Annotated in this window: 52 protein-coding genes and 1 pseudogene (2 of these 53 running past the window's edge); 41 read left to right on the forward strand and 12 right to left on the reverse strand. The window is 66.2% G+C overall.

Annotated elements, in window-relative coordinates; genetic code table 11:
• From accC to urtE, 17 genes are all read left to right on the forward strand, one after another.
• On the forward strand, positions 1-27 hold the end of the coding sequence (accC, locus tag ACOAPY_RS16820; RefSeq protein WP_076579857.1) for an acetyl-CoA carboxylase biotin carboxylase subunit. 1,329 nt of this gene lie to the left of the window's left edge; the window shows 27 of its 1,356 coding nt (coding positions 1,330-1,356); its start codon lies beyond the left edge, outside the window; its stop codon occupies positions 25-27.
• Positions 28-149: 122 nt separating this feature from the next.
• Entirely contained in the window at positions 150-1,031 is an 882-nt protein-coding gene (gene prmA, locus ACOAPY_RS16825) for a 50S ribosomal protein L11 methyltransferase (protein ID WP_465154082.1), read from the forward strand.
• A 61-nt stretch (positions 1,032-1,092) separates the two neighbouring features.
• Positions 1,093-2,454 carry a DUF3426 domain-containing protein gene (locus ACOAPY_RS16830; protein ID WP_465154083.1) on the forward strand — a complete coding sequence of 454 codons (1,362 nt, stop codon included), beginning with the start codon at positions 1,093-1,095 and terminating at the stop codon, positions 2,452-2,454.
• 212 nt (positions 2,455-2,666) lie between these two features.
• Positions 2,667-3,665: a tRNA dihydrouridine synthase DusB gene (dusB, locus tag ACOAPY_RS16835; RefSeq protein WP_465154084.1), complete on the forward strand. Its 999-nt coding sequence runs from the start codon at positions 2,667-2,669 to the stop codon at positions 3,663-3,665.
• Positions 3,662-3,997 carry a DNA-binding transcriptional regulator Fis gene (gene fis, locus ACOAPY_RS16840; protein ID WP_021701445.1) on the forward strand — a complete coding sequence of 112 codons (336 nt, stop codon included), beginning with the start codon at positions 3,662-3,664 and terminating at the stop codon, positions 3,995-3,997. Before dusB ends, fis begins: the two co-directional genes overlap by 4 nt.
• Positions 3,998-4,076: 79 nt before the next feature.
• Complete coding sequence (purH, locus tag ACOAPY_RS16845; RefSeq protein WP_465154085.1) at positions 4,077-5,684, forward strand: bifunctional phosphoribosylaminoimidazolecarboxamide formyltransferase/IMP cyclohydrolase; 1,608 nt, start codon at positions 4,077-4,079, stop codon at positions 5,682-5,684.
• A 119-nt stretch (positions 5,685-5,803) separates the two neighbouring features.
• Positions 5,804-7,093, forward strand: a complete 1,290-nt coding sequence (gene purD, locus ACOAPY_RS16850) for a phosphoribosylamine--glycine ligase (protein ID WP_465154086.1) — start codon at positions 5,804-5,806, stop codon at positions 7,091-7,093.
• 142 nt (positions 7,094-7,235) lie between these two features.
• On the forward strand, positions 7,236-10,004 hold the full coding sequence (locus tag ACOAPY_RS16855; protein ID WP_465154087.1) for a hybrid sensor histidine kinase/response regulator: 2,769 nt from the start codon (positions 7,236-7,238) through the stop codon (positions 10,002-10,004).
• Between the two features lie 71 nt (positions 10,005-10,075).
• Entirely contained in the window at positions 10,076-10,669 is a 594-nt protein-coding gene (locus ACOAPY_RS16860) for a MarC family protein (RefSeq protein WP_372237603.1), read from the forward strand.
• A gap of 178 nt (positions 10,670-10,847) precedes the next feature.
• The gene (atzF, locus tag ACOAPY_RS16865; protein WP_465154088.1) at positions 10,848-12,647 is read left to right on the forward strand and encodes an allophanate hydrolase; all 1,800 of its coding nucleotides are present in this window, start codon (positions 10,848-10,850) and stop codon (positions 12,645-12,647) included.
• Positions 12,648-12,793: 146 nt separating this feature from the next.
• Entirely contained in the window at positions 12,794-16,423 is a 3,630-nt protein-coding gene (gene uca / locus ACOAPY_RS16870) for an urea carboxylase (RefSeq protein WP_465154089.1), read from the forward strand.
• Position 16,424: 1 nt separating this feature from the next.
• A complete protein-coding gene (locus ACOAPY_RS16875; protein ID WP_465154090.1) occupies positions 16,425-17,147 on the forward strand; it encodes a GntR family transcriptional regulator in 723 nt (240 codons plus the stop codon).
• 81 nt (positions 17,148-17,228) lie between these two features.
• The gene (urtA, locus tag ACOAPY_RS16880) at positions 17,229-18,494 is read left to right on the forward strand and encodes an urea ABC transporter substrate-binding protein (protein ID WP_021701452.1); all 1,266 of its coding nucleotides are present in this window, start codon (positions 17,229-17,231) and stop codon (positions 18,492-18,494) included.
• Positions 18,495-18,670: 176 nt separating this feature from the next.
• Positions 18,671-20,242 carry an urea ABC transporter permease subunit UrtB gene (gene urtB / locus ACOAPY_RS16885; RefSeq protein WP_465154091.1) on the forward strand — a complete coding sequence of 524 codons (1,572 nt, stop codon included), beginning with the start codon at positions 18,671-18,673 and terminating at the stop codon, positions 20,240-20,242.
• Positions 20,242-21,333 carry an urea ABC transporter permease subunit UrtC gene (gene urtC / locus ACOAPY_RS16890; protein WP_465154092.1) on the forward strand — a complete coding sequence of 364 codons (1,092 nt, stop codon included), beginning with the start codon at positions 20,242-20,244 and terminating at the stop codon, positions 21,331-21,333. The genes urtB and urtC overlap by 1 nt, the downstream gene beginning before the upstream one ends.
• Positions 21,330-22,181, forward strand: a complete 852-nt coding sequence (urtD, locus tag ACOAPY_RS16895) for an urea ABC transporter ATP-binding protein UrtD (protein ID WP_465154093.1) — start codon at positions 21,330-21,332, stop codon at positions 22,179-22,181. The genes urtC and urtD overlap by 4 nt, the downstream gene beginning before the upstream one ends.
• Before the next feature lie 159 nt (positions 22,182-22,340).
• Positions 22,341-23,039 carry an urea ABC transporter ATP-binding subunit UrtE gene (urtE, locus tag ACOAPY_RS16900; protein WP_272794608.1) on the forward strand — a complete coding sequence of 233 codons (699 nt, stop codon included), beginning with the start codon at positions 22,341-22,343 and terminating at the stop codon, positions 23,037-23,039.
• A gap of 9 nt (positions 23,040-23,048) precedes the next feature.
• Here urtE and ACOAPY_RS16905 read toward each other — a convergent pair whose 3' ends face one another.
• The 5 genes and pseudogenes from ACOAPY_RS16905 to eat form a co-directional block, all read right to left on the reverse strand.
• Positions 23,049-24,176 (reverse strand): methyl-accepting chemotaxis protein, encoded by a 1,128-nt coding sequence (locus ACOAPY_RS16905; protein ID WP_465156832.1) that lies wholly within the window; start codon positions 24,174-24,176, stop codon positions 23,049-23,051.
• Positions 24,162-25,037, reverse strand: a pseudogene (locus tag ACOAPY_RS16910) (cache domain-containing protein); the annotation flags it as partial. The pseudogene ACOAPY_RS16910 and the gene ACOAPY_RS16905, both read right to left, overlap by 15 nt.
• 62 nt (positions 25,038-25,099) lie before the next feature.
• Positions 25,100-25,906: an ethanolamine ammonia-lyase subunit EutC gene (gene eutC, locus ACOAPY_RS16915; RefSeq protein ID WP_076579883.1), complete on the reverse strand. Its 807-nt coding sequence runs from the start codon at positions 25,904-25,906 to the stop codon at positions 25,100-25,102.
• A gap of 11 nt (positions 25,907-25,917) precedes the next feature.
• Complete coding sequence (locus tag ACOAPY_RS16920; protein ID WP_465154094.1) at positions 25,918-27,312, reverse strand: ethanolamine ammonia-lyase subunit EutB; 1,395 nt, start codon at positions 27,310-27,312, stop codon at positions 25,918-25,920.
• Between the two features lie 49 nt (positions 27,313-27,361).
• A complete protein-coding gene (gene eat / locus ACOAPY_RS16925) occupies positions 27,362-28,726 on the reverse strand; it encodes an ethanolamine permease (protein ID WP_076425727.1) in 1,365 nt (454 codons plus the stop codon).
• Positions 28,727-29,017: 291 nt separating this feature from the next.
• Here eat and qhpR point away from each other — a divergent pair, with 291 nt between their 5' ends.
• The 6 genes from qhpR (at position 29,018) to ureC (ending at position 33,929) form a co-directional block, all read left to right on the forward strand.
• Positions 29,018-30,067, forward strand: a complete 1,050-nt coding sequence (qhpR, locus tag ACOAPY_RS16930; RefSeq protein ID WP_465154095.1) for an AraC-like transcriptional regulator QhpR — start codon at positions 29,018-29,020, stop codon at positions 30,065-30,067.
• A gap of 54 nt (positions 30,068-30,121) precedes the next feature.
• Positions 30,122-30,958 carry an urease accessory protein UreD gene (locus tag ACOAPY_RS16935; RefSeq protein ID WP_465154096.1) on the forward strand — a complete coding sequence of 279 codons (837 nt, stop codon included), beginning with the start codon at positions 30,122-30,124 and terminating at the stop codon, positions 30,956-30,958.
• A complete protein-coding gene (gene ureA / locus ACOAPY_RS16940; RefSeq protein ID WP_076425734.1) occupies positions 30,958-31,260 on the forward strand; it encodes an urease subunit gamma in 303 nt (100 codons plus the stop codon). Before ACOAPY_RS16935 ends, ureA begins: the two co-directional genes overlap by 1 nt.
• 154 nt (positions 31,261-31,414) lie before the next feature.
• Positions 31,415-31,927 carry an N-acetyltransferase family protein gene (locus tag ACOAPY_RS16945; protein ID WP_465154097.1) on the forward strand — a complete coding sequence of 171 codons (513 nt, stop codon included), beginning with the start codon at positions 31,415-31,417 and terminating at the stop codon, positions 31,925-31,927.
• Positions 31,924-32,229 carry an urease subunit beta gene (locus ACOAPY_RS16950; protein WP_465154098.1) on the forward strand — a complete coding sequence of 102 codons (306 nt, stop codon included), beginning with the start codon at positions 31,924-31,926 and terminating at the stop codon, positions 32,227-32,229. Before ACOAPY_RS16945 ends, ACOAPY_RS16950 begins: the two co-directional genes overlap by 4 nt.
• The gene (ureC, locus tag ACOAPY_RS16955; protein ID WP_076579895.1) at positions 32,229-33,929 is read left to right on the forward strand and encodes an urease subunit alpha; all 1,701 of its coding nucleotides are present in this window, start codon (positions 32,229-32,231) and stop codon (positions 33,927-33,929) included. The genes ACOAPY_RS16950 and ureC overlap by 1 nt, the downstream gene beginning before the upstream one ends.
• 13 nt (positions 33,930-33,942) lie before the next feature.
• On the opposite strand, the gene ACOAPY_RS16960 is transcribed toward ureC, so the two are convergent.
• From ACOAPY_RS16960 to ACOAPY_RS16970, 3 genes are all read right to left on the reverse strand, one after another.
• The gene (locus tag ACOAPY_RS16960; protein WP_076579897.1) at positions 33,943-34,209 is read right to left on the reverse strand and encodes a DksA/TraR family C4-type zinc finger protein; all 267 of its coding nucleotides are present in this window, start codon (positions 34,207-34,209) and stop codon (positions 33,943-33,945) included.
• Positions 34,210-34,286: 77 nt separating this feature from the next.
• Entirely contained in the window at positions 34,287-35,150 is an 864-nt protein-coding gene (locus ACOAPY_RS16965) for an isocitrate lyase/PEP mutase family protein (RefSeq protein ID WP_076425747.1), read from the reverse strand.
• A 153-nt stretch (positions 35,151-35,303) separates the two neighbouring features.
• A complete protein-coding gene (locus ACOAPY_RS16970; RefSeq protein WP_076579899.1) occupies positions 35,304-36,044 on the reverse strand; it encodes a substrate-binding periplasmic protein in 741 nt (246 codons plus the stop codon).
• Between the two features lie 235 nt (positions 36,045-36,279).
• On the opposite strand from ACOAPY_RS16970, the gene ACOAPY_RS16975 reads away from it, so the two are divergent.
• Positions 36,280-37,545: an Hsp70 family protein gene (locus ACOAPY_RS16975; protein WP_465154099.1), complete on the forward strand. Its 1,266-nt coding sequence runs from the start codon at positions 36,280-36,282 to the stop codon at positions 37,543-37,545.
• A 78-nt stretch (positions 37,546-37,623) separates the two neighbouring features.
• Complete coding sequence (locus tag ACOAPY_RS16980; protein ID WP_021701477.1) at positions 37,624-37,821, forward strand: hypothetical protein; 198 nt, start codon at positions 37,624-37,626, stop codon at positions 37,819-37,821.
• 147 nt (positions 37,822-37,968) lie between these two features.
• On the opposite strand, the gene lptG is transcribed toward ACOAPY_RS16980, so the two are convergent.
• Together lptG and lptF are read right to left on the reverse strand one after the other, a co-directional pair.
• Positions 37,969-39,030 (reverse strand): LPS export ABC transporter permease LptG, encoded by a 1,062-nt coding sequence (lptG, locus tag ACOAPY_RS16985; RefSeq protein ID WP_076579903.1) that lies wholly within the window; start codon positions 39,028-39,030, stop codon positions 37,969-37,971.
• The gene (gene lptF, locus ACOAPY_RS16990) at positions 39,023-40,156 is read right to left on the reverse strand and encodes an LPS export ABC transporter permease LptF (RefSeq protein WP_465154100.1); all 1,134 of its coding nucleotides are present in this window, start codon (positions 40,154-40,156) and stop codon (positions 39,023-39,025) included. Before lptF ends, lptG begins: the two co-directional genes overlap by 8 nt.
• A gap of 142 nt (positions 40,157-40,298) precedes the next feature.
• Here lptF and ACOAPY_RS16995 point away from each other — a divergent pair, with 142 nt between their 5' ends.
• The 16 genes from ACOAPY_RS16995 (at position 40,299) to ACOAPY_RS17070 (ending at position 55,529) form a co-directional block, all read left to right on the forward strand.
• Positions 40,299-41,786 carry a leucyl aminopeptidase gene (locus ACOAPY_RS16995; RefSeq protein WP_465154101.1) on the forward strand — a complete coding sequence of 496 codons (1,488 nt, stop codon included), beginning with the start codon at positions 40,299-40,301 and terminating at the stop codon, positions 41,784-41,786.
• An 8-nt stretch (positions 41,787-41,794) separates the two neighbouring features.
• A complete protein-coding gene (locus tag ACOAPY_RS17000; RefSeq protein WP_142135530.1) occupies positions 41,795-42,211 on the forward strand; it encodes a DNA polymerase III subunit chi in 417 nt (138 codons plus the stop codon).
• A 79-nt stretch (positions 42,212-42,290) separates the two neighbouring features.
• Positions 42,291-42,740: a DNA polymerase III subunit chi gene (locus ACOAPY_RS17005; protein ID WP_465154102.1), complete on the forward strand. Its 450-nt coding sequence runs from the start codon at positions 42,291-42,293 to the stop codon at positions 42,738-42,740.
• A gap of 96 nt (positions 42,741-42,836) precedes the next feature.
• On the forward strand, positions 42,837-45,668 hold the full coding sequence (locus tag ACOAPY_RS17010) for a valine--tRNA ligase (protein WP_465154103.1): 2,832 nt from the start codon (positions 42,837-42,839) through the stop codon (positions 45,666-45,668).
• Between the two features lie 156 nt (positions 45,669-45,824).
• A complete protein-coding gene (locus tag ACOAPY_RS17015; protein ID WP_465154104.1) occupies positions 45,825-46,121 on the forward strand; it encodes a winged helix-turn-helix domain-containing protein in 297 nt (98 codons plus the stop codon).
• A gap of 114 nt (positions 46,122-46,235) precedes the next feature.
• Entirely contained in the window at positions 46,236-47,180 is a 945-nt protein-coding gene (locus ACOAPY_RS17020; protein WP_465154105.1) for a YbgA family protein, read from the forward strand.
• Positions 47,177-48,109: a MerR family transcriptional regulator gene (locus tag ACOAPY_RS17025; protein WP_465154106.1), complete on the forward strand. Its 933-nt coding sequence runs from the start codon at positions 47,177-47,179 to the stop codon at positions 48,107-48,109. The genes ACOAPY_RS17020 and ACOAPY_RS17025 overlap by 4 nt, the downstream gene beginning before the upstream one ends.
• Positions 48,097-49,536 (forward strand): deoxyribodipyrimidine photo-lyase, encoded by a 1,440-nt coding sequence (phrB, locus tag ACOAPY_RS17030; RefSeq protein WP_465154107.1) that lies wholly within the window; start codon positions 48,097-48,099, stop codon positions 49,534-49,536. The genes ACOAPY_RS17025 and phrB overlap by 13 nt, the downstream gene beginning before the upstream one ends.
• Positions 49,529-49,951, forward strand: coding sequence for a nuclear transport factor 2 family protein (locus ACOAPY_RS17035; protein ID WP_465154108.1), 423 nt, complete (start codon positions 49,529-49,531; stop codon positions 49,949-49,951). Before phrB ends, ACOAPY_RS17035 begins: the two co-directional genes overlap by 8 nt.
• Positions 49,948-50,706: an SDR family NAD(P)-dependent oxidoreductase gene (locus ACOAPY_RS17040; RefSeq protein ID WP_465154109.1), complete on the forward strand. Its 759-nt coding sequence runs from the start codon at positions 49,948-49,950 to the stop codon at positions 50,704-50,706. The genes ACOAPY_RS17035 and ACOAPY_RS17040 overlap by 4 nt, the downstream gene beginning before the upstream one ends.
• A complete protein-coding gene (locus tag ACOAPY_RS17045; protein ID WP_465154110.1) occupies positions 50,703-51,950 on the forward strand; it encodes an NAD(P)/FAD-dependent oxidoreductase in 1,248 nt (415 codons plus the stop codon). The genes ACOAPY_RS17040 and ACOAPY_RS17045 overlap by 4 nt, the downstream gene beginning before the upstream one ends.
• Positions 51,947-52,738 carry a DUF1365 domain-containing protein gene (locus ACOAPY_RS17050; RefSeq protein WP_076579927.1) on the forward strand — a complete coding sequence of 264 codons (792 nt, stop codon included), beginning with the start codon at positions 51,947-51,949 and terminating at the stop codon, positions 52,736-52,738. Before ACOAPY_RS17045 ends, ACOAPY_RS17050 begins: the two co-directional genes overlap by 4 nt.
• Positions 52,725-53,999 (forward strand): class I SAM-dependent methyltransferase, encoded by a 1,275-nt coding sequence (locus ACOAPY_RS17055; protein WP_465154111.1) that lies wholly within the window; start codon positions 52,725-52,727, stop codon positions 53,997-53,999. The genes ACOAPY_RS17050 and ACOAPY_RS17055 overlap by 14 nt, the downstream gene beginning before the upstream one ends.
• Before the next feature lie 61 nt (positions 54,000-54,060).
• Positions 54,061-54,585: a DUF2878 domain-containing protein gene (locus ACOAPY_RS17060; RefSeq protein ID WP_465154112.1), complete on the forward strand. Its 525-nt coding sequence runs from the start codon at positions 54,061-54,063 to the stop codon at positions 54,583-54,585.
• A gap of 110 nt (positions 54,586-54,695) precedes the next feature.
• Positions 54,696-55,163, forward strand: coding sequence for an outer membrane lipoprotein (locus ACOAPY_RS17065; RefSeq protein ID WP_465154113.1), 468 nt, complete (start codon positions 54,696-54,698; stop codon positions 55,161-55,163).
• 60 nt (positions 55,164-55,223) lie between these two features.
• Positions 55,224-55,529, forward strand: coding sequence for a YkgJ family cysteine cluster protein (locus ACOAPY_RS17070; RefSeq protein WP_076579935.1), 306 nt, complete (start codon positions 55,224-55,226; stop codon positions 55,527-55,529).
• Between the two features lie 56 nt (positions 55,530-55,585).
• Here ACOAPY_RS17070 and ACOAPY_RS17075 read toward each other — a convergent pair whose 3' ends face one another.
• Both ACOAPY_RS17075 and murI read right to left on the reverse strand, forming a co-directional pair.
• Complete coding sequence (locus tag ACOAPY_RS17075; protein WP_465154114.1) at positions 55,586-56,098, reverse strand: acyloxyacyl hydrolase; 513 nt, start codon at positions 56,096-56,098, stop codon at positions 55,586-55,588.
• 91 nt (positions 56,099-56,189) lie between these two features.
• Positions 56,190-56,775, reverse strand: the 3' portion of a protein-coding gene (gene murI, locus ACOAPY_RS17080) for a glutamate racemase (protein ID WP_465154115.1). The gene runs 203 nt beyond the window's last position; 586 of the gene's 789 nt are visible here — the last part of the coding sequence; its start codon lies beyond the right edge, outside the window; it ends in the stop codon at positions 56,190-56,192.

Genomic DNA, 56,775 nt, shown 5'->3' on the forward strand with positions numbered 1-56,775 from the left:
AAGAAGCTGGGCATGGATAAGCACTGATTATCCTGCCGTGAACAAGGGCCGCCCTCGGGCGGCCCTTGTCGTTTCAGCGCCTGAACTGGCGGGGCGCCGCCCCCTCAAGTAAGCTGCGCGCCCACGCAACACCGTCCATGAGGTTCGCCATGCCCTGGTTACAAGTCCGTCTCGCCATCACCCCGGAACAGGCGGAAACCTACGAGGATGCCCTGCTCGGCGTCGGCGCCGTGTCGGTCACCTTCATGGACGCCGAAGACCAGCCGATCTTCGAGCCGGACCTGGGCACCACTCCGCTGTGGTCCAACACCCACCTGCTGGCGCTGTTCGAGGCCGATACCGACCCGGCCAACCTGGTCGCGCACCTGCAGCTGCTGACCGGCGGCGAACTGCCGGCCCACGAGATCGAGCACATCGAAGACCAGGACTGGGAACGCAGCTGGATGGACAACTTCCAGCCCATGCGCTTCGGCCAGCGCCTGTGGATCGTGCCGAGCTGGCACGCCGCGCCTGAGCCGGAGGCGGTCAACCTGCTGCTCGATCCGGGCCTGGCTTTCGGTACCGGCACCCACCCGACCACCGCGCTGTGCCTGGAATGGCTGGACGGTCAGAACCTGAATGACTGCACGGTGATCGACTTTGGCTGCGGCTCGGGCATCCTGGCGATTGCCGCCCTGCTGCTCGGCGCGCCGCAGGCCATCGGCACCGACATCGACCCGCAGGCGCTGGAGGCCTCGCGCGACAATGCCGGACGCAACGGCATCGATCCGGCGCGTTTCCCGGTCTACCTGCCCGCCGACATGCCGCAACAGCCGGCCGACGTGGTGGTCGCCAACATCCTGGCGGGCCCGCTGGTCTCCCTGGCACCGCAGATCACCGCCCTGGTCAAGGCCGGCGGCCGCCTGGCGCTGTCCGGCATCCTCGCCGAGCAGGCCGAGGAGGTACGCGCAGCCTATGCAGACGCCTTCGACCTCGATCCGACCGCGATCAAGGACGGCTGGGTACGCATCAGCGGCGTCAAACGCGCCTAGAGCTTGTCGACCCGGGCCCCGGCTTGGGTAAACTAGCGCCCTGTTTCGCACGGACCGCCGCATGACCGACAGCTTCGTCACCCAATGCCCCCACTGCCGTACCAGCTTCCGCATCAGTCGCGCGCAGCTGGGCGCAGCCCATGGCGCCGTGCGCTGCGGGGCCTGCATGCGCGTGTTCAATGCCGCCCAGCAACTGCTGGTGGATCAGAATCGGGTCAGCAAACCGACCACAGCGCCGACTGCCGCGCGCCCCTCGGCCCCGGCAGCGCCTGCGCCCGCACCCCGTCCGGCACCAGCCGCAGCTGCAGTGCCCGCGCCCAGCGCGCCGGCCCAACCGGTCGCCGCGCAACCGGCGCCGACTACGGTACCGGCCAAGCCTGCCCAACCCGCAGCGGCCGAGAAGAAGTCCGTCGACACCCTGTGGATTCACGACGATCTGGACCTGGACAGCCTCGACCTCGACGAGGAACTGGCCAAGCTGGAAGAACAGGAAATGCAGCTGTCCCGCGAATTCCTGGCAATGGACAGCGCCCCCAAGCCGGGCACACACCTGCTGCATGCCGACGAGGAAGACAATCGCCACGACGAGAGCTGGGCCGAATCGCTGATCAAGGACGAGCCGCCACGCAAGACCGCCACCATGGCGCCCGTGCGCCCGCGCCCGGAGCCCGCACCCGAGCCGCTGCGCGCCGAACCCCAGGTTCGCGCCAAGCCCGTCGAGGAGCCGCCTGCGGAACGTGAGGAGCCGCCGCTGGGCAACCTGTCCGCCGCCGATGAAGAGGATGCCGAAGAGATCGCCGATGGCGACTACCGCATCGCCGCCGAGCCGACGCCGGCACAGCCCGCCAAGCCGGTGCGCAGCGAACCGGCATTGCGCGACGACAGCCTGCTGGAACTCAGCGAAGACCCGCTCCACCTCGACTGGCAGCAGCCGAAGAAGCCCTGGGGCCGCTGGATCGGCTGGGGCCTGCTGAACATCATCGCCGCCGGCGCGCTGGCCACCCAGTACACGGTGTATCACTTCGAGGAACTGGCACGTCAGGACCAGTACCGGCCCTGGTTCGAGGCGATCTGCCCGGAAATCGGCTGCACCCTGCCGTCCAAGGTCGATATCGCGCAGATCCGCAGCACCAACCTCGTGGTGCGCAGTCATCCGCAATACATGGACGCGCTGATGGTCGACGCCATCCTCTACAACCGCGCCCAGTTCGCCCAGCCTTTCCCGCTGCTGGAACTGCGCTTCGCCGACCTCAACGGCCAGCTGATCGCCAGCAGCCGTTTCCGCCCCAGCGAGTACCTCAGCGGCGAGCTGGCCGGCCAGGACGAGATGCCGCCGCAGACACCCATCCACATCTCCCTGGAGATCAAGGATCCGGGCGCCAAAGCGGTCAACTACAGCCTCAGCTTCCACTCCCCCGAATAGGCCACAGACGCCGGATTTCCGGCGCTCCAGCCTTGTCACCTAGCCAACGGCAATAACCCGATGGCTGCTCATAATTTGTTCAAAACAGCCTTTATCCGGTCATCGAGAGCGGGTATCATGCCCTCCCTTTTTCGCACTCCCCCGATCGCCGTTTCGCTCTCTGGCAGGCTACGCCATTGCCCGAAACGACCTTCGAGACAACAGGGATGACCATGTCGGTGGTACGCATCGGCCCTTACACACTGCCCAACCCGCTGATCCTCGCCCCCATGGCGGGCGTCACCGATCAGCCGTTCCGGCAGCTGTGCCGGCGCCTTGGCGCCGGCATGGTGGTCTCCGAGATGGTCACCAGCGACGTGCGCCTGTGGAACAGCCGCAAGTCGCGCCTGCGCCTGGTACACGAGGGCGATCCCGAGCCGCGCTCGGTACAGATCGCCGGTGGCGCCCCCGAGATGCTGGCCGAGGCCGCCCGTCGCAATGTCGAGCTGGGCGCGCAGATCATCGACATCAACATGGGCTGCCCAGCCAAGAAGGTGTGCAACAAGGCGGCCGGCTCGGCATTGATGAAAGATGAAGAGTTGGTGACGGCCATCCTCAGTGCAGTGGTCAAGGCCGTCGATGTGCCGGTGACTCTGAAGATCCGTACCGGCTGGGATCGCGCGAACAAGAACGGCATAACCGTGGCGAAGATCGCCGAACAGGCCGGCATCAGCGCCCTGGCCGTACACGGCCGAACCCGCGCCGACCTGTACACCGGCGCCGCCGAGTACGACACCATCGCCGCGATCAAGCAGGCGATCTCCATTCCGGTGTTCGCCAACGGCGACATCGATTCGCCGCACAAGGCCCAGCAGGTACTCGACGCCACCGGCGCCGACGCCCTGCTGATCGGTCGTGCGGCGCAAGGGCGGCCGTGGATCTTCCGCGAGATCGCCCATTTCCTGGCAACCGGCAAGGAGCTGCCGGCGCCGACACTATACGAAGTAGAACGGATCCTGCTGGAACACCTGGCCGCCTTGCACGCCTTCTATGGCGACCTGATGGGTGTACGCATCGCCCGCAAGCATGTCGGCTGGTACCTGGCAACTCTACCCGGCGCCCGCGAGTTTCGCGCCGAGTTCAATCGTCTGGAAAGTACGGACGCGCAGTACACCGCAGTTCGGCAGTTCTTCGCCGAGCAGAACAATAAGGGAAATGAGGTGGCCGCATGACGAGGATGACCGAGCCTTTTTTTGAGCAATCAGTTTTTGATGGGGCAGTACCCGTGAGCGACAACGCCAACCTGAAGCAGCACCTGAACACACCGTTCGAACAGGGCCAGACCCTGCGCGACAGTGTGGAGAAGGCCCTGCACAACTACTTTGCCCATCTCGAGGGGGCGGACGTCACCGACGTCTACAACCTGGTCCTGACCGAGGTCGAAGCGCCGCTGCTGGAAACCGTGATGAACCACGTCAAGGGTAACCAGACCAAGGCCTCCGAACTGCTCGGCCTGAACCGCGGCACCCTGCGCAAGAAGCTCAAGCAATACGATCTGCTGTAATCACCCGAATGCCTGGAAAAGGGCGGCCCGCACAAGCCGCCCTTTTTTACTGAATTCCTCAGCTCCGATGGACTTTGCAATGACCGACCAGACCACCCGCCTCCCCGTTCGCCGCGCCCTGATCAGCGTTTCCGACAAGACCGGCATCCTCGAATTCGCCCGCGAACTCGAGGCCCTCGGCGTGGAAATCCTCTCCACCGGCGGCACCTACAAGCTGCTCAAGGACAGCGGCGTGGCTGCGGTGGAAGTCGCCGACTACACCGGCTTCCCGGAGATGATGGACGGTCGCGTGAAGACCCTGCACCCGAAAATCCACGGCGGCATCCTCGGCCGTCGCGCCCTCGACGGCGCGGTGATGGAGCAGCACGGCATCAAGCCGATCGACCTGGTCGCGGTCAACCTCTACCCCTTCGCCGCCACCGTGGCCAAGCCGGGCTGTGACCTGGCCGATGCCATCGAGAACATCGACATCGGCGGCCCGACCATGGTCCGCTCTGCCGCCAAGAACCACAAAGACGTGGCCATCGTGGTCAACGCCAGCGACTATGCCGGCATCGTCGAAAGCCTGAAAGCCGGCGGCCTGAGCTACGCCCAGCGCTTCGATCTGGCCCTGAAAGCCTTCGAGCACACCGCCGCCTACGACGGCATGATCGCCAACTACCTGGGCACCATCGACCAGAGCCGCGACACCCTGTCCACCGAAGACCGCGGCGCCTTCCCGCGCACCTTCAACAGTCAGTTCATCAAGGCTCAGGAAATGCGCTACGGCGAAAACCCGCACCAGAGCGCGGCGTTCTACGTCGAGGCCCAGCGCGGCGAAGCCAGCGTCTCCACCGCCGTGCAGCTGCAGGGCAAGGAACTGTCGTTCAACAACGTGGCCGACACCGATGCCGCGCTGGAGTGCGTGAAGAGCTTCGTCAAGCCGGCCTGCGTCATCGTCAAGCACGCCAACCCGTGCGGCGTGGCCGTGGCCACCGATGAAGAAGGCGGCATCCGCAAGGCCTACGACCTGGCCTATGCCACCGACACCGAGTCGGCCTTCGGCGGCATCATCGCCTTCAACCGCGAGCTGGACGACGAAACCGCCAAGGCCATCGTCGAGCGTCAGTTCGTCGAAGTGATCATCGCCCCGAAAGTCTCCCAGGCCGCCCGCGACGTGGTCGCCGCCAAAGCCAACGTGCGCCTGCTGGAATGCGGCGAGTGGCCGGCCGAACGTGCCGCCGGCTGGGACTTCAAGCGCGTCAACGGTGGCCTGCTGGTGCAGAGCCGCGATATCGGCATGATCACCGCCGCCGACCTGAAAGTAGTGACCAAGCGCGCCCCGACCGAACAGGAAATCCACGACCTGGTGTTTGCCTGGAAAGTGGCCAAGTTCGTCAAATCCAACGCCATCGTCTATGCGAAGGGCCGCCAGACCATCGGCGTCGGCGCCGGCCAGATGTCGCGGGTCAACTCCGCGCGCATCGCCGCCATCAAGGCCGAACACGCCGGCCTGCAGGTTGCCGGCGCGGTAATGGCCTCGGACGCCTTCTTCCCGTTCCGCGACGGCATCGACAATGCCGCCAAGGTCGGCATCACTGCAGTGATCCAGCCGGGTGGTTCGATGCGCGATGCCGAAGTCATCGCGGCCGCTGATGAAGCGGGAATCGCGATGGTGTTCACCGGCATGCGTCATTTCCGTCACTGATTGATGGAGCGGTGGATGGCTGCGGCCATCCACCCTACGCGCCCCCCATTTCGTAGGGTGGATAACGCTCTGCTTATCCACCGAACGGGCCCAGGGCCCGCCTCCACAAGGAGAGAGACATGAACGTACTGATCATCGGCAGCGGCGGCCGCGAGCACGCCCTGGCCTGGAAAGTGGCGCAGGACAAGCGCGTCGAGAAGGTCTTCGTCGCCCCGGGCAACGCCGGCACCGCCACCGAAGCCAAGTGCGAGAACGTGGCCATCGACGTGTTGGCCATCGAGCAACTGGCCGATTTCGCCGAGAAGAACGTACAGCTGACCATCGTCGGACCGGAAGCGCCGCTGGTGAAGGGCGTGGTCGACCTGTTCCGTTCGCGCGGCCTGGACATCTTCGGCCCCACCGCCGCCGCCGCCCAGCTGGAAGGCTCAAAGGCCTTCACCAAGGACTTCCTGGCCCGCCACAAGATCCCCACTGCCGACTACCAGAACTTCACCGAAGTCCAGCCGGCCCTGGCCTACCTGCGCGAGAAAGGCGCACCGATCGTGGTCAAGGCCGACGGCCTGGCCGCGGGCAAGGGCGTGATCGTCGCCATGACTCTGGGCGAAGCCGAAGACGCGGTGCGCGACATGCTGTCGGGCAACGCCTTCGGCGACGCCGGTGCGCGCGTGGTGATCGAGGAGTTCCTCGACGGCGAAGAAGCCAGCTTCATCGTCATGGTCGACGGCGAAAATGTACTGCCGATGGCCACCAGCCAGGACCACAAGCGCGTCGGCGACGGCGACACCGGCCCGAACACCGGCGGCATGGGCGCCTACTCGCCGGCTCCGGTAGTCACTGCCGACGTGCACCAGCGCGTGATGGACGAAGTGATCTACCCGACCGTGCGCGGCATGGCCAGCGAAGGCAACGTCTACACCGGCTTCCTCTATGCCGGCCTGATGATCGACAAGAGCGGCGCGCCGAAAGTCATCGAGTTCAACTGCCGCTTCGGCGACCCGGAAACCCAGCCGGTCATGCTGCGCCTGGAATCCTCCCTGGTGCTGCTGGTCGAGGCCGCGCTGGCCAAGGCGCTGGACAAGGTCGAGGCGACCTGGGACCCGCGTCCGACCGTGGGCGTGGTGATCGCCGCCGGTGGTTATCCGGGCGACTACGCCAAGGGTGACGTGATCGAGGGCCTGGACGCCGCAGCGAAGATCGACGGCAAGGTGTTCCACGCCGGTACCGCGCTGAAGGACGGCCAGATTGTCACCGCCGGCGGCCGCGTGCTGTGCGCCACCGCCATCGGCCCGAGCGTGTCGTCCGCCCAGCAGCAGGCCTACCGCCTGGCCGAGCAGATCCGCTGGAACGGCAGCTTCTACCGCACCGACATCGGCTACCGCGCCATCGCCCGCGAGCAGGGCGAGAGCTGATCCGTCAGCCCGGTCGCGCCGATTCGCGACCGGCCGCATGGTAAAGATGCGGTAAACTCCCCAGAAAGGCAGCCGACATGGCTGCCTTTTGCGCATAAGCCATAGCTATAATCGGGGCATCACTCATAGAAGGGACTCCACTGTGCGCCGGCTCTGGATCGCCACAGGATTCATCGTCAGCCTGCTCCTGGGCCTGCAGGTGTCGGCTGCGCCGCAGCAGATCGCCGAGGAGAGCTGGTCGATCCTGCTGGACAAGTCCGCGCAGCTGAGTTTTGCCGAGGTGCAGGCACAGAACTCGCGCTTTCAGCCGCTGGACCGTCTTGCCTTCACCCTTCCCGCCTCCCCCCAGGCCATCTGGCTGAAAGTCGAAACCCGCGCCCTCAGCGCCCCGCACTGGCTCTGGCTGTTCGCGCCGCGCGTGCAGCATCTGGACTTCTATCTGGTCCGGGACGGCGTGCTGGAACAGCAGCTGCGCACCGGAGAAGCCCTGACCCTGAGCTCGCGACCGCTGCCGTCGCGGGCCTACCTGTTCAGCCTGCCCAACGATGAACAGCCGCGCACCGCCTACCTGCGCATGACCTCCAACCACGCCCTGATGATGTGGTTCAAGGTCATCGACGAACCGCAGCTGGTGGCCCAGGAGAAGCCCGCCTACCTGTTCGGCGCCCTGCTCGGCGGCCTCATGCTGCTGGCCCTGTTCAACCTGCTGCGCATGGCCTACTCGCCTACCGCCAGCAACCTGTGGCTGGCCGGCATGCACGTTGCCCTGGCCTTGTGCGCCACCGCCAACATCGGCCTGCTGGCCGTACTGCTGCCGGAACAGAGCTACAACCAGTCGTTGATCGCCGACCTGGCAGCCCTGACCGCCGCCCTGTGCATCCTCGGCTACACCCGCTTCTTCTTCAGCGGCAGCCCGGCGGAACACAGCCCGCTGCGCCACCTGTTGCACCTGGAATTCGCCCTGATCGCCGCGGCAGCCGCCATGATCGGCTTCACCGGGCTGTTCTGGCACAGCTGGCTGGTCTATGGCCTGGTGGTACTGGTGGCGCTGACCGTACCGGCCATCGCCTTCATCCATTGGCGCAATGGCTACCGCCCGGCTCGCCTGATTCTCGCCGGCATGCTGATCTTCGACCTGGGCTTCGCCACGCTCGGCCCCGTGCTGTTCGGCTTCGACCAGCTCAACCCCGGCTGGCTGGTGCTCAGCCTGTTCAGCGTGGCCATGATCGCCGGCCTGGTGCTGAGCATCGCGCTCTCCGAGCGACAGCGGCAGATCCAGAGCGAGACCCTGTTCCAGCGCACCAGCGAGGCCGCCACCAGCGCCGAGCTGAAGGCCAAGGCCGAGTTCCTGGCCAAGATCAGCCACGAGATCCGCACCCCGATGAACGGCGTGCTGGGCATGACCGAACTGCTGCTCGGCACCCCGCTGTCAGCCAAGCAGCGCGACTACGTACAGACCATCCACAGCTCGGGCAACGAGCTGCTCACCCTGATCAACGAAATTCTCGACATTTCCAAGCTGGAATCAGGGCAGATCGAGCTGGACGACGTGCAGTTCGACCTCAATGCGCTGATCGACGACTGCCTGGACATCTTCCGCGCCAAGGCCGAGCAACAGAAAGTCGAGCTGATCAACTTCACCCAGCCGCAGGTGCCCCGGGTCATCAGTGGCGACCCCACACGCCTGCGCCAGATTCTGCTGAGCCTGCTGGACAACGCCTTCCGCCAGACCGACGAGGGCGAGATTCTGCTGGTGGTAGCCCTGGATACCGAAGGCAAGACGCCCAGCCTGCGCATTGCCGTGCAGGACAGCGGTCGCCCGCTGGAAGCCGGCGAGCGTGATGCCCTGCTCAACACCCAGCTGCACAGCAGCGACTTCCTCAGCGCCAGCAAACTCGGCGGTCGCCTCGGCCTGATCATCGCCCGCCAGCTGGCGCGCCTGATGGATGGCCAGTTCGGCGTGCAGAGCGGCACCGGCACCGGCAGCACCTTGTGGCTGACCCTGCCACTCGACCCGCAGCGCCTGGAACAACCCACCGCCGACCTCGACGGTCCGCTGCAGGGTGCGCGCCTGCTGGTGGTCGACGATAACGAGACCTGCCGCAAGGTCCTGCAACAGCAATGCAGCGCCTGGGGCCTGCAGGTCAGTGCCGTGGCGTCCGGCAAGGAGGCCCTGGCCCTGCTGCGCACCAAGGCGCATCTGCGCGAGTACTTCGATGCCGTGCTGCTGGACCAGGAGATGCCCGGCATGACCGGCATGCAGCTGGCCGCCAAGATCAAGGAAGACCCCAACCTCAACCACGACATCCTGCTGATCATGCTGACCGGCATCAGCAATGCGCCGAGTAAGATCATCGCGCGCAACGCCGGGATCAAGCGCATCCTGGCCAAGCCGGTGGCCGGCTATACCCTCAAGACTGTGCTGGCCGACGAACTCGCCCAGCGCCAGGCGGGCGCTGTGCAACCGCTGCCAGCCGAAACCGGCACGCTGCAGGTACCACAGGACTTCCGCATCCTGGTAGCCGAGGACAACAGCATCTCCACCAAGGTCATCCGCGGCATGCTGAGCAAGCTCAACCTCAACCCGGATACCGCCAGCAACGGCGAGGAAGCCCTGCGCGCCATGCAGGAACGCCAGTACGACCTGGTGCTGATGGATTGCGAGATGCCGGTCCTCGACGGTTTCTCCGCCACCGAGCGCCTGCGGGAGTGGGAGCACCGCGAGCGCCGCGAGCGCACTCCGGTGGTGGCCCTGACCGCGCATATCCTGTCCGAGCACAAGGAACGCGCGCGCCAGGTCGGCATGGACGGGCACATGTCCAAGCCGGTGGAAATGTCGCAGCTGCGCGAGCTGATCGCCCACTGGGTCGGTGAACGCGAACGCCGCCAGCGCGACGCCCTGCCCTCCTGAACCCCGGGTAGCGGCCTCCGGCCGTCGCCCTCTATGCTGTGCTGCACTTCCACTGGCGAGCCGTTCCCATGCTGTCCTTGCTGTTCACCATTTACCTGAAGATGCTGGTTCTCTACAGCCCGTTCTTCGTGCTGTCCTGCTTCATCGGCCTGACGCCGGGCTACAGCACCAAGGAGCGCAAGCGGCTGGCCTGGAAGGTCGCGCTGGGCACCCTGATATCCAGCGTGCTGCTGTACCTGTTCGGCCAGACCATCTTCGAGATCTTCGGCATCACCGCCGATGCCTTCCGCATCGGCGCCGGCTCGGTACTGTTCATCTCGGCACTGGGCATGGCCCAGGGCAAGTCGGCGGTGCAGGCCGACAACGTCAACCAGGACGTCACCATCGTGCCGCTGACCATCCCGCTTACCGTGGGCCCCGGCACCATCGGTGCGCTGCTGGTGATGGGCATCAGCCAGCCGGAATGGGACGACAAGCTGATCGCCATTGCAGCCATCGCCATTGCCAGCGTCACGGTAGGCCTGGTGCTCTATCTGTCCGACAAGGTCGAGCGCCTGCTAGGCCAGCAGGGCCTGCAGATCCTCAGCCGGCTGATGGGCCTGTTCGTCTGCGCCCTGGCCGCGCAGATCATCTTTACCGGGGTCAAGGGCTACCTGGCCCCCTGACGCCTATCCCCGCCCTATCCTGACGCACCACCGCTGCTCGCCAGCCCTCAAACAGGGCAACAGTGGCGCTATTGCACGCAATAAATCACATAAAAATCTCACAAAACAGTCAGTTATAAACCTGGCACGACATCTGCTCTAGGAACACCAACTTGGATACAAGAAGGAATCTAGAAAGATGTCCCACAGCGGATTCGGCTGGACCCTGAGTGAATGGCAGCACGCCTATCGCAGCGACAAACTGCAGCCGAGTGTACTCGCCGAGCTGCTCGCGGAACTGGTGGGCGAAGATCCGGCCTGGATCAACCTGGCAACCCCCAGCCAGCTGCAAAACCAGCTCGATGCTCTGGCCGAGTGCCTGGCCGCTGCCAAAGGTGACCTGAGCAAACTACCGCTTTACGGCGTGCCCTTCGCCATCAAAGACAATATCGACGCTGTCGGCTGGCCGACCACCGCCGCCTGCCCCGAGTTCGCCTACACCGCTGCAGCCGACGCCACCGTGGTCGCGCGTCTGCGCGCCGCCGGCGCCATCCTTATCGGCAAGACCAACCTCGACCAGTTCGCCACCGGCCTGGTCGGCACCCGTTCGCCACATGGCGCAGTGCCTAACAGCTTCAACCCGGCTTACGTCAGCGGTGGCTCCAGCTCCGGCTCGGCCAGCGTGGTCGCCCGTGGCCTGGTGCCCTTCTCGCTGGGCACCGACACTGCCGGCTCGGGCCGCGTGCCGGCTGGTTTCAACAATATCGTCGGGCTCAAGCCGACCAAGGGCTGGTTGCCGAACACTGGCCTGGTACCCGCCTGCAAGACCCTGGACTGCATCTCGGTATTTGCCCTGACCGTCAGTGATGCACTGACCGTGGCCAATATCGCTGGCGGCTACGACGCCGCCGACGCCTACAGCCGCAAGAACCCGAACAACGCCAAGGTCGGCATGCCGGCCCAGCCGCGCCTGGCCGTGCCGGCCAAACCCGAGTTCTTCGGCGACAGCCAGAACCAGGCCGTCTATGGGGCCGCCCTGAGCAAACTGCGCGAACTGGGCGCCGAGCTGGTGGAGATCGATTTCGCCCCCTTCCAGCAACTGGCCGAGCAGCTCTACTACGGCCCCTGGGTCGCCGAACGCACCGTCGCGATGGAAGACGTGAACCCCGAATACATCAACCCAGTGGTGCGCGGCATTGTCGAGAACGGCCACAAGTACAGCGCCTGCGACGCCTACAAGGCCGAGTACATTCGCGCCGAACTGAGTCGCGTGATCAACGACGCTCTGGCCGGCTTCGATGCTCTGGTGGTGCCGACCTCGCCAACCATCCGCACCCTGGCCGAGATGGAGGCCGAACCGGTGCTGTTCAACAGCCAGTTCGGCACCTACACCAATTTCACCAACCTCGCAGACCTCTCGGCCCTGGCCGTACCCGCGGGCCTGCGCGCCGACGGCCTGCCAGCCGGCATCACCCTGCTCGCCCCAGCCTGGCATGACCAAGCACTGGCCGCCTTCGGCCAGCGCTGGCAGCAGGCAATCCATCTGCCGCTGGGCACCACCGGCAAGCCGCTGCCAGCGCAAACCGCCAGTAATAAGACGGCGCCGGGCTGCATCCGTGTTGCCGTGGTCGGCGCACACCTCACCGGTATGCCGCTGAACTTCCAGCTCATCACCCGCGATGCGGTGCTGGTGGAGCAAACCACCAGCGCCGCGCATTACCGCCTCTACGCCCTGCCCGGCACCGTGCCACCCAAGCCGGGCCTGGCGCGGGTCGCCGAGGACGGTGCCGAGATCATCGTCGAGCTGTGGGACATACCGCAGGCGCGCTTCGGCGAGTTCGTCGCCGAGATCCCGCCACCGCTGGGCATAGGCAACCTGGAGCTGGCCGACGGCCGCTGGGTCAAGGGCTTTATCTGCGAGCCCTACGCGCTGGATGGCGCCCGTGACATCACCAGCTTTGGTGGTTGGCGCGCGTTTATCGCCGAAACCCGCAAGTGAATGACTCCCCTCTCCCGCTTGCGGGAGAGGGGTTGGGGGAGAGGGTGGCCTGCATGCCCCCTATCCCTAGCCCTCTCCCCAAGGGGAGAGGGGACTAATCAGCGCCTGCGCGCACATGCGTGCAGCAAGCCAGGAGGCCGCAACAGATGTTCCATACCGTACTGATCGCCAACCGTGGCGAGATCGCCGTCAGAGCCATCCGCACGCTCAAGCGCCTGGGCGTCAAAAGCGTTGCTGTCTACTCCGATGCCGACCGCAATGCCCAGCACGTACGCGACGCCGATATCGCCATCGCCCTGGGCGGCGACAAGCCGGCTGACAGCTACCTGCGTATCGACAAGATTCTCGCCGCTGCGCAAGAAACCGGCGCCCAGGCGATCTACCCCGGTTATGGCTTTCTCTCGGAAAGCGCCGAGTTCGCCGATGCCTGTGAAGCTGCCGGCATTGCCTTCGTCGGCCCGACTGGCGAGCAGATTCGTGAGTTCGGCCTCAAACACCGTGCTCGTGAGCTGGCCGCCCAGGCCCAGGTGCCGATGGCGCCGGGTACCGGCCTGCTGCAAAGCCTGGAAGAAGCGTTGAGCGCCGCCGACAGCATCGGCTACCCGGTGATGCTCAAGACCACCGCAGGCGGTGGCGGCATCGGCCTGACCCGTTGCAGCGACGCCGCCGCGCTGGAAAGCGCCTATGAAAGCGTCAAACGCATGGGCGAGCAGTTCTTCAGCGATGCCGGGGTGTTCCTCGAGCGTTTCGTCGATCAGGCGCGGCATGTCGAGGTACAGATTTTCGGCGACGGCCAGGGCCGCGTCGCCGCCCTCGGCGAGCGCGACTGCTCGCTGCAGCGGCGCAACCAGAAGGTGGTCGAGGAGACCCCAGCGCCGAACCTGCCGCAGGTCACCCGCGAGCGCCTGCACGCCGCTGCCGTACAGCTCGGCGAGTCGGTCAGCTACCGCAGCGCCGGCACTGTGGAGTTCATCTACGACGCCGCCCGCGACGACTTCTACTTCCTCGAAGTGAACACCCGCCTGCAGGTCGAGCACCCGGTCACCGAGATGGTCACCGGCCTGGATCTGATCGAGTGCATGCTGCGCGTGGCCGCAGGCGATGCGCTGGACTGGGCCGCGCTGAAACGCGCCCCGCAAGGCGCTGCCATCGAGGTGCGGATCTACGCCGAAGACCCGCTGAAGAACTTCCAGCCCAGCCCGGGCGTGCTCACCGATGTGCACTTCCCGGACGGCGTGCGCGTCGACGGCTGGGTCAGCACCGGCAGCGAGGTGTCGGCCTTCTACGACCCGATGATCGCCAAGCTGATCGTGTATGCCGACACGCGCGCTGCAGCCATCGCCAAGCTGCAGAAAGCCCTGGGCGAAACCCGCCTGCACGGCATCGCCAGCAACCTCGACTACCTACGCCAGGTGGTGGCCGACGAGCGTTTCGCCCAAGGCGAAGTGTGGACGCGCCTGCTCGACAGCTTCACCTTCAAGGCCAGCGTCATCGAAGTGCTGGAGCCCGGCACCTACTCCAGCGTGCAGGACTATCCGGGACGCCTGGGTTACTGGGATATCGGCGTGCCGCCGTCCGGGCCGATGGACGATTTCGCCTTCCGCCTGGCCAACCGCATCGTCGGCAACGCGGCCGAAGCCGCCGGCCTGGAATTTACCCTGCAAGGCCCGACCCTGCGTTTTCACAGCGACGCGCTGATCGCCCTGACCGGCGCCGACTGCCCGGCCACCCTGGACGATGCGCCGGTGGCCTACTGGCAGCCAATCGAGGTCAAGGCCGGCCAGGTGCTCAAGCTGGGCCGCGCCGTCAGCGGCTGCCGCACCTATCTGGCAGTGCGCAATGGCCTGGACGTGCCGCTGTATCTGGGCAGCCGCTCCACCTTCGCCCTCGGCCAGTTCGGCGGGCATGCCGGGCGCACGCTGCGTACCGCCGACATGCTGGCCATCTCCCAGCCCGAGTTGCCGGCCTGCACCACGCCTGCCCCGGTCGCCCCGCCGCAGGCGGCGCACCCGAGCCTGATCCCCAGCTACGGCACCACCTGGAACATCGGCGTGCTCTATGGCCCGCACGGCGCGCCGGACTTCTTCACCGCTGAAGCCATCGAGGAGTTCTTCGCTGCCGAATGGGAGGTGCATTACAACTCCAACCGTCTCGGCGTTCGGCTGAGCGGCCCGAAACCGAGCTGGGCGAGGGCTGACGGCGGCGAAGCCGGCCTGCATCCATCGAACGTGCATGACTGCGAATACGCCATCGGCGCGATCAACTTCACCGGCGACTTCCCGGTGATCCTGACCAAAGACGGCCCCAGCCTCGGCGGTTTCGTCTGCCCGGTGACCATCGCCAAAGCCGAGCTGTGGAAGGTCGGCCAGGTCAAACCCGGCGACAAGCTGCGCTTTCACCCCATCGACTTCCAGCAGGCGCAGAGCCTGGAGCAGGCGCAACTGGGCAGCATCGAGGCACTGGCGGCGATCAGCGCGGTGACCCTGCCGGCGCCGTCGCTGCAACCGGACACCACAGTTTCCGCCACCGTGCTGGCCGAGCTGCCGGCCGATGGCAGCCGCCCGCGTGCGGTGTATCGCCAGGCCGGCGACGCCTACATCCTGCTCGAATACGGCGACAACGTGCTGGATCTGGCCCTGCGTCTGCGTGTGCATCTGCTGATGGAGGCACTCAAGGCCGAGCCGCTGCGTGGCCTGGAAGAGCTCGCCCCCGGCGTGCGTTCGCTGCAACTGCGCTACGACAGCCGCGTGCTGCACCAGCGCACCCTGCTCGAACACCTGCTGCGCCTGGAGCGCCAGCTTGGCGATGTCGCCGAGCTCAAGGTGCCGACCCGCATCGTTCACCTGCCCCTGGCCTTCGAGGACAGCGCCACCCTGGCCGCCGTCGAGCGCTACCGCGAAACCGTGCGCAGCGAGGCGCCCTGGCTGCCGAACAACGTCGACTTCATCCAGCGCGCCAATGGCCTGGAAAGCCGCGAGCAGGTTCGCGACATTCTGTTCGACGCCAGCTATCTGATCCTCGGCCTTGGCGACGTCTACCTCGACGCGCCCTGCGCCGTGCCGCTGGACCCACGTCATCGCCTGCTCAGCTCCAAGTACAACCCGGCGCGCACTTTCACTGCCGAGGGCACCGTGGGCATCGGCGGCATGTACATGTGCATCTACGGCATGGACTCACCCGGCGGTTATCAACTAGTCGGTCGTACCCTGCCGATCTGGAACAAGTACGTGAAGAACGCCCAGTTCGAGAATGGCCAGCCCTGGCTGCTGCGCTTCTTCGACCAGGTGCGCTTCTACCCGGTCAGCGAGGCCGAGCTGGACGAGTTCCGCGAAGCCTTCCACGAGGGCCGCGCGCAGATCCGCATCGAGCAAAGCGAGTTCGATTTCGCCGCCTACAACCGTTTCATCGCCGACAACGCGGCCGATATCGCAGCCTTCCAGCGCCAGCAGAAAGCCGCCTTCGATGCCGAAGTCGAGCTGTGGAAGGACGACGATCCGAGCACTGCGCAGGCACTGAGCGCTATGGCTGATGACGACGCCGATCTGGACGGCCATCTGGTCGCCGCCGAGATGAGCGGCAGCGTGTGGAAGGTGCTGGTCGAGCCTGGCCAGCATGTGGAAGCCGGCACCCCGCTGCTGGTGGTCGAGGCGATGAAGATGGAACTGGCGGTAACCGCGCCAGTCGCCGGCACGGTCAAGGCGCTGCGTTGCGCCCCCGGCAAGGCGGTGACGCCGGGCGATGCCCTGCTCCTGCTGACCCCGAACGAGGCGGCCTGAGATGCAACTGGTCAGCCCGGCCAAGCGCGGCAAGGAGCGCCCGGAGAATCTCGCCGAGCGTATCTACCTGCAGCTCAAGGACGACATCTTCGAGTTCCGCCTGTTGCCCGGTGATCGCTTTTCCGAAGGAGAGATCGCCGAGCGCATGGCCGCCAGCCGCACGCCGGTGCGCCAGGCGCTGTATCGCCTGGAGCGCGAGGGCTATCTGGAGGTGTATTTCCGCAGCGGCTGGCAGGTCAAGCCATTCGATTTCGCTCATTTCGAGGAGCTCTACGAGGTGCGCATCGTCCTCGAACTGGAGGCGGTCAAGCGTCTGTGCGAACGCCCCACTGGCGAGCTGCCGGATGCACTGGAACAGCTAAAGCGCACCTGGATGGTGCAACCAGAGCAGCGCCTGCAGGACGGCCGCGAAGTCTCGCGCATGGACGAACGTTTTCACTGCCGACTGGTGGAAGCCGCCGGCAATCGCGAGATGGCCCGCCTGCATGCCGAAGTCAGCGAAAAGATCCGAATCATCAGGCGCCTGGACTTCACCCAGGGGCCGCGCGTGGAGCTCACCTACGAGGAACACGCACGCATCCTCGGCGCGATCCTGTCGCGCCGCTGCGAAGAGGCACAGCTATTGCTCAAGACCCACATAGAGGTCAGCAAAGCAGAAGTGCGCAAGATCACCCTGCACATGTTGCACAGTGCCCGCCAGCGAGCACTGTGCACGCAAGGGTGACGCGATGCCCCCTTTGGAAGACTGCCAACCCAATAACCAGAAACCAGCAGTACTCAAACTAGCTCGAATGGAGATCGCACCATGCAACGTCGCAGCCTGATCAAGGCCTTCACCCTTTCCGCATCCATCGCCGCCATGGGCATGACCTGGACCGTGCAGGCCGCCGAAACCATCAAGGTCGGCATCCTCCACTCGCTGTCCGGCACCATGGCCATCTCCGAAACCTCGCTGAAAGACATGGCGCTGATGACCATCGACGAGATCAACGCCAAGGGCGGGGTGAACGGTAAGCAACTCGAACCGGTGGTGGTCGACCCGGCCTCCAACTGGCCGCTGTTCGCCGAGAAGGCGCGCCAGCTGCTGACCCAGGACAAGGTCGATGTGGTCTTCGGCTGCTGGACCTCGGTGTCGCGCAAGTCCGTGCTGCCGGTGTTCGAGGAGCTCAACGGCCTGCTGTTCTACCCGGTGCAGTACGAAGGCGAAGAGATGTCGCCAAACGTCTTCTACACCGGCGCGGCGCCTAACCAGCAGGCCATCCCGGCAGTGGAATACCTGATGAGCGAGGATGGCGGCGAGGCCAAGCGCTTCTTCCTGCTGGGTACCGACTACGTCTACCCGCGCACCACCAACAAGATCCTGCGCGCCTTCCTGCACAGCAAGGGCGTGGCCGACAAGGACATCGAAGAGGTCTACACCCCCTTCGGCCATAGCGACTACCAGACCATCGTCGCCAACATCAAGAAGTTCTCCGCCGGCGGCAAGACGGCGGTGATCTCCACCGTCAACGGCGACTCCAACGTACCGTTCTACAAGGAACTGGCCAACCAGGGCATCGAAGCCACCGACATCCCGGTCGTGGCCTTCTCGGTCGGCGAGGAAGAACTGCGCGGCATCGACACCAAGCCACTGGTCGGCCAGCTGGCCGCCTGGAACTACTTCCAGTCCGTGGATAACCCGGTCAACACCGAGTTCGTCAACAAGTGGAAGGCCTACGCCAAGGCCAAGAACCTGCCGAACTATCAGACCGCGGTGACCAACGACCCGATGGAAGCCACCTACGTCGGCATCAACATGTGGGCCCAGGCCGTCGAGAAAGCCGGCACCACCGATGTCGACAAGGTCCGCGAAGCCCTGGCCGGCCAGACCTTCGCCGCACCGAGCGGCTACACCCTGACCATGGACAAGACCAATCACCACCTGCACAAGCCGGTGATGATCGGTGAAGTCCAGGAAGACGGTCAGTTCTCCATCGTCTGGCAGACCGAAGGCCCGCTGCGTGCGCAGCCGTGGAGCCCCTTCATCCCCGGCAACGACAAGAAGCCGGACTACGCGGTGAAGTCCAATTAAGCCCTATGTAGTCCGCTAAGCCGTTCCCGGGTTGCACCCGGGCTACGGTATGCCTCCCCTCTCCCGCCTGCGGGAGAGGGGCCGGGGGAGAGGGCTCGCCAGACCACGCCCCTCTCCCTAACCCTCTCCCATCAATGGGAGAGGGAATATTCCGGCGTACCCCAAGGATCCTTCGTATGCCCACTGCCCTTTACCGAATCCTGCTGTCACTGGCGCTGCTGCTGCCGTTGACCACCCATGCCGGCGACGCCAATGATTTTGTCGCCGCCAACCCGGCCAAGCAGGCCAAGCTCCTCGAGAGCTGGGCCGCACACCCCGATCCCGCCCGCCAGCCGCTGCTCGATGCCCTGCAGCAGGGCCGCGTCGGCGTCGATGCCAGCAAGACCGCCTTCTATGAGGTCGATGGCAGCTGGCAAGCCGCCGAAACGGCGGTAGCTGCCGACGGCACGCCGAAGAAGCTGCGCCTGAACAACCGTCTGCGCGGCCTGCTGGCCAACGCCCAGGCCAGCCAGCAACTGCTCGCCACGGAGCCGGCCACGCGCCTAGCCGCCGCCCAGCAGCTGCAGAAGAGCGCCAAGCCGGCGCAGCTGGAACTGCTCAACGCCCGTGTCGCCGGCGAGCAGGACGACAGCGTACGCGCTGCCCTGGCGCTGGCCCTGGCCAACCTGCAACTGGTCGACCGCGACCCGGCCGTGCGCCTGAGCGCCGTACGCCTGCTCGGCGAGAGCGGCGATCCGCTGGCCCGCACCCGCCTGGAAGGGCTGCTGGCCGAGGGCGTGGAAACCGACGCAGCGGTACGCACCGCCGCCGAAACCAGCCTGGCCCAGGTCAAGCGCCGCCTGCTGGTCGGCGAGCTGCTCGGCCAGGCCTTCAGTGGTCTGTCGCTCGGCTCGATCCTGCTGCTGGCCGCCCTGGGTCTGGCCATCACCTTCGGCCTGCTCGGCGTGATCAATATGGCCCACGGCGAGATGCTGATGCTCGGCGCCTACACCACCTATATGGTGCAGCTGGGCTTCCAGCGCCTGGCCCCGGAATACCTCGCCCTCTACCCGCTGGCCGCCCTGCCGGTGGCCTTCTTCGTCACCGCCACCATCGGCATGGCCCTGGAACGCACGGTGATCCGTCACCTCTACGGCCGCCCGCTGGAAACCCTGCTGGCCACCTGGGGCATCAGCCTGATCCTGATCCAGGCGGTGCGGGTGATCTTCGGCGCGCAGAACGTCGAGGTGGCCAACCCGCAGTGGCTGTCCGGCGGCGTGCAGGTGTTGCCGAACCTGGTGCTGCCTTACAGCCGCCTGGTGATCATCGGCTTCGCCCTGTTCGTAGTAGCGCTGACCTGGCTGCTGCTGAACAAGACCCGCCTCGGCCTCAACGTCCGCGCCGTCACCCAGAACCGCAACATGGCAGCCTGCTGCGGCGTGCCGACCGGCCAGGTCGACATGCTCGCCTTCGGCCTCGGTTCCGGCATCGCCGGCCTCGGTGGCGTGGCCCTGTCGCAGATCGGCAACGTCGGCCCGGACCTGGGCCAGAGCTACATCATCGACTCCTTCCTGGTGGTGGTGCTCGGCGGCGTCGGCCAGCTAGCCGGCAGCGTCATGGCCGCCTTCGGCTTAGGGATAGCCAACAAGCTGCTGGAGCCGCAGATCGGCGCCGTGCTCGGCAAGATCCTGATCCTCGCGCTGATCATTCTGTTCATCCAGAAGCGTCCGCAGGGCCTCTTCGCACTCAAGGGACGGGTGATCGACTGATGACTCAAGCACTCAATCAAACGCTGCTGGCCCGGGCCACGGCGAAACTGGGGCCGCAGGCCTCCCTCGCCGTCGGCCTGCTGGTACTGACTGTGCTGCTGGCCATGCCGCTGCTGCACCTGTTGCCGGCGGACCACGCCCTGCACGTCTCGGCCTATGGCCTGACCCTGGTCGGCAAGATCCTCTGCTACGCCATAGTCGCCTTGGCGCTGGACCTGGTCTGGGGCTATGCCGGCCTGCTGTCGCTCGGCCACGGCCTGTTCTTCGCCCTCGGCGGTTATGCCATGGGCATGTACCTGATGCGCCAAAGCGCGGGGGATGGCCTGCCCGCCTTCATGAGCTTCCTCGCCTGGAGCGAGCTGCCCTGGTACTGGTACGGCACCAGCAACTTCCTCTGGGCCCTGTGCCTGGTGGTGCTGGCACCCGGCCTGCTGGCCCTGGTGTTCGGCTTCTTCGCCTTCCGCTCGCGGATCAAGGGCGTGTATTTCTCGATCATGACCCAGGCACTGACCTTCGCCGGCATGCTGCTGTTCTTCCGCAACGAGACCGGCTTCGGCGGCAACAACGGCTTCACCAACTTCCGCACCATCCTCGGCTTCGACATCACCGCGCCGGGCACCCGCGCTTTCCTGTTCTTCTGCACCGTGCTGCTGCTGGTCGGCAGCCTGGTGCTGGGCTTTGCCCTGGCGCGCAGCAAGTTCGGCCGGGTGCTGACCGCCGTGCGCGACGCGGAGAACCGCCTGATGTTCTGCGGCTACGACCCGCGCGGCTACAAGCTGTTTATCTGGGTGCTCTCCGCCGTGCTGTGCGGCCTGGCCGGCGCGCTGTACGTGCCGCAGGTGGGCATCATCAACCCCAGCGAGATGTCGCCGACCAACTCCATCGAGGCGGCCATCTGGGTCGCCCTCGGCGGGCGCGGCACGCTGATCGGCCCGCTGCTCGGCGCCGGCCTGGTCAACGGCATGAAGAGCTGGTTCACCGTGGCCTTCCCCGAGTACTGGCTGTTCGCCCTCGGCGCGCTGTTTATCGTCATTACGCTCTTCCTGCCCAAGGGCGTGATCGGTCTGCTGAAAAAGGAGAAGGACCAATGAGAGCCGCTCCGGTACCCGAATTCATGCTCGAACCCGCCTTCGACCCGGCCGGCAGCGGCCGCGACGCGGTCGGTCTCGGCAGCGCCGCGGCCAAGGGCCTGGATGTGCGCCACGGCACCATCCTCACCCTGGAGGGTATCAATGTCAGCTTCGACGGTTTCCGCGCTCTGACCGACCTCAACCTGTACATCGGCGTCGGCGAACTGCGTTGCATCATCGGTCCCAACGGCGCCGGCAAGACCACCATGATGGACGTGATCACCGGCAAGACCCGCCCGGACAACGGCATCGCCTACTTCGGCGACACCCTCGATCTGACCCAGATGAGCGAGGTCGAGATCGCCCAGGCCGGTATCGGTCGCAAGTTCCAGAAGCCCACGGTGTTCGAGGCGCTCAGCGTGTTCGAGAACCTGGAGCTGGCATTGAAGACCGACAAGTCGGTATGGGCCAGCCTGCGCGCCAGGCTCTCCGGCGTGCAGAAAGAGCGTATCGAGGAGGTGCTGACCACTATTCGCCTGGAAAGCTCGCGGCATCGCCCGGCGGGGCTGCTGTCGCACGGCCAGAAGCAGTTCCTGGAAATCGGCATGCTGCTGGTCCAGGACCCGCAACTGCTGCTGCTCGACGAGCCGGTGGCGGGCATGACCGATGCCGAGACCGAGTTCACCGCCGAACTGTTCAAGTCGCTGGCACGCAAGCACTCGCTGATGGTGGTCGAGCACGACATGGGCTTCGTCGGCACCATCGCCGACCACGTCACCGTGCTGCACCAGGGCAGCGTGCTGGCCGAGGGCTCGCTGGCTCAGGTGCAGGCGGATGAACGGGTGATCGAGGTTTATCTGGGGCGTTGACCCTCTCCCCCGGCCCCTCTCCCGTAAACGGGCGAGGGGAGACAAGCAGCGCGGCGCTTCGCCTATGCCTCGCACCAGTCCCCTCTCCCATTCATGGGAGAGGGTTAGGGAGAGGGCCTGACAGCGCCAAGCCACAAGAACAGAAACAAGGACATCGACATGCTACAAGTCCAACAACTCCACCAGTACTACGGCGGCAGCCATATCCTGCGCGGCCTGAGCTTCGAGGCGAAGATCGGCGAAGTCACCTGCCTGCTCGGGCGCAACGGCGTGGGCAAGACCACCCTGCTGAAATGCCTGATGGGCCTGATCCCGGCCAAGGAGGGCAGCATCAACTGGGAGGGCCAGAGCATCAACGGCCACAAGCCGCATCAGCGCGTACACGCCGGCATCGCCTATGTGCCGCAGGGTAGGGAAATTTTCCCCAGGCTTACGGTCGAGGAAAACCTGCTGATGGGGCTTTCTCGTTTTGGCGCAAAGGATGCCAAGACCGTGCCCGAGTTCATCTACGAGCTGTTCCCGGTGCTGCGCGAGATGAAGCAGCGCCGCGGCGGCGACCTCTCCGGTGGCCAGCAGCAACAGCTGGCCATCGGCCGCGCACTGGCCAGCCAGCCGCGCCTGCTGATCCTCGACGAGCCCACCGAAGGCATCCAGCCCTCGGTGATCAAGGAGATCGGCGTGGTCATCAGAAAACTCGCGGAACGCGGCGACATGGCCATCCTGCTGGTCGAGCAGTTCTACGACTTCGCCGCCGAGCTGGCCGACCAGTATCTGGTGATGAGTCGTGGCGAGATCGTCCAGCAGGGCCGTGGCGAGACCATGGAGGCCGACGGCGTGCGCGGCCTGGTGGCGATCTGAGGGCGGCGCTCAGCCGCCGCGACTCATGCGGGCCAGGCGCTCGGACAGCGCCTGCATGGCCCCACCCAGTTCACGCAGCGTGCCGGCATCGCGAGCGCCCTGCTCACTCGCGGCATGGATGCGCACTGCCAACTCGTTGATCTCATGCGCCACATGGCTCTGCTCTTGCGCGGCCACGGCAATCTGCTGGGCGCGCCGGACGATGTCATCAAAGCTGGATACGGTCCCACCCAGGGTGGCCGACACGCTGCCGGCCTGCTGCACCGAAGTCCGCGTCCTCTCGACCCCGCCCTGCATGGTCGCCACCGCCCTGGCCGATGCCTGACGCAGCGCTCCGATCATCTCCTGGATCTCGTTGGCCGAAGCCTGAGTGCGCCCCGCCAATGTCCTGACCTCGTCAGCCACCACGGCAAACCCACGCCCCTGCTCGCCGGCACGCGCCGCCTCGATGGCCGCGTTCAACGCCAGCAGATTGGTCTGCTCGGAGATCGACTTGATCACCTCCAGGACGGTGCTGACCTTCTCGATGTCCTGGCCCAGCTGCGTGATCGCCTGCGCCGCGCCCTCGATCTCGCTGGCCAGCGTCTGAATCGAGGCACTGTTGTTCTGCACCTCCTGCTGCCCCTTGAGCGCCAGGTCGAGGGATTGACTGGCCGTGTTCGAGCAGTCGGTGGTGTTGTTCGCCACTTCCTGGGCACTGGCCGACATCTGGGTGATGGCGGTTGCCAAGAGCGTGTTGTCCTCGCGCTGCAGCTCGGCACGCTCGGCGATGCCGGTCGATAGCTGTGCCAGCTGAGAGGCCTGTTGCTGAAGGGCTGCCGACTCTTCAGCGATGGCACCGAGCATGTTGCGCAGGGACCCGGAGTAGCGGTTCACCGCCCCGCGCAACTCGCCAATCTCGTCGGCACGGCGAATATCCAGCTCACTGGCGCGGCCGCCCTGGCCCAGCGTGCGAATCTGCTCGGTGGTTTCCTCAAGCTGGGCCAGCAGACGCTTGCCTGCCAGCCAGGCCAAACCCAGCAACACCGTCAGCAACGGCAACAGAAACAGCAGGATCTCCGCCGTCAGCCGGTCAGCCAACTGCGTCACCTCGGCCTCCGGCGTCACCAACCCCACCCGCCAGCCGGTGCCGTTCATCGTCTCCAGGCTCACATAGGCAGGCCCACCCAACCGGTCATCATGCTCGATGAACAGCGTCCGTGCCTTTTCGCCAGCTGCCAAGGCCTCGGCAACCGGCGCGAACCAGGGCAACTCCGCTCGCAGTTTGTCCAGCGTCGGCAGCCCCTGCGTCGCCTGGGCACCCGGGAAGAACAGCAGGTTACCGGCACGATCAACGGCAAAGGCATAGCCACCGCTGACACCTCCCTCGCGCTCCAGAAAGCGGGCCAGCCCATCCAGCTTGAGATCGATGGTGGCAACCCCGGCGAAGCGACCCGATTCACTGTAAGGCACACTGCAGGTGGTCATGGCCACCCCGGTCACCGGGTCCTGGTAGGCATCGGACCACACGCAGCGACCGCCAGGTGCCGTGCGCGCACTGCTGTACCAGGCCTCGGCGTGGTAAGCCGCTGCGCTGTCGGAGTTGTAGTCATCCGAGTAATCCAAACCACCCTGAGCGTTGCGCGCCCAGAAGAAACTGCGCCGCTCGGTACCGGCGGCAAAGGCATTGGGTTCGGGCCACAGACCACCGCCGGCAATGGAGGCATCGCCCTGGCTGTCGACTATGTTGGGCAGCTGCGCCTTCACCAGCGCCTCATCCTTGGACAAGGTCTCGGCCAGGTGCGCCATGGCCGCCGTGGTGCCCTCGATCAGGCTGAGCTGCACGGCCAACTGACGCGTGATGGCCATGGCCGACTGCTCGGCGGAGGCCGTGCCGGCCTCGACCAGTTGCGGTTTGCCGCGCAGGGTCATCACCGAGAAGATCGCCAGCGCGGTCAGCGCCAGGAGCAACAGGCTGCCCAGCGTCATGCGCGGAGCGATACGGGAGGGAAAAGACATGGGGCTAGCTCCACAACGGCTAATAGGTGGAACACGGTCGGACAGTGGCGCGCCGTGCAGACTCAGCCAGTAATCAGGAAGTTACCGCCGGTTGGTGCGCCCTCCAATGTGGCGACCTCGGCTTCATCCTTGAGGCTGACCCCGGACAACTTTCGTCGACAGGCCTCACGCATCAGGTATAGCAGCTTGTGCGCGGCCACACCGTAGCTCATCCCCTCCAGGCGTACGTTGGAGATGCAGTTGCGGAAGGCGTCGGTCAGGCCGACCCTGGGCGCATAGGTGAAGTACAGGCCGAGGCTGTCCGGCGAACTCAGCCCCGGACGCTCGCCGATCAGGATCACCACCATCTTCGCGCCGAGCAGCTCGGCCACCTCGTCGGCAACTGCCACCCGCCCCTGGCGCACCACGCAGAGCGGCGCCAGCGACCAGCCATCGCCGCTCATCTGCTCGCGCAGGCGGGCGAGGAAAGGCGCGGCATGTCGCTCGATGGCCAGGGCCGACAGGCCGTCGGCGATGACAATGGCCAGGTCGTAGCCCTGCGGATGCTCGGCGCGGTGGTCGCGCAGGCGTTGCGCCGAAGCAGCATCCAGGCGTCGCCCCAGGTCCGGGCGCTGCAGGTAGGTATGCCGGTCGCCGGCCGCGCTGTGCAGCTGCAGCACTGGCAGTCCCTGGCTGGCCAGGCCCTCGGCCAGCGCCTCGGCATGCAACGGCAGGTGCACGGCGTCGCGCGCCTGGGCATGGGCGAACTGGAAATCCAGCTGCGCCGCCGTGGGCAGGCTGGTGCCGGCACGTCCCAAAGCAATGCGCGCCGGAGTCAGGCGGCGTAGCGCGATCCACGGATTGGCCGCGAGTTCGTCATGATCGTTCATCGCCATCTCCACTAGGCCAGCTGCGCCAGGGCGCTGCGGAAGGCAGGTGGCACCGCGTCGCCGAGGCGCAGGCGGCCGCCTTGCTGATGCAGGATGTTCATCCGTTCCAGCCACGCCTCGAACTCCGGCGCCGGGCGCAGGCCGAGCACCTGGCGCGCGTAGAGCGCGTCGTGGAACGAGGTGGTCTGGTAGTTGAGCATCACGTCGTCGGAGCCGGGGATGCCCATGATGAAGTTGATGCCGGCCGTGCCGAGCAGGGTCAGCAGGGTGTCCATGTCGTCCTGGTCGGCCTCGGCATGGTTGGTGTAACAGATGTCGCAGCCCATCGGCACGCCGAGCAGCTTGCCGCAGAAGTGGTCTTCCAGACCGGCGCGGATGATCTGCTTACCGTTGTACAGATACTCCGGGCCGATGAAGCCGACCACGGTATTGACCAGAAACGGCTTGTAGTGGCGTGCCACCGCATAGGCGCGCACCTCGCAGGTCTGCTGGTCGACGCCATGGTGGGCGTTGGCCGACAGCGCGCTGCCCTGGCCGGTCTCGAAGTACATCAGGTTGTCGCCCAGCGTGCCGCGCTTCTGCGAAAGCCCGGCCTCGTAACCCTCCTGCAGCACCTGCAGGGTGATGCCGAAGCCGGCGTTGGCCGCCTCGGTACCGGCAATGGACTGGAACACCAGGTCGACCGGCGCGCCGCGCTCGATGGCGGCGATGGAGCTGGTGACGTGGGTCAGCACGCAGGCCTGGGTAGGAATCTCGTAACGCTGGATGATCGCGTCGAGCATCTTCAGCAGATCGGTCAGCGCGCCCAGGCTGTCGGTGGCCGGGTTGATGCCGAACATGGCGTCGCCGTTGCCGTAGAGCAGGCCGTCGAGAATGCTGGCGGCGATGCCGGACGGATCGTCGGTCGGATGGTTGGGCTGCAGGCGCGTCGACATGCGTCCGCGCAGGCCCATGGTGTTGCGAAAACGGGTGACCACGCGGATCTTCTGCGCCACCAGGATCAGGTCCTGCACGCGCATGATCTTCGACACCGCCGCCGCCATTTCCGGCGTCAGACCCGGCGCCAGGGCGCGCAGGCTGGCCTCGTCGGCGTGCTCGCCGAGCAGCCAGTCGCGGAAGCCGCCGACGGTGAGGTGGGCAACCGGGGCGAAGGCGGTCGCGTCGTGGCTGTCGATGATCAGCCGGGTGATCTCGTCGTCTTCGTAGGGAATCAGTGCCTCGTCGAGGAAGTGCCGCAACGGGATGTTGGCCAACGCCATCTGTGCCGCGACGCGCTCGGCATCGCTGCTGGCGGCCACGCCGGCCAGGTAGTCACCGGAGCGCGCCGGGCTGGCCTTGGCCATCACCTCGCGCAGGCTGTCGAAGCGCCAGGTCTGGTGGCCGACGGTATGGCTGAAACTGGCCATCGTTCTCTCCTGAAACAAAAGCCCGCCGTCGCCGGCGGGCGCATCACGCTTAAGGTTGCAGCAGGGCGTCGGCCGGCACGGCATTGCGCTGGGCGCCGGTCAGCAGGAAGTACACCATACCGATGCTCATCAGACCGAGGAACAGCAGAGCAATGGTGCCGTTGAACCAGATCATCGCCGCCAGGCACACCAGGGCCAGGGCCAGGGCGATGCCCGGTACCAGCGGGTAGCCCGGTGCCTTAAAGGTGCGTTCCAGATTCGGCTCGCTCTTACGCAGTTTGAACAGGCTGAGCATGCTCATGATGTACATGACGATGGCGCCAAACACGCTCATGGTGATCATGGCCGCCGTCAGGCTCATGCCCTGCAGGGCGATCAGACCATCGCTGTAGATCGCCGCGATACCGATCAGGCCGCCGGCGATGATGGCGCGGTGCGGGGTGTGGAACCGCGACAGCTTGGCCAGGGCCGGCGGCAGGTAGCCTGCGCGAGCCAGGGCGAAGAACTGCCGGGAGTAGCCGAGGATGATGCCGTGGAAGCTGGCGACCAGGCCGAACAGGCCGATCCACACCAGCATGTGCAGCCAGCCGGAGTTCTCGCCGACCACCGCCTTCATCGCCTGCGGCAGCGGGTCGTTGATGCCGGACAGGGCCTTCCAGTCGCCCACGCCACCGGCCATCACCATGACACCGATAGCCAGGAACACCAGGGTCAGGATGCCGGCCACATAGGCACGCGGGATGGTGCGTTTCGGGTCCTTGGCCTCCTCGGCAGCCATGGCGGCGCCCTCGATGGCAAGGAAGAACCAGATGGCAAACGGGATGGCGGCGAAGATGCCAGCCACAGCAGGCAGGCCGAACTCATTGCTACCGGCCCAGCCGTCGATCACGAAGTTACTGAAGCTGAAGCCCGGCGCCACCACGCCCATGAACACCAGCAGCTCGACCACTGCCAGCACCGTGACCACCAGCTCGAAGGTCGCGGCGATACTCACCCCGACGATGTTCAGGGTCATGAAGACGATGTAGGCACCGACCGCGATGAGTTTCGGGTCGAGCCCGGGGAACTGCACATTGAGGTAGGCGCCGATGGCCATGGCGATGGCCGGCGGGGCGAAAACGAATTCAATCAGAGTGGCCATGCCGGCGATCATCCCGCCGGCCGGACCGAAAGCACGGCGGCTATAGGCGAAAGGCCCGCCGGCATGCGGGATGGCGGTGGTCAGCTCGGTGAAGCTGAAGATGAAGCAGCTGTACATCGCCGCCACCATCAGCGTGGTAACCAGAAAGCCCAGCGTGCCTGCGGCCCCCCAGCCATAGCTCCAGCCGAAGTATTCCCCGGAAATCACCAGACCCACGGCGATGCCCCAGAGGTGCAGGGTGCCGAGCGTCGGTTTGAGTGTCGTTGTTGTCATTGCCAGTTCCTCGATGTGGGCGTCGAACGCCAGGCGAGGATATCCAGCCTGCCCCGGCCGAGACTTGACCTTGCAAAGTCCACGCACAGCTGCAGAGTCAAGTCGCTCGGGCGGCCGGAAAGCCTTCTGCGACGGGCCTTTGCGCCATGCCGGTGCACAGCCGCACAGCGCTGCCCCAAGGCGATGCAGGCAGCCGACAAACAAACGCACCGAAGCTTATTCCCACGCACCCCGGTAGCGGGGCACGACTATTGCTAAATATCTGGCAACACTGTCGTGGCAGGTCGCCCCATGTCCCTGAACTTCGCCCATCCGCTGGCCACCGCTGACTCGCCGAGCAACCTCGGCGTGCTGTCGGCGGCTGCCTGCGGCCTGGACGCGTTCATCGCCCAGCAGGGCGGCGACGTGGACCGGGTATTCGGCGTTGCGGGCATCGACCCTGACCTGCTGCAGCACCCGACACTCAGCCTCAGCCTGAGCAACTACTGCAAGGTGCTGGAGGAAGCGGCCAGCCAGTCCGGCTGCGACAACTTCGGCCTGCGCTATGGCCAGCAGTTCCTGCCGCGCGCCCTCGGCCTGCTCGGCTATGTCGGGCTCTGTTCGCATAGCCTGGAGCAGGCCCTGCAGAATTTCGCCCGAGCCTTTCCCTACCACCAGCACGACACGCTGATCCGCCTGGTGGACATCGGCGAGTGCTACCGCTTCGACTATCAGGTGCATCACCCGGCCATCCTCGATCGCCGCCAGGACGCCGAGTTGACCATGGGCATGGCGCTGAACCTGGTGCGCCACGCCCTGGGGCCGGACTGGGCACCGCGTGCCGTGCTGTTCGAACATGCCAGGCCGGAAGGCTGGCGCGAGCACCAGGCGGCCTTCGACGCCCCCGTGCTGTTCGACCAGCCCTGCAATGCCCTGCTGATTCCCAAACGCGACATCGCCGGCAAACTGATGCCCGAGCGCGATCCGGTGCTGCTGATGCTGGTGCAGGACGCCATCGTCCGCCTCGGCGGCCAGCAATCGCCGCAGTGCCTGGTCGACCAGGCCCGCGGCCTGGTGCGCGATGCCCTGCCGCTGGGCGAACCCTCGCTGGAACGGGTCGCCGCCGGCCTCGGCCTGACCCCGGCCGCCCTGCAACGGCGCCTGCGCGAACAGAACCTGAGTTTCTCCGCGCTGATCGATCAGGTACGCCGCGAACTGGCCCTGCACTACCTGCGCCGGCGCCTGCCGGTCAGTGAACTGGCGCCACTGCTCGGCTACTCCGAGACCAGCGCCTTCTCCCGCGCCTTCCGCCGCTGGTTCGACGCCAGCCCGCGGCAATGGCTGCAGATGAGCACGGCCTGAATCCATGCCGCCACGCTACACTGCCGCCTCGTCCAGTCTGCCTGGAACCACCGCATGACCGCCGTTCAACCCGCGCTTTTCACCCCCGCCTGGCACGCCGAACTGGAATTGGCCTACGCCCGCCAGCAGGACTGGACACGCCCGGTGCTGCGCCGCCATCTGGGCCCGCTGCGGGTGCAGAAACACCTGCACGCCGAAGGCCCGGAAGTGTGCCAGCACATCATCGTGCACCCGCCGGCCGGCATCGCCGGCGGCGACAGCCTCAATCTCTCGGCCAGCGTCGGCGAGCAGGCCTGGGCACAACTGACCAGCCCAGGTGCGGCCAAGTGGTACCGCGCCAGCAGCGTGGCGCAGCAACGGGTCGAACTGCGCATAGCTCCCGGCGCCACCCTGGAATGGCTGCCGCAGGAAACCATCGTCTACGCCGGCGCCCAGGCCGAGCTGAGCACCCGCATCGAGCTGGAAGGCGACGCCCGCCTGTTTTACTGGGACATGGTCGCCCTCGGCCGCCCGGCCGCCGGCGAGCGCTTCGATTCCGGGCATTTCCAGGCCACGCTGGATATCCGCCGCGACGGCCAGCTGCTGTGGCACGAGCGCCAGCGCGTGGTCGGCGGTGATGGCCTGCTCGACTCCTCCATCGGCCTGGGCGGCCAGCCGGTGTTCGCCACCCTGCTGGCCAGCGGCGAGATCGATGCCGAATTGCTGGAGCGCTGCCGCGAGCTGCACTGCAGAGGTCGTGGCGACCTGACCCAATTGCCGGGCCTGCTGGTGGCCCGCTGCCTGGCCGGCGAGGCGCTGCACGCGCGCGCCTGGCTGATCGAACTCTGGCGCCTGTTGCGCCCTGCCCTGCTCGGCCGCGAAGCCGTGCCCCCGCGAATCTGGAGTACCTGATGGATCTTTCGCCCCGCGAGAAGGACAAGCTGCTGATCTTCACCGCCGGCCTGGTGGCCGAGCGGCGCCTGGCCCGCGGCCTCAAGCTCAACTACCCGGAGGCCATGGCGCTGATTTCCGCCGCCCTGCTGGAGGGCGCCCGCGACGGCCGCACGGTGGCCGAGCTGATGCACTACGGCACCACCCTGCTGACCCGCGAACAGGTAATGGAAGGCGTGCCGGAGATGATCCCGGAAATCCAGATCGAAGCGACCTTCCCCGATGGCACCAAGCTTGTAACCGTCCACCAACCGATTGCCTGAGGAAATCGTCCAATGTCTACTGCGCTTGCCCATGCTGCGTTGCAAGCCAGCTCGGATTGCTCATTGACAGACGTCAACTGCGCATCCTCGCCGGCTTGCGCCTTGCCTGAGCTGCGCTCGCTACGACCTTGAACGACTTCCTGGAGACTGAAGAATGATCATTCGCGACGCAGCCGAGGCAGACCTGCCGGCCCTGCGCGACATCTTCAACGAGGCGGTGCTCAACACCACCGCGATCTGGATGGACAACGTGGTCGACCTGGCCAACCGCCAGGCCTGGTTCGCCGCCCGCGCCCAGCAGGGCTACCCGATCCTGGTAGCCGAGAGCCCGACAGGCGAGGTGGTCGGCTACGCCTCGTTCGGCGATTGGCGCCCCTTCGACGGCTTCTGCCACACGGTCGAGCATTCGGTATACATCCGCGCCGACCAGCGCGGCAAAGGCCTCGGCCCGCTGCTGCTGGCCGCACTGATCGAGCGCGCCAAGGCCTGCGACAAGCACGTGATGGTCGCCGCTATCGAGAGCGGCAACGCCGCCTCGATCCGCCTGCACCAGCGCCTCGGCTTCGCCATCACCGGGCAGATGCCCCAGGTGGGCCGCAAGTTCGGGCGCTGGCTGGACCTGACCTTCATGCAACTGATCCTCACCCCGGAGCGCAGCGCACCATGATCCCCGGCGAATACCAGATCCAGGACGGCGAGATCGAACTCAACGCCGGCCGCCGCACCCTCAAGCTCAGCGTGGCCAACAGCGGCGACCGGCCGATCCAGGTCGGCTCGCACTACCACTTCTTCGAAACCAACGACGCCCTCGCCTTCGACCGCGCCAGCGCGCGGGGCATGCGCCTGAACATCCCGGCCGGCACCGCGGTGCGCTTCGAGCCGGGGCAGAGCCGCGAGGTCGAGCTGGTGGAACTGGCCGGCGCGCGCCGGGTGTTCGGCTTCGCCGGACACGTGATGGGGGACCTGTGATGAAGATTTCACGCCAAGCCTATGCCGACATGTTCGGCCCCACCGTCGGCGACAAGGTGCGCCTGGCCGACACCAACCTGTGGATCGAAGTGGAGAAGGACTTCACCAGCTACGGCGAGGAAGTGAAATTCGGCGGCGGCAAGGTGATCCGCGACGGCATGGGCCAGGGCCAGCTGTGCGCCGCCGACGTGGTCGATACCCTGATCACCAACGCGCTGATCATCGACCACTGGGGCATCGTCAAGGCCGACGTCGGCCTCAAGGACGGGCGCATCCATGCCATCGGCAAGGCCGGCAACCCGGACATCCAGCCTGATGTGACCATCGCGATCGGCGCCGGCACCGAGGTGATCGCCGGCGAGGGCATGATCCTCACCGCCGGCGGCATCGACACCCATATCCACTTCATCTGCCCGCAGCAGATCGAAGAAGCGCTGATGAGCGGCGTCACCACCATGATCGGTGGCGGCACCGGGCCGGCCACCGGCACCAACGCCACCACCTGCACCTCCGGGCCCTGGCACATGGCGCGCATGCTCCAGGCCGCCGACGCCTTCCCGATGAACCTGGGCTTCACCGGCAAGGGCAACGCCTCGCTGCCGGAGCCCTTGATCGAGCAGGTAAAAGCCGGTGCCATCGGCCTCAAGCTGCACGAGGACTGGGGCACCACCCCGGCGGCCATCGACAACTGCCTGAGCGTGGCCGACCAGTACGACGTGCAGGTGGCGATCCATACGGACACCCTCAACGAGTCCGGCTTCGTCGAAACGACGCTGGGCGCGTTCAAGGGCCGCACCATCCACACCTACCACACCGAGGGCGCCGGCGGCGGCCATGCCCCGGATATCATCAAGGCCTGCGGTTTTCCCAACGTGCTGCCGTCCTCGACCAACCCGACGCGGCCGTTTACCCGCAATACCATCGACGAACACCTGGACATGCTGATGGTCTGCCACCACCTGGACCCGAGCATCGCCGAGGACGTCGCGTTTGCCGAGAGCCGCATCCGCCGCGAGACCATCGCCGCCGAGGACATCCTGCATGACCTCGGCGCCTTCTCCATGATCAGCTCCGACAGCCAGGCCATGGGCCGCGTCGGCGAGGTGATCACCCGCACCTGGCAGACCGCCGACAAGATGAAGCAGCAGCGCGGCCCGCTGCCCGAGGACGCGCCCGGCAACGACAACTTCCGCGCCAAGCGCTACATCGCCAAGTACACCATCAACCCGGCCATCACCCACGGCATCAGCCACGAGGTGGGCTCGGTGGAAGTGGGCAAGTGGGCCGACCTGGTGCTGTGGCGCCCGGCCTTCTTCGGGGTGAAGCCGACGCTGATCCTCAAGGGCGGGGCGATCGCCGCCAGCCTGATGGGCGACGCCAATGCCTCCATCCCCACGCCGCAGCCAGTGCACTATCGGCCGATGTTCGCCAGCTACGCCGGCAGCCGCCACGCCACCAGCATCACCTTCATCAGCCAGGCGGCCTTCGAGGCCGGCGTGCCCGAGCAGCTGGGGCTGAAGAAGAAGATTGGTGTAGTGAAGGGCTGCCGCGAGGTGCAGAAGACCGACCTGATCCACAACGGCTACCTGCCGAGCATCGAGGTCGATCCGCAGAACTACCAGGTCAGGGCTGACGGCCAGTTGCTCTGGTGCGAGCCGGCCGAGGTGCTACCGATGGCGCAGCGCTACTTCCTGTTCTGAGCGAGGGGGCACGTCAGCGCAGCTGGCTGTCCTTGCTGCCGCGCCGGTTGTAGCCGCTGAACGCGGCCTGCTCGCGGTCATGTACTGCCTGGCAGTTCATGCACAGGCGCACGCCCGGCACCGCCTGGCGCCGCGCCTCGGGAATGGGCGCATCGCACTCGGCACACTTCATCAGGCTCTCGCCGCGCGGCAACTGGCTACGCGCACGGGCGATGGCCTCTTCGATGCTGCTGTCGATCTGCTCCTGCACCGCACCGTCATTGGTCCAACCTCCGGCCATGGGCACCTCCACACCGTCGTATCTCCGGCAGGTATGCGCGCGTCAGGCCGGGAATGCAAGCTGGCACGGGCTGCCGGTTACTCCTTGACGTTCATGTACTCGCGGGCCCAGACGATGTAGTCCTCGGGCTGGGTGTACTTGTGTGTCAGCTCGGTGGCGTTAAGGTCGCTGGCCGCGATGCCGCGCTGCTCGCGCAGGCAGTCGTAGGTCGCCTTGATCGCCGCGAAATAGGCGGCATGCCCGTCGACCACGATGCGTACGCCGAGGCTGGCCAGGCGCGCATCGTCACGTAGCGAGGGATTGCCATAGCTCACCAGCATCAGCGGCACACTGAGGTTCTGCGCGATCGCCTCAAGGTGCTCGAAGTCCCGCACGCCGACCATGCAGATGCCATCGGCGCCAGCTGCCTGGTAGGCGCGGGTGCGGCGGATCACTTCATCCAGATCAAGCACACCGGCATGCGTACGCGCGATGATGGCCAGGTCCGGATCGACGCGCGCCTCCAGCGCTGCGCGGATCTTGCCAACGCCCTCGTCGACACCGATCAGGTCGGTTGACTTGCGGCCAAACTGCGCCGGCAACAGGGTGTCCTCGAGCGTCAGGGCGGCCACGCCAGCACGCTCCAGTTCGACCACCGTGCGCATGACATTGAGCGCGTTGCCATAACCGTGGTCGGCATCGGCGATGACGGGCAGGCGCGCTACCCGGCCAATGCGCGTGGCCTGTTCGACGAACTCGCTAAGGGTGATCAGGGCGAAGTCCGGTGCAGCCAGAACTTGTAGTGAAGCTACAGAACCACCCAGGATTCCAACTTCGAACCCTAGGTCAGCGGCAATCCTGGCAGACATCGGATCGAACACCGAGGCCGTGTGATAACAGGCGTTTGACGCCATAAGCGCTCGAAATTGCGCTCGAAGATCGTGATGAGAGGCTCTTTGCATGGAAGGCGTTCTACTGAATCGTTTCTGTTCTGCAGGCAGATTATGTAGCAAAACTACAAGCCACGTCATGTAGTAAAACTACAGAATACCGAGAGCCGCGTCATTGCCTGTGGCGCACACCTTAGCCTGCCCGCGAAACAGCGGGCAGCACTCCTAGGGTTGCGCCGTTTTCGGCAGCCAGCGACCCTGGATACCGCGCAGGGTGCCGTCCCGATGCATGCCATCAAGCTCGCGCTGCCATTGCGCCACCAGCGCCGGCGAGGTCAGTGGGGAAAAGGCGATGTAGTAGTCGGACTGCATGAAGGCCAGGTGTGCCTGCACCTCCTCCGGCGTCAGCCCGCCACTGGCCAGCTCCTCGCGCAAGGTCAGGTCTTCGGTGGCAATCAGCTTGACCCTGCCATGCTTGAGCATGGTCACCATCTGCTTCGAGCCCGGGACACCATAGAGATTGTTGAAGCCCATGCGTTCGAGCGTCTCGTAGGTGTACCACTGCTTGGGCAGGGCCACTGTGCCGGCACGTGCGGCATCCTCCAGGGTGTCGATGCGCAGGTTACTGGCCTTCAGCGAGTAGAACCTGGTGTTTCCCTGCAGGATGGGACCAACCCACTGGAACAGTGACTCACGCTCGGCCGTGCGCACGACGGAGAATAGACCGGTATCGACGTCGCTTTTGGCCAGCGTGTAGGCACGCGTCCAGGGCAGCAACTCTATGGTGGCCTGGCTACCCGTGCGCCGAATGAGTTCTCGTACCACTTCCACCGAGTAGCCATCAGGCTGGCCATCACGCAGGAAACTGGTCGGCGGCGCCTCCTCCGTCAGCAGCCGCAACTCCGCAGCTGCCAGCACGGGCAACAGCGCGCAATACATCAGCCAAAACCGAACCAGTCTCCGCATCCGCCGACTCCTCCCCGTGCCATTCAGCCTAGCTCAGGCCGGGCAACATGCCCGCGCACCGTCGCCTCTGGGCCTCGTCAAAGGCGGAACGGCGCTGGAACCATGCCGGCAATACGCCGCTGACTGCGCCCGGGTCTCCCAGACATCTTGGCGTGCACCAGGATTCCCGACGATTGCCTGCACAAGGCAGCATGCACTCGCATAGAATGCGCGGCCGTTTTTTCCGGAGCGCAGCATGAATCCATCCCGTCCCGCCAATGCCCTGGGTATCGACTTCGGTACCTCCAACTCCACCGTCGGCTGGTGGCGACCAGGCATGGAGCCGTTGCTGGCACTGGAAGACGGCAAGATCACCCTGCCTTCGGTGATCTTCTTCAACACCGAGGAGCGCCGTCCGGTTTATGGTCGCCAGGCCCTGCACGAATACCTGGAAGGCTATGAAGGGCGCTTGATGCGCGCACTGAAAAGCCTGCTCGGCTCCAAGCTGCTGAAAAGCGAAACCACCGTACTGGGCAGCGCCCTGCCCTTTCGCGATCTGCTCGGCTTCTTCATCGGCGAGCTGAAAAAGCGCGCCGAGAGCCAGGCCGAGCGCGAATTCGAACAAGTGGTGCTGGGCCGCCCGGTGTTCTTCGTCGACGATGATCCACTCGCCGATGCCGAGGCCGCCAACACCCTGCTGGCAGTGGCGCACAAACTCGGCTTCAAGGACGTGTCCTTCCAGTTCGAGCCGATCGCCGCGGCCTTCGACTACGAGCGCACGATCCAACGCGAGGAGCTGGTGCTGATCGTCGACATCGGCGGCGGTACCTCGGACTTCTCCCTGGTGCGCCTGGTCCCGCAGCGTCGCGAGCTGAATGAGCGCCAGGACGACATCCTCGCCACCGGCGGCGTGCACATCGGCGGTACCGACTTCGACAAGCAGCTGAGCCTGGACGGGGTGATGCCGCTGTTCGGCTACGGCAGCCGGATGAAGAGCGACGCGCTGATGCCCACCAGCCACCACCTCAACCTGGCCACCTGGCACACCATCAACGCGGTGTACGCACAGAAGGCCCAGCTGGCGCTGAAAAACATGCGCTACGACATAGTCGATCCAACCGGCGTCGACCGCCTGCTGCGCCTCACCGAGCAACGCGCCGGCCACTGGCTGGCGATGCAGGTGGAAGAGGCGAAGATCGCCCTGACCGAGCAGGATAGCCACCGCATCGACCTGACACGCATCGAGGATGACCTGCAGGTGCTGCTCGACCGGCCGCTGTTCGACCAGGCCATCGACGGCCTGCTGCAGCGCATTCGCGCCGGTGTCGACGAGTTGCTGAACCGCGCCGGCGTGCGCCATGCCGAAGTGGACACGATCTTCTTCACCGGCGGCTCCAGCAGCGTACCGGCCCTGCGCCAGAGCGTCGCCGCCCTGTTGCCCAACGCCCGCGCCACTGAGGGCAACAGCTTCGGCAGCATCGGCAGCGGCCTGGCCATCGAAGCCGCGCGTCGTTACGGCTGAGCCGTTGGCGCGCCCGGCTGCTGCACGCCAAGCCCGGGCGCGCTAGGGTTAGGCCTTCGCCCACTTACGGAGATCGCCATGCGCAATGCCCTGCTTCTCGCCAGCCTGCTCGCCCTCGCCGCCTGCGACGGCGGCGCGGCCACTGCCACCACCGCCAAGCTGCAAGCCGACAAGGCGCAGCAGGCCCAGCAGCAGATGGAGCAGCTCAAGCAGCAGATCGATCAGGTCAATGCCCAGAGCCAGCAACGCCTGCAGGAGCAGCTGGACCAGCAGTGAAGCCGTGCGCCAGAGCAGTCCCGCAGTAGCCCGGAGGCAATCCGGAGGGCGGTACTGCCTGCTTCCCGGATTGCATCCGAGCTACGACAGGGTTAGTGCAACAAAAAGGCCGGGCAAATGCCCGGCCTTTTTATTGGCTCAGCCTAATCAGGCGGCGCGGCGCAACAGGAAGAAGCCAGCCAAGGCACAGATCCCCGCCGGCACCACCACGGCCAGCAGCGGCGAGAAGCCGAACACCAGGCTGGACGGCCCCAGCAGGTCCTGGGCGATGCGGAACACGAAGCCCACCAGCACGCCGGTGAACACGCGCTGGCCAAGTGTCACCGAACGCAGCGGGCCGAAGATGAAGGAGATCGCCATCAGCACCAGCGCGGCGGTCACCAGCGGCTGCAGCACCTTGGTCCAGAACGCCAGCCAGTAGCTGCCATTACTCAGCCCCTGCTCACCCAGGTAATGGATATAGCGCCACAAACCGCTGATCGACAGCGCATCCGGCGCCAGCACCACGGTGCCGAGCAGCTGCGGCGTGAGCTCGATGTCCCAGCGCTGACTGTCGGCCTGCTGCACCTCGGTGCGCTTGTCGTGGAACAGGGTGGTCTTCACCTCTTCCAGCTGCCAGTGGTCGCCCTGATACTGGGCGCGACGGGCGAAGCTGGCGGCTTGCAGCTTGCGCTGTTCGTCGAACTGGTAGCGGGTGACGCCGATCAGCTTGCCGCCCGGCTGCACGGCGTTGATGTGCACGTACTCCTGGCCCTGGCGATGCCACAGGCCATGCCTGGAACTCTGCGCCTCGCCGCCGCCCTGGGCCAGAGACCGATGGGCCTGGGCCTGGTTCTCGCTCCAGGGCGCCAGGTACTCGCCGATCAGCACACCGACCAGCATCAGCACCAGCATGGGCTTCATCACCGCCCAGACGATGCGCCCGACCGACACGCCAGCAGCGCGCATGATGGTCAGTTCGCTGTTGCTGGCCAGGCTGCCGAGGCCGATCAGGCAGCCGATCAGCGCGGCCATCGGCAGCATTTCGTAGGCGCGCCGCGGCAGGGTCAGCACCACATAGATCAGTGCCTCCAGGGTGCCGTAGCTATCGCTGAGGTCGCCCAGCTCGTCGATGAAGGCAAACAACAGGGCCAGGCCGACGATGATGCCGAGTACCGAGAGGATGGCCAGGAAGACACTGGTACCGATATAGCGGTCGAGCTTATGCATGGGCCATCTCCTTGACTGCACGGCGACTGGCCAGCTTGAGTTTCATCGGTTGCCAGAGGAACAGTGCGGCGCCGATCAGCAGGAACAACCCGTGCACCCACCACAGGCCCAGCTCCATGGGAATCTTGCCCTTGTCCAGCTGGCCGCGCGCGCCGATCAACAGCGCCAGGTAGGCCATATACAGCAGGATTGCCGGCAACAGCTTGAGGAAGCGGCCCTGGCGCGGATTGACCCGTGCCAGCGGCACCGCCAGCAGGGTGACGATGAATACCAGCAGCGGAATGGACAGGCGCCACTGCAGCTCGGCCTGGTAGCGCGGTTCGTCACTGCCGATCAGCTCGCGGGTGGGGATCGCTTCGCGCTCGCCGATCTCGGCGCTGACGCTGGGCTTGGGCAGCAGCACGCCGTGGGTTTCGTAACGGGTGGCGCGGTAGTCGGCCTGACCGGGATTGCCGTCGTAGCGGTAACCGTTCTCCAGGATCAGGTAGCGGCTGCCGTCCGCCTGGATCACCTGCCGCCCCTTCTCGGCCACCAGCACGGTGATGCCACTCTGCTTCGGCTTCTCACCCTCGACCTGGCGCTGCATGCGCTTCTCGCTGATGAACACGCCGGCCAGCTGGCCACGGTCGTCGGACAGGCCCTCGGTGTAGGTCACCCGCGAGCCGTCCTTCATCGCCTGGAAACGCCCCGGCACCAGGGTATCGAACTCGGTCATGGCGTCCTGCTGGTTGAAGATCTTCGCCACTTCTGCCACGCCCTGCGGCGCCAGGCCCAGGCTCAGCCAGGCGACGATCACGGCGACGATGGCGGCCGGCGCCATGCTGTAGCCGAGCAGGCGGCGGTTGCTCATGCCGGTGGCGGACAGCACGGTCATCTCGCTATCCAGGTACAGGCGCCCGTAGGCCAGCAGGATGCCGAGGAACAGACCCAGCGGCAGGATCAGCTGGAGGAAGCCGGGCATGCGGTAGCCCATGATCAGGAACAGCACGCTCGGGTCCAGCACTCCCTGTGCGGCCTGGGCCAGGTACTTGATGAAACGCCCGCTCATGATGATCACCAGCAGCACGGCGCTCACGGCGCTGAGGGTCACCAGCACTTCGCGGGACAGATAACGGAAGACGATCAAACCGGACGCTCCAGGGTTGTCAGGCTCAGGCGGCAACGCTCACACTAGCCGCACTCGGTTGCACGGCCCGCCACGGCGGACCTCGAAAAAATAGCCGGCATTATCCTGCAAACCCGACTCTTTGTCTTGGGGACAGCTCACCATGGAATTCCTCGTCAAAAGCACCCGTCCGGAAACCCTGAAGACCGCCACCCTGGTCGTCGCCCTCGGCGAAGGCCGCAAGCTCGGCACCGCCGCCAAGGCGCTAGACGACGCCAGCGGCGGCGCCATCTCGGCCGTGCTCAAGCGCGGCGACATCGCCGGCAAGCAAGGCCAGACCCTGCTGCTGCACAGCCTGCCGGGCCTCAAGGCCGAGCGCGTGCTGCTGCTGGGCAGCGGCAAGGGCGAACTCTCCGACCGCCAGTTCCGTAAATTGGTTGCAGCCGCCCATGGCGTGCTGAAGAACCTCGGTGGCAGCGACGCGGTGCTGGCCCTCGGCGAACTCAAGGTCAAGGGCCGCGATGCCTACGGCAAGGCCCGCCTGCTGGTCGAGACCCTGGCTGATGGCGGCTATCTGTTCGACCAGTTCAAGAGCAAGAAGGCCGAGCCGAAGGCGCTGAAGAAGATCACCCTGATCGCCGACAAGGCCGAACTGGCCGATGTCGAGCGCGGCAGCCTGCATGCCCGCGCCATCACCACCGGTATGGCCTTCACCAAGGACCTCGGCAACCTGCCGCCGAACCTCTGCCACCCCAGCCACCTGGCCGAAGAGGCCAAGGCCCTGGCCAAGGCGCACAAGAACCTCAAGGTCGACATCCTCGACGAGAAGAAGCTCAAGGAGCTGGGCGCCGGCGCCTTCCTCGCCGTGGCCCAGGGCAGCGAGCAGCCGCCGCGGATGATCGTGCTCCACTACCAGGGCGGCAAGAAGGACGAAAAACCCTTCGCCCTGGTCGGCAAGGGCATCACCTTCGACACCGGCGGCATCAGCATCAAGCCGGCCGCCGGCATGGACGAGATGAAATACGACATGTGCGGCGCCGCCAGCGTGCTCGGCACCCTGCGCGCCGTGCTGGAGCTGCAACTGCCGATCAACCTGGTGTGCCTGCTGGCCTGCGCTGAGAACATGCCCAGCGGCAGGGCGACTCGGCCGGGCGATATCGTCACCACCATGAGCGGGCAGACCGTGGAAATCCTCAATACCGACGCCGAAGGCCGCCTGGTGCTGTGCGACACCCTGACCTATGCCGAGCGCTTCAAGCCGCAGGCGGTGATCGACGTCGCCACCCTCACCGGCGCCTGCGTGGTGGCACTGGGCTCGGTGGTGTCGGGCCTGATGGGTAACAACGACGCCCTGGTGAAGCAGATCCTCAAGGCAGGCGAGCACGCCGATGACCGCGCCTGGCAGCTGCCGCTGCACGACGAGTACCAGGAACAGCTCGACAGCCCCTTCGCCGACATCGCCAACATCGGCGGACCGAAGGCCGGGAGCATCACCGCTGGCTGCTTCCTGTCGCGCTTCGCCAAGAACTACCACTGGGCGCACCTGGACATCGCCGGTACCGCCTGGGTCAGCGGCGGCAAGGACAAGGGTGCCACCGGCCGCCCGGTACCCCTGCTGACCCAGTACCTGCTCGACCGCGCCCAGGCCTGACCCGGCCCATGCGCGTCGAATTCTACGTGCTCTCCAGCGCCACACCGGACGGCCGCCTGCGCGCGGCCTGCCAGCTGGCCGCCAAGGCCTGGAAGGCCGGCCTGCCGGTGTTCCTGCGCGGCGCCGACCAGGCGCAGTGCGAGGAGCTGGACCGGCTGCTGTGGAGCTTCCGCCCGGAATCCTTCATCCCCCACGGCCTGCACGAGGACGATGCGCAGGCACCGGTGGTGATCGGCCTGGACCAGGAGCCGGCGCAGGCCGGCGGCGTGCTGCTCAACCTGCACCCGCAGTTGTCGCCGCACCTGGCCCGGTTCAATCGGGTGATCGAGATCGTCAACCAGGAGCCGGCGCTGCTGGCCCAGTGTCGCGAGAATTTCCGCCAGTACCGCCAGCTGGGTCACGACCCGCAGCGCGTCGAGCTGTGAAATGCAGCGCATTCTCGAAATAGCCCGCTACAGAGCGTAGAATCGGTCGCCTCGGCCACCTTCCCCGCCCGCAATGCCCATGGACAGCTCCAAACCACCAAAGCCCGATCTCCTGCTGGATGACCTGGAAGCCATCCGCCAGCTGCTGGAGAAGGAGCAACTGGAACCGCCGCTGCTGACCGAAACACTGGACGATGACCTGCAGATTCCCGTGCTGTCGGAGATCATCGAACCGGGCCCGGACGCACCGGCCGCCGCGCCGCTGGCCGCGGTCGCCCTGTCCTATCCGGTGCAACCCGCCGTCGCACCGCCCCCGCGCCCTGCGCCGGCAACCCCCAGCGCCGCGAGCATCGGCAGCACCGTGCAGCAGAGCCTGGCGGCCCAGGGCAAGCTGGACGCCGAGCTGCGCGCCGCCGCCCAGCTGATCCTGCAGGATGTGATCGACGACTTCGTGCCGCAGATCGAGGCCGAGCTCAAGCGCCGCCTGGACGCCCGCCTGGACCGCCTGCTCAAGCAGCCCAAGGGCTAGCCCGCGCGCCATACGGCGGCCAGTGGCCCGCGGGTGGCGCCAGCCGTTATACTCGGCGGCTTTCCCGCTCAGTTGCCAATACGGTCCCGCCGACTCATGGACAAGACCTACCAGCCCCACGCCATCGAAACCGCCCTGTACCAGAACTGGGAGGCGAACAACTACTTCGCCCCGCAAGGTTCCGGCGAGCCCTACACCATCATGATCCCGCCGCCGAACGTCACCGGCAGCCTGCACATGGGCCACGGTTTCAACAACTCGATCATGGACTGCCTGGTCCGCTTCCGCCGCATGCAGGGCCGCAATACCCTGTGGCAGCCGGGCACCGACCACGCAGGCATCGCCACCCAGATGGTGGTCGAGCGCCAGCTGGCCGCCGAGGGCATCGGCCGCCACGATCTGGGCCGCGAGAAGTTCCTGGAGAAGGTCTGGGAATGGAAGGAGCAGTCCGGCGGCACCATCACCCGGCAGATCCGTCGTCTGGGCAGCTCGGTGGACTGGTCGCGCGAGCGCTTCACCATGGACGAAGGCCTGTCCGAGGCCGTTAAAGAAGCCTTCGTGCGCCTGCACCAGGACGGCCTGATCTACCGCGGCAAGCGCCTGGTCAACTGGGACACCAAGTTCCACACCGCCATCTCCGACCTCGAAGTGGAAAACCACGACGAGAAGGGCCACCTGTGGAACCTGCGCTATCCGCTGGCCGACGGCAAGAAGACCGCCGAGGGCCTGGACTACCTGATCGTCGCCACCACCCGCCCGGAAACCATGCTCGGCGACAGCGCCGTGGCCGTGCACCCGGAAGACGAGCGCTACAAGGCGCTGATCGGCAGCTACATCGAGCTGCCGCTGGTGGGCCGCCGTATCCCGATCATCGCCGACGACTACTGCGACCCCGAGTTCGGCACCGGCTGCGTGAAGATCACTCCAGCCCACGACTTCAACGACTATGAAGTCGGCAAGCGCCACAACCTACCGCTGATCAACATCTTCGACAAGGACGCCCAGGTGCTCGCCAAGGCCCAGGTGTTCAACATCGACGGCAGCGTCAACGCCGAGATCGACGGCAGCCTGCCGGCCGAATACGCCGGCCTCGACCGCTTCGTCGCGCGCAAGCAGATCGTCGCCGCCTTCGAGGCCGCCGGCCTGCTGGAGAAGATCGAAGACCACGCCCTGAAAGTGCCGAAGGGCGACCGTTCCGGCACCGTCATCGAGCCGTGGCTGACCGACCAGTGGTACGTCTCCACCAAGCCGTTGGCCGAGAAGGCCATCGCCGTGGTCGAGAGCGGCGAGATCCAGTTCGTGCCCAAGCAGTACGAGAACATGTACTTCAGCTGGATGCGCGACATCCAGGACTGGTGCATCAGCCGTCAGCTGTGGTGGGGCCACCGCATCCCGGCCTGGTACGACGAGGCCGGCAACGTCTACGTCGGCCGCGACGAGGCGGAAGTCCGCGCCCAGCACAACCTGGGTGACATCGCCCTGCGCCAGGACGAAGACGTGCTGGACACCTGGTTCAGCTCCGGCCTGTGGACCTTCTCCACCCTCGGCTGGCCGCAGCAGACCGACTTCCTCAAGACCTTCCACCCGACCGACGTACTGGTTACCGGCTTCGACATCATCTTCTTCTGGGTCGCCCGGATGATCATGCTGTCCACCCACCTGACCGGGCAGATCCCGTTCAAGACCGTGTACGTGCACGGTCTGGTGCGCGACGGTCAGGGCCAGAAGATGTCCAAGTCCAAGGGCAACGTGCTCGACCCGCTGGACATCGTCGACGGCATCGACCTCGAAGCCCTGGTGGCCAAGCGCACCAGCGGCATGATGCAGCCCAAGCTGGCCGAGAAGATCGCCAAGCAGACCCGCGCCGAGTTCCCCGAAGGCATCGCCGCCTACGGCACCGACGCCCTGCGCTTCACCAACCTGGCGCTGGCCTCCACCGGTCGCGACATCAAGTTCGACATGGGCCGCGTCGAGGGCTACCGCAACTTCTGCAACAAGCTGTGGAACGCCGCCAACTTCGTCATCGAGAACACCGATAACCAGGACACCGGCATCAATGGTGAACCCGTGGACCTGTCGCCGGTCGACCGCTGGATCATCTCCGCCCTGCAGCGCTGCGAGCAGGACGTCACCCGCCACCTCGACGCCTTCCGCTTCGACATGGCCGCCCAGGCACTCTACGAGTTCATCTGGGACGAGTACTGCGCCTGGTACCTGGAGCTGGTGAAACCTGTTCTCTGGGACGAAAACGCCCCGATCGAGCGCCAGCGCGGCACCCGCCGCACCCTGGTGCGCGTGCTGGAAGTGATCCTGCGCCTGGCCCACCCGTTCATGCCCTTCATCACCGAAGAAATCTGGCAGCGCATCAAGCCCCAGGCTGGCGTCAGCGGCGAAACCATCATGCTGCAGGCCTGGCCGGTGGCCAACGAGAGCCGTATCGACGCGAGCGCCGAAGGCGACATCGAGTGGGTCAAGCAGCTGATGCTCGGCGTGCGCCAGATCCGCGGCGAGATGAAGATCTCCATGGCCAAGCGCATCGACATCATCGTGCAGAACGCCAATGGCGAAGACCTGCGCCGCCTGGCCGACTTCGAGCCGCTGCTGAGCAAGCTGGCCAAGCTGGAATCGGTGCGCGTGCTGGCAGCCGGCGAAGAAGCGCCGATGTCCGCCACCGCCCTGGTTGGCGAGATGCAGGTACTGGTTCCCATGGCCGGCCTGATCGACAAGGATGCCGAACTGGCGCGCCTGGACAAGGAAATCCAGCGCCTGCAGGGCGAAGTCCAGCGCGTCGGCGGCAAGCTCGCCAACGAAGGCTTCGTCGCCAAGGCGCCGGCCGAGGTACTCGACAAGGAGCGCGCCAAGCTGGCCGAAGCCGAACAGGCGCTGGCCAAGCTGGTCGAACAGCGCGAGAAGATCGCCAACCTGTAAGTAATCCGAGGCCCGCCAAAATGCGGGCCTCGTGCTTTTACCCCCTCGCCCTCCGGGAGAGGGCCGGGGTGAGGGTGCCGCAGGCCACTCGGAGCAGCCTGGAAGCCCCTTACCCTAACCTCTCCCACAGGGAGAGGGAACACATCAGGAGTGCCCATGGAAGTCAGCAAGACCCGCACCAGCTTCTACCGCCGCCTCTACGTGGCCTGGCTGATCGACAGCGGCACCGCCAGCAGCGTACCGGCGCTGATGGCCGCCACCGGCATGCCGCGGCGCACCGCCCAAGACACCCTGGCGGCGCTGGCCGAACTGGATATCCACTGCGACTTCGTCCAGCACGACGGCGAGCGCAACAACGCCGGGCACTACGAAATCCACGACTGGGGCCCGATCGATCGCGCCTGGGTGGCGGCACACCTGGGCCCGATCAAGGCACTGCTCGGCTACCCCTGACGGCGAATCTGTACGTCGCTTCTGTTTGCTGGAAATATCTGTACAAGAAATTTGACTTGTACAAGAAATCGTTCAAGATAACTTGTACATCAACCACCACTTGTACAACTTGCCATGAACGAAGCCAAAATCAGAATCGGCATCAGCGCCTGCCTGCTCGGAGCGCCGGTGCGCTACAACGGCGGACACAAGCGCTCGACTCTGTGCACCGAGGTGCTCGCCGAACATTTCGAGCTGGTTCCGCTCTGCCCGGAGATGGGCATGGGCCTTGGCACACCGCGCCCGACCATCCGCCTGGTCGGCGAGCCGGAGGCACCGCGCGCACTGATGCCCCAGGAGCAGGACCGCGACGTCAGCGAAGCGCTGCGTGCCCAGGTCGACCGCGTACCGGCCGGTCTCAGCGGCTTCGTCCTGATGCAGAAATCCCCCTCCTGCGGCCTGCACCGCGTAAAACTGTACAGAGATAACGGTCATCTGGCCGAAAAAGGCAGCCGCGGCATCTTCGCCGCCGCCCTGCATGCCCGCTACCCGGAGCTACCGCTGGAAGAGGAAGGCCGCCTGCACGATCCGGTGCTGCGCGAGAACTTCCTCAATCGCGTGTTCGTCCACGCCCGCTGGCAGCGTCTGCTGGCCGATGGCATCAGCCGTCAGGGCCTGATCGACTTCCACGCCCGCCACAAATACCTGCTGATGGCCACCCATCCGCAGCAGCAGAAGGCTCTTGGCCGCCTGCTGAGCCACCTCGGCCAGCAGGACCTGCACGAGCTGGCTACCCGCTATTTCCGTGAGCTGATGAGCGCGCTGAGCCGCCCGGCCACCCGTGGCACCCACAGCAATGTGCTGCAGCACCTGAGCGGCTATCTGAAACAGCACCTGGGCAGTGCCGAGCGCGCCGAACTGCAGCACCTGATCACCCAGTACCGCGGCGGCGTGATCCCGCTGGTGGTGCCGCTGACGCTGCTGCGTCATCACTTCAACCGCCATCCCGACGCCTACATCGCACGCCAGGACTACCTGCGCCCCTATCCGGACGCGCTGAGCCTGAGGAATGCGATTTGAGCGCGGCTCTCGACTACCAGCAGGCCCTCGCACAAGGCTACCTGCCCATCCGCGAGGTGGCGCGCAGTACCGGCGTGAATCCCGTTACCCTGCGCGCCTGGGAGCGCCGCTACGGTCTGGTGGTGCCGTACCGCACGGCCAAGGGTCACCGCCTGTATGCGCCCGAGCAGATCGAGCGCATCCATCAGGTGCTGACCTGGCTCAACCGCGGCGTGGCCGTGGGCCAGGTACGCGAGCTGCTGGAGCAGAACGAGCCGCCCGAGACGGTCGTCAGCGGCATCTGGGACGAGCTGCGTCAGGCTATGCTGCACAGCATCACGCACCAGGCCGAGCGCAGCCTGGATGAAGCCTTCAACCGCGCCCAGTCGCTCTACCCGCCCGGCGTGCTGTGTGCCCAGCTGCTGTTGCCGCTGCTGGCCGAGCTGGACCGGCGCTGGCACGACCTGCCGTTCGGCGCGCAGCTGGAACAGGTGTTCTGCCATTCCTGGCTACGCAGCAAGCTCGGCGCCCGCCTCTACCATGACAACCGCCAGCGTGGCGCCGCGCCGCTGCTGCTGGTGAACCTGTCGGACAGTCACTTCGAACCCGGCCTCTGGCTGTGCGCCTGGCTGCTCAACGGTGCCGGCTGTCCGGTGCAGGTGCTGGACTGGGCAGTGCCGCCCAGCGAGCTGGTCCAGGCCGTCGACCACATCGCCCCGCGCGCACTGCTGCTGTACTCCGGGCAGGCCCTGGCCGCACCGCTGCGCCACCAGTTGCCGCGCCTGACCGAAGCCTGCGCCGTGCCGCTGCTGCTGGCCGGCCCCGCCGCCACCATTCATCACGATGAACTCCAGCTGCTGCAGGGCCTCGACCTCGCCGCCGATCCGCTGCAGGCCGAACAGCGCCTACGCGAACTGGACCTGCTGGAGGATGCCCCATGCGCCAGCTGATCTGGCTGCGCAGTGACCTGCGCCTGCATGACAACACCGCCCTGAGCGCCGCCATGGCCGCCGGCCCGACCCTGGCGGTATACCTGATCAGCCCCGAACAGTGGCGCGAGCACGACGATGCGGCGTGCAAGGTCGACTTCTGGCTGCGCAACCTGGCCGCCCTGCACACCCAGCTGGCCGCACTCAACGTGCCGCTGCTGGTGCGCCAGGCGCCGCACTGGCGCGATGCGCCGCAGGTGCTCGGTGCACTGTGCCGCGAACAGGCGATCGACTGCGTGTGGGTCAACGAGGAATACGGCATCAACGAGCAGGCGCGCGACCACGCCGTGCAGCAGCACCTGCGCCAGCAGGGCGTGAATCTGCGGACCTGCCTGGACCAACTGTTCTTCGCCCCCGGTAGCGTGCTGACTCAGGCCGGCAACTACTTTCAGGTCTACAGCCAGTTCCGCAAGGCCTGCTACCGCAACCTGCACATCGCCATCCCGCCGCTGGTGGCGACGCCGCAGGCGCAGGCCGCGCTGCCCATCGCCAGCGATGCGCTGCCGCTGGCGGTGGACGGCTTCGCCACGCCCGCGCCGGCCCAGCGTGAGCTCTGGCCGGCAGGCGAGGACGCAGCCCTTAAACGCCTGGCCGACTTCGCCGAGGCGCGCATGGCCTGGTATCAGGAGCGCCGCGATTTCCCTGCCGTCGATGGCACCAGCCAGCTGTCACCCTACCTGGCTGCCGGCGTGATCTCGCCGCGCCAGTGCCTGCATGCCGCCTTGCGCATCAACCAGGGCGAGTTCGACAGCGGCAACCCGGGGGTGGTCTGCTGGGTCAATGAACTGCTGTGGCGCGAGTTCTACAAGCACATCCTGGTCGGCTACCCGCGCGTGTCGCGGCACCGCGCCTTCCGCCCGGAAACCGAGGCCGTGCCGTGGCGCGATGCGCCCAGGGACCTGGAAGCCTGGCAGCAGGGCCGCACCGGCATCCCCATCGTCGATGCGGCAATGCGCCAGCTGCTGGCCACCGGCTGGATGCACAACCGCCTGCGCATGGTGGTGGCGATGTTCTTCACCAAGAACCTGCTGCTCGACTGGCGCCTGGGTGAACGCTTCTTCATGCAGCACCTGATCGACGGCGATCTGGCCGCGAACAACGGCGGCTGGCAGTGGAGCGCGTCCACCGGTACCGATGCGGCGCCCTACTTCCGCATCTTCAACCCGATCAGCCAGTCGCAGAAATTCGACCCGGATGGCCGCTTCATCCGCACCTGGGTGCCGGAGCTCGCCGGGCTGAACAAGCGCGACATTCATGATCCTTCGGCCATGGGCGGCCTGTTCGGTATGGCCGAGTACCCGCGCCCCATCGTCGATCTGGCCCGCTCGCGCGAACGCGCGCTGCAGGCCTTCAAGAACCTGCCTTCTGTGGAGATGAGTGATGTCTGATTTCCTGCGTCGCTTCGCCACCGAGTTCGCCGCACTCGATGCCAGCAACCTGGCGCGCCTGAGCGAGCTTTACAGCGACGACGTGCTGTTCCGCGACCCGCTGCACGAGGTCCGCGGCCTGCCGGCGCTGCAGCGCTACTTCGCCGAGATGTATGCCAACGTCGGCCGTCTCGACTTCGACTTCCATGGTTTCGATCAGGTCTGCGACGGCGAAGGCTACCTGCGCTGGACCATGCACTTCCGCCACCCGCGCCTGCGTGGCGGCGCCATGATCAGCGTCGATGGCTGCTCGCACTTGCTATGGTGGGACAAGGTCTACCAGCACCGCGACTATTTCGACGCCGGTGCCATGCTCTATGAACACTTGCCGCTGATGGGCGGCGTCATCGCCTGGCTGAAACGGAGGTTGGCATGAGCAGACGTATCTGGTTGACCGGTGCCAGCAGCGGCATCGGCGCGGCCCTGGCCGAAGTCCTGTTGCAGCAGGGCCACCGCCTGGCCCTGAGTGCGCGCAATGCCGGCGCCCTGCAGGTCCTGGCCGAGCGCTTTCCGCAGCAGGTACTGCTGGCCCCCGGCGACCTCACCGACGCCGAGCAGGTGCGCGCGATCGGCCAGCGCATCGGCGAACACTGGGGGGCGCTGGACCAGGCCATCCTCAACGCCGGCACCTGCGAGTACGTCGATGTGCAGGACTTCCAGGCCGCCATGGTCGAACGGGTGATGCGCGCCAACCTGTTTTCTGCGGCCCACTGCGTGGAAGCCGCACTGCCGCTGCTGCGCCAGGGCGAGCGGCCGCACCTGGTGGCAGTGTCCAGCTCGGTGACCTTCCTGCCGCTGCCGCGTGCTGAAGCCTATGGCGCGTCGAAGGCGGCCATGAGCTACCTGTTCGACACCCTGCGGGTCGACCTGGCCGCCGAAGGCATCGCCGTCACTCTGGTCAGCCCCGGCTTCGTCGACACCCCGCTGACGCAAAAGAACGACTTCCCCATGCCGATGCGCTGGCCGGTGGAGAAGGCCGCACGGCACATCGCCCTGAAACTGGACCGACAGCCCTACCACATCGCCTTCCCCGGCCCCTTCATCGCCATCCTGCGCCTGCTCGGCAGCCTGCCCAAGGGCCTGCAGCTGGCGCTGGGCAAACGACTCTCCCGCACGGAATCGCACTCATGAAAATCGCCATCGTCGGCAGCGGCATCGCCGGCCTGACCTGCGCCTACCTGCTGCAGCGCCAGCACCAGATCACCCTGTTCGAGGCCAGTGACTGGGTCGGCGGCCATACCCATACGGTGGATGTCGAGGTGCAGGGCCAGTCCTTTGCCATCGACACCGGCTTCATCGTGTTCAACGATTGGACCTACCCCAACTTCATCCGCCTGCTGGATCAGCTCGGCGTCGCCTCGCAACCCACCGAGATGAGCTTCTCGGTGCACGACCCGGCCAGCGGCAGCGAGTACAACGGCAACAATCTCAACAGCCTCTTCGCCCAGCGCAGCAACCTGCTGCGTCCGGCCTTCTGGGGCATGCTGCGCGACATCCTGCGCTTCAACCGCGAGGCCCAGTTCGATCTCGCCGAACAGCGCATCGCTGCCGACCTGACACTCGGCCAGTATCTGCAGCAACGCGGCTACGGCCAGCGCTTCGTCGACCACTACATCGTGCCGATGGGCGCGGCGATCTGGTCCATGTCGCTGGCCGACATGCTGCAGTTCCCCCTGCAGTTCTTCGTGCGCTTCTTCAAGAACCACGGACTGCTGTCGGTCAGTGATCGCCCGCAGTGGCGGGTCATTTCCGGCGGCTCGCGCAGCTACGTGGCGCCGCTCAGCGCCGGCTTCGCCGAACACATCCGCCTGAACTGCCCGGTGCAGCGCGTGGAGCGTGACGCCGAAGGCGTCACCCTGCACAGCGCCGCCGGCGTCGAGCGCTTCGACAAGGTGGTGTTCGCCTGCCACAGCGACCAGGCCCTGGCCCTGCTGGCCACACCGAGCGCCGCCGAACGCGACATCCTCGGCGCGCTGCGCTACGCCGACAACGACGTGGTACTGCACACCGACACGCGCCTGCTGCCCGAGCGGCCGCTGGCCTGGGCCAGCTGGAACTACCGCCTCGGCGGGCCGGTCAGCCAGCCGGCGGCGGTGACCTACAACATGAACATCCTGCAGGGCATCCGCAGCGCGACCACCTTCTGCGTCAGCCTCAACCAGACCGACGCCATCGACCCGGCGCGCATCCTCGGCCGCTATCGCTACGCCCATCCGCAGTACAGCCTCGACGGCCTGCGCGCCCAGGCCCGCTGGCAGGAACTGCTCGGCGCCCAGCATAGCTATTACTGCGGCGCCTACTGGGCCAACGGCTTCCATGAGGACGGCGTGGTCAGCGCCCTGCGCGTCGCCGAAGCCTTCGGGGAGCGCCTGTGAACAGTGCGCTGTACCAGGGCTGGGTGAGCCACCGTCGGCATCTGCCGCGTGGCCATGCCTTCCGCTATCGCATCGGCCTGCTCTACCTCGACCTCGCCGAGCGCGATGCCGTGCTCGGCCTGTCGCCGCTGGCCGGTCACTCGCGCTGGGCCCCCTTCACCCTGCGCGAAACGGATTTCCTGCCGCAGTTCACCACCCAGGGCGTGGCCCTGGCCGATGCCGTGCGCCAGTGCGTGGCCCGTGCGCTGGGCACGGCACCGCGCGGACGCATCTGCCTGCTGGCACAACCACGCAGCTGGGGCCTGGCGTTCAATCCGGCCAGCTTCTTCTACTGCTTCGACGAGCAGGAGCAACTGGTGGCGATCCTCTGCGAAGTCAGCAACACGCCCTGGCGCGAACGCTACCACTACGTGCTGCCAACCCACGCCGAGGGCGAATCGCGCCACCGCGTGGCCAAAAGTTTCCACGTCTCGCCTTTCCTGCCGCGTGAACTGGAGTACCGCATGCGCTACAGCCAGCCCGGCGAGCGCCTGATGGTGCACATGGAGGACTGGCAGGGCGCCGACAAGCTGTTCGAGGCCGGCCTCGGCCTGAGCCGTGTCGAACTCAACCGCACCAGCCTGCATCGTCACTTGCTGGCCTTCCCCTGGATGAGTGCCAAGACCGTGCTTGGCATCTACTGGCAGGCGCTGCGCCTGCTACTCAAACGTACCCCGATCTTTTCCCACAGCGCCGCGGACGGAGAATTCCGCAGCGCCCATCTGGAGCCCCGCCATGAAGAGCCCTGACCTTACCTCCGCGAAAACCAGCGTGCGCGCCGGCAACGGTATTGGCGCCGGCCTGCTCAAACGCGCCGTGCTGCGCCAGCTCGGCCAGTTGCACCACGGCCAGCTGGCGATCGTCGAGGACGGCGAACGGCAGCTCTTCGGCCAGCCGGGTGCGGTTCTCAACGCCGAGATCCATGTCCAGGACGCCGCTGTCTGGGCCATGGTCGCCGGTAACGGTTCGATCGGTGCTGGCGAGGCCTACATCCACGGCTACTGGACCACGCCCGACCTGACCGCGGTGATCCGCATCTTTGTCGCCAACCTCGATGTGCTGGATGGCATGGAACGCGGCCTGGCCCTGCTCGGCCGGCCGCTGCTGCAGGGCCTGCACTGGCTCAACCGCAACACCCGACAGGGCTCGCGCAAGAACATCGCCGCCCACTACGACCTGGGCAACGAGCTGTTCGAGCAGTTCCTCGACCCGACCATGATGTACTCGGCGGCCATGTTCAAGGGCGCCGACGACACGCTGGAGCAGGCACAGCTGAACAAGCTCGAGCGCATCTGCCAGAAGCTCGACCTCAAGCCCGAAGACCACCTGCTGGAAATCGGCACCGGCTGGGGCAGCATGGCCCTGTACGCCGCCACCCACTACGGCTGCCGCGTGACCACCACCACCCTGTCGCGTCAGCAGTACGAGTACACCCGCCAGCGCATCACCGAGCAGGGTCTCGAAGGTCGCATCACACTGCTGCTGGAGGACTACCGCGACCTGCAGGGCCAGTACGACAAGCTGGTGTCGATCGAGATGATCGAGGCCGTCGGCCATCGCTTCCTGCCCACCTACTTCAAGCAGTGCGCGCACCTGCTCAAGGACGATGGGCTGATGCTGCTGCAGGCCATCACCATCCGCGACCAGCGCTACGAGCAGGCGCGCAAGTCGGTGGACTTCATCCAGCGCTACATCTTCCCCGGCGGTGCCCTGCCTTCGGTGAACAAGATGCTGCAGGTCATCACCGCCGAGACCGACCTCAACCTGCACCACATGGAGGACTTCGGCCTGCACTACGCGCGCACCCTGCGCCTGTGGCATGACAACCTGCGCCAGGCCCGCCATCGCCTGGAGCAACTCGGTTACGACGACTACTTCTACCGCCTGTGGGAGTTCTACCTGTGCTACTGCGAGGGTGGCTTCCTCGAACGCACCATCGGCACCGCCCAGCTGCTGCTGGCCAAGCCCGGCGCACGCCCGGCACCGCTGCTAGGCCACTTCGGCGCCTGAGCCCACGCCCTCTCCCTGCACGGGGAGAGGGTCTTCCCCGCCACGCAGAGCCTCGCCACCCATGCTCACCGCTCCCCGCTCGCTGATTCTCAACGCCGTGCTGTTCCAGGTCGGCTGGTTCGCCTGCATCTTCGGCGCCCGGCACCCCTGGCTGCTGGCAGTGGCACTGGCCTGCCTGGTCGCGCATTTCCTCTGGGTCGCCAGCTGGCGCACCGAGGGCCGCCTGGTGGCCAGCGTGACGCTGTTCGGCTGCGCGCTGGACAGCTTCCTGCTCAACCTCGGCGTGTTCGACTTCGTCGGCGACAGCCCCCTGTTGCCGGCCTGGCTTGCCCTGCTATGGGCGCTGTTCGCCACCACGCTCAACCACAGCCTGGCCTGGAGCGCCCGCCCCTGGTGGCTGAGCAGCCTGCTCGGCGCGCTGGCCGGGCCGCTCTCCTACCTGGCCGGCGCGCGCCTGGCGGACGTCGGCCTGCCACTGGGGCAATGGCCGACCCTGCTGCTGCTATCGGCGGTCTGGGCGGCGGTGATGCTGGTGGTGCACGGGTTCGCGGGGATGTACCGGCTGCGAGCCCGACAGATCGGCTGAGTCCCTGATCTTCAGCGCGTTCAGCAACGGTTCAGCCAGGGTTCAGCAGGCGTTCAGCGAGTGGTCCTTACTCTGTAGCCATCTTCAAAGATGTCCACGAGGACCGAGCCATGCAACGCTTCCCGACCCTGCTGCTGACTGGCAGCCTGAGCGCCGTTCTGCTGCTGAGCGGCTGCGCCTCCGACCTCAACGGTTCCACCTACTCGCGCGCCGATGCCCGTGCCGTGCAGACGGTGCGCCTGGGCACCATCGAGTCGCTGCGCCCGGTACAGATCGAAGGTACCCGCACGCCGATCGGCGCCATCGCCGGGGCTGCGGTGGGCGGCATCGCCGGCAGCAGTATCGGCGGCGGCCGCGGCAGTACCATCGCTACGGTGCTTGGCGGCGTGGCCGGCGGCATGGCCGGGGCGGCAGCCGAGGAAGGCCTGACGCGCAGCCAGGGCGTGGAGATCACCGTGCGCGAGGACGACGGCAACCTGCGCGCCTATGTGCAGGAGGTCGACCCGGCCCAGCAGTTCCGCGTCGGTGATCGCGTGCGCATCGCCTCGGTCAATGGCGCCAGCCGCGTCACCCTGTAAGGCATGGCCGTGGTCGGCCGGATGAGCAGGCCGCGCGTGACTGCCGTACACTGCGCGGCCATGAGCACCATTGCCCACCTGCAACTTCCCGCCGACGATGCCAGCTGCAGCAACTGCGCGGCCTGCTGCTGCCAGCTGGAAGTCATGCTGATCACCGAGACCGGCGTACCGCAACGTTTCATCACCACCGACGCCTGGGGCGGCGAGGTGATGCGCCGCCTGGATGACGGCTGGTGCGCAGCACTGGACCGCGACAGCATGCGCTGCACCATCTATGAGGTGCGCCCACTGATCTGCCGCGAATTCGAGATGGGCTCGGCCGAGTGCCGTGATGAGCGCCAGGGCATCGCCGCCATTTACCGCTGACCATCGGCCACAAAAAAGCCGGGCACCCAGCCCGGCTTTTTCACACCCAGCGCCGCTTAGAAGCTTGTGCGGTAATGCAGCGTGTAGGCTTCGACGCCATCGTTGGGCTGCTTGATGCCGGCGTTGGAGTAATGCAGCGCGCGGATGCCGATCTCCTGGCCGGAGAAACGCAGGCCGGCACCGAGGCGGTCCTCAAACTGGAAGGACGAGCCCAGGTCGTTGTCTTCCAGGTCGGTATCGGCGAAGGCAGCGACGCCGATACCGGCCTCGATGTAAGGCTGCACGCTCTCGCCGGCGAACTCGTAGACGAACACCGGGCTGAACGACAGGCTGTGGTTGCTCGACGTCTCGTCACCGTCCCAGTAGGTGTAGCCGGCATCCCAGTAGCCGGTCAGGCGGCCGACACTGCTTTGCCACCAGCTGCTATCCCAGTTCCACTGGGCACCGAGGCGATAGACCATGTTGGAGTCGCCGCTCTGACCGATGGCGGCGGTGAAGTCCACAGCCTGTGCAGACAGGCTCCCCAGCGCAAGGGCCGCCAAGGCGGCCAGAGAACAGATCTTTTTCATTATGACGTCCTGTACGGAAATGAAACGACGGTATAGGCACACAAAGAGTATAGAAATTGCCCCCCCTAAGAAAAGCCGCCACTTGCGGCCCTCAGGGTAGCGCCGCCACGGCCGGAGCCTCACCCCAGAGCACCGGCAACACCCGGGCCAGCTGCTCCGGCGCGGCGCTGGACCAGAACTGCGCGCCACCCTCGCCGTCCGCCGCCAGCAGGCCGCGTTCGGCCAGCAACTGCTCCAGCCGCCTTGCCACCGCCGCACCGGTATCGACCAGGCTGACGGACGCCGGCACCAGCTCGCGCAGCAGCGGCTTGATGAAGGGATAGTGGGTGCAGCCGAGGATCAGCGTGTCGCAGCCCTCGGCCAGCAGCGGCTCGACCCAGCCTTGCAGCAGCGCGCGGGTGCGCGGACTGTCCAGTTCACCGGCTTCGATCTGCTCGACCAACCCCGGGCAGGGCTGGGTGATCACCCGCACGTCGGCGGCAAACCGATCCAGCAGCGCGGCGAACTTGGCACTTTTCAGCGTACCGGTGGTGGCCAGCACACCGACCGCGCCGCTGCGGGTGGCGGCCGCCGCCGGCTTGACTGCCGGCTCCATGCCGACGATGGGCAATGCGGGGTAGCGTTCGCGCAACTCGGCCACCGCCGCAGCGGTCGCGGTGTTGCAGGCCAGCACCAGC

It is taken from the genome of Pseudomonas stagnisoli (assembly GCF_048595745.1).
In the GTDB taxonomy this organism is placed as follows: Bacteria; Pseudomonadota; Gammaproteobacteria; order Pseudomonadales; family Pseudomonadaceae; genus Aquipseudomonas; species Aquipseudomonas alcaligenes_A.

Coding starts and splice junctions, on each gene's coding strand:
- ACOAPY_RS17075 (WP_465154114.1), bottom strand. CDS start 56,098: ATGAAAAAGATCTGTTCTCTGGCCGCCTTGGCGGCCCTTGCGCTGGGG.
- ACOAPY_RS17000 (WP_142135530.1), top strand. CDS start 41,795: ATGCGCGTCGAATTCTACGTGCTCTCCAGCGCCACACCGGACGGCCGC.
- ACOAPY_RS17055 (WP_465154111.1), top strand. CDS start 52,725: ATGAAGAGCCCTGACCTTACCTCCGCGAAAACCAGCGTGCGCGCCGGC.
- prmA (WP_465154082.1), top strand. CDS start 150: ATGCCCTGGTTACAAGTCCGTCTCGCCATCACCCCGGAACAGGCGGAA.
- ACOAPY_RS16875 (WP_465154090.1), top strand. CDS start 16,425: ATGCAACTGGTCAGCCCGGCCAAGCGCGGCAAGGAGCGCCCGGAGAAT.
- ACOAPY_RS17020 (WP_465154105.1), top strand. CDS start 46,236: ATGAACGAAGCCAAAATCAGAATCGGCATCAGCGCCTGCCTGCTCGGA.
- urtB (WP_465154091.1), top strand. CDS start 18,671: ATGCCCACTGCCCTTTACCGAATCCTGCTGTCACTGGCGCTGCTGCTG.
- ureA (WP_076425734.1), top strand. CDS start 30,958: ATGGATCTTTCGCCCCGCGAGAAGGACAAGCTGCTGATCTTCACCGCC.
- ACOAPY_RS16935 (WP_465154096.1), top strand. CDS start 30,122: ATGACCGCCGTTCAACCCGCGCTTTTCACCCCCGCCTGGCACGCCGAA.
- ACOAPY_RS16945 (WP_465154097.1), top strand. CDS start 31,415: ATGATCATTCGCGACGCAGCCGAGGCAGACCTGCCGGCCCTGCGCGAC.
- dusB (WP_465154084.1), top strand. CDS start 2,667: ATGTCGGTGGTACGCATCGGCCCTTACACACTGCCCAACCCGCTGATC.
- ACOAPY_RS16920 (WP_465154094.1), bottom strand. CDS start 27,312: ATGGCCAGTTTCAGCCATACCGTCGGCCACCAGACCTGGCGCTTCGAC.
- ACOAPY_RS16950 (WP_465154098.1), top strand. CDS start 31,924: ATGATCCCCGGCGAATACCAGATCCAGGACGGCGAGATCGAACTCAAC.
- lptG (WP_076579903.1), bottom strand. CDS start 39,030: ATGCATAAGCTCGACCGCTATATCGGTACCAGTGTCTTCCTGGCCATC.
- ACOAPY_RS16965 (WP_076425747.1), bottom strand. CDS start 35,150: ATGCAAAGAGCCTCTCATCACGATCTTCGAGCGCAATTTCGAGCGCTT.
- ACOAPY_RS16960 (WP_076579897.1), bottom strand. CDS start 34,209: ATGGCCGGAGGTTGGACCAATGACGGTGCGGTGCAGGAGCAGATCGAC.
- phrB (WP_465154107.1), top strand. CDS start 48,097: ATGCGCCAGCTGATCTGGCTGCGCAGTGACCTGCGCCTGCATGACAAC.
- atzF (WP_465154088.1), top strand. CDS start 10,848: ATGTCCCACAGCGGATTCGGCTGGACCCTGAGTGAATGGCAGCACGCC.
- ACOAPY_RS17005 (WP_465154102.1), top strand. CDS start 42,291: ATGGACAGCTCCAAACCACCAAAGCCCGATCTCCTGCTGGATGACCTG.
- ACOAPY_RS16980 (WP_021701477.1), top strand. CDS start 37,624: ATGCGCAATGCCCTGCTTCTCGCCAGCCTGCTCGCCCTCGCCGCCTGC.
- urtC (WP_465154092.1), top strand. CDS start 20,242: ATGACTCAAGCACTCAATCAAACGCTGCTGGCCCGGGCCACGGCGAAA.
- ACOAPY_RS17035 (WP_465154108.1), top strand. CDS start 49,529: ATGTCTGATTTCCTGCGTCGCTTCGCCACCGAGTTCGCCGCACTCGAT.
- ACOAPY_RS17045 (WP_465154110.1), top strand. CDS start 50,703: ATGAAAATCGCCATCGTCGGCAGCGGCATCGCCGGCCTGACCTGCGCC.
- ACOAPY_RS16970 (WP_076579899.1), bottom strand. CDS start 36,044: ATGCGGAGACTGGTTCGGTTTTGGCTGATGTATTGCGCGCTGTTGCCC.
- ACOAPY_RS16975 (WP_465154099.1), top strand. CDS start 36,280: ATGAATCCATCCCGTCCCGCCAATGCCCTGGGTATCGACTTCGGTACC.
- ACOAPY_RS17015 (WP_465154104.1), top strand. CDS start 45,825: ATGGAAGTCAGCAAGACCCGCACCAGCTTCTACCGCCGCCTCTACGTG.
- ACOAPY_RS17010 (WP_465154103.1), top strand. CDS start 42,837: ATGGACAAGACCTACCAGCCCCACGCCATCGAAACCGCCCTGTACCAG.
- qhpR (WP_465154095.1), top strand. CDS start 29,018: ATGTCCCTGAACTTCGCCCATCCGCTGGCCACCGCTGACTCGCCGAGC.
- urtD (WP_465154093.1), top strand. CDS start 21,330: ATGAGAGCCGCTCCGGTACCCGAATTCATGCTCGAACCCGCCTTCGAC.
- eutC (WP_076579883.1), bottom strand. CDS start 25,906: ATGAACGATCATGACGAACTCGCGGCCAATCCGTGGATCGCGCTACGC.
- ACOAPY_RS17070 (WP_076579935.1), top strand. CDS start 55,224: ATGAGCACCATTGCCCACCTGCAACTTCCCGCCGACGATGCCAGCTGC.
- purD (WP_465154086.1), top strand. CDS start 5,804: ATGAACGTACTGATCATCGGCAGCGGCGGCCGCGAGCACGCCCTGGCC.
- urtA (WP_021701452.1), top strand. CDS start 17,229: ATGCAACGTCGCAGCCTGATCAAGGCCTTCACCCTTTCCGCATCCATC.
- uca (WP_465154089.1), top strand. CDS start 12,794: ATGTTCCATACCGTACTGATCGCCAACCGTGGCGAGATCGCCGTCAGA.
- ACOAPY_RS16830 (WP_465154083.1), top strand. CDS start 1,093: ATGACCGACAGCTTCGTCACCCAATGCCCCCACTGCCGTACCAGCTTC.
- ACOAPY_RS17065 (WP_465154113.1), top strand. CDS start 54,696: ATGCAACGCTTCCCGACCCTGCTGCTGACTGGCAGCCTGAGCGCCGTT.
- ACOAPY_RS16905 (WP_465156832.1), bottom strand. CDS start 24,176: ATGAACGGCACCGGCTGGCGGGTGGGGTTGGTGACGCCGGAGGCCGAG.
- purH (WP_465154085.1), top strand. CDS start 4,077: ATGACCGACCAGACCACCCGCCTCCCCGTTCGCCGCGCCCTGATCAGC.
- eat (WP_076425727.1), bottom strand. CDS start 28,726: ATGACAACAACGACACTCAAACCGACGCTCGGCACCCTGCACCTCTGG.
- ureC (WP_076579895.1), top strand. CDS start 32,229: ATGAAGATTTCACGCCAAGCCTATGCCGACATGTTCGGCCCCACCGTC.
- fis (WP_021701445.1), top strand. CDS start 3,662: ATGACGAGGATGACCGAGCCTTTTTTTGAGCAATCAGTTTTTGATGGG.
- ACOAPY_RS16995 (WP_465154101.1), top strand. CDS start 40,299: ATGGAATTCCTCGTCAAAAGCACCCGTCCGGAAACCCTGAAGACCGCC.
- ACOAPY_RS17060 (WP_465154112.1), top strand. CDS start 54,061: ATGCTCACCGCTCCCCGCTCGCTGATTCTCAACGCCGTGCTGTTCCAG.
- urtE (WP_272794608.1), top strand. CDS start 22,341: ATGCTACAAGTCCAACAACTCCACCAGTACTACGGCGGCAGCCATATC.
- ACOAPY_RS17040 (WP_465154109.1), top strand. CDS start 49,948: ATGAGCAGACGTATCTGGTTGACCGGTGCCAGCAGCGGCATCGGCGCG.